Source organism: Vibrio sp. 10N.261.45.E2, assembly GCF_002875705.1.
Lineage (GTDB): Bacteria > Pseudomonadota > Gammaproteobacteria > Enterobacterales > Vibrionaceae > Vibrio.
Window position 1 is genome coordinate 1 of the sequence record NZ_MCZZ01000093.1, and the last position, 57398, is coordinate 57398.

The 57398-nt window shown below is 44.5% G+C and carries 58 protein-coding genes and 5 tRNA genes (1 of these 63 running past the window's edge); 24 read left to right on the forward strand and 39 right to left on the reverse strand.

Features of this window, described 5'->3' with window-relative positions:
- Positions 1-51 precede the first annotated feature (51 nt).
- The 9 genes from BCT34_RS04875 to lolB form a co-directional block, all read right to left on the reverse strand.
- Positions 52-128: transfer RNA gene (locus tag BCT34_RS04875), tRNA-Met, on the reverse strand.
- A 77-nt stretch (positions 129-205) separates the two neighbouring features.
- Positions 206-280 (reverse strand) — tRNA-Gln (locus BCT34_RS04880).
- 30 nt (positions 281-310) lie between these two features.
- A tRNA-Leu gene (locus BCT34_RS04885) sits at positions 311-395 on the reverse strand.
- A 65-nt stretch (positions 396-460) separates the two neighbouring features.
- Positions 461-537, reverse strand: a tRNA-Met gene (locus BCT34_RS04890).
- A 280-nt stretch (positions 538-817) separates the two neighbouring features.
- Positions 818-1909, reverse strand: a complete 1092-nt coding sequence (gene ychF / locus BCT34_RS04895; RefSeq protein WP_076651265.1) for a redox-regulated ATPase YchF — start codon at positions 1907-1909, stop codon at positions 818-820.
- A gap of 10 nt (positions 1910-1919) precedes the next feature.
- Positions 1920-2510: an aminoacyl-tRNA hydrolase gene (pth, locus tag BCT34_RS04900; RefSeq protein ID WP_004739815.1), complete on the reverse strand. Its 591-nt coding sequence runs from the start codon at positions 2508-2510 to the stop codon at positions 1920-1922.
- 213 nt (positions 2511-2723) lie between these two features.
- On the reverse strand, positions 2724-3668 hold the full coding sequence (locus BCT34_RS04905; RefSeq protein ID WP_004739814.1) for a ribose-phosphate pyrophosphokinase: 945 nt from the start codon (positions 3666-3668) through the stop codon (positions 2724-2726).
- Between the two features lie 27 nt (positions 3669-3695).
- Positions 3696-4571, reverse strand: coding sequence for a 4-(cytidine 5'-diphospho)-2-C-methyl-D-erythritol kinase (ispE, locus tag BCT34_RS04910; RefSeq protein WP_076651264.1), 876 nt, complete (start codon positions 4569-4571; stop codon positions 3696-3698).
- Positions 4568-5215, reverse strand: coding sequence for a lipoprotein insertase outer membrane protein LolB (gene lolB / locus BCT34_RS04915; RefSeq protein WP_076651263.1), 648 nt, complete (start codon positions 5213-5215; stop codon positions 4568-4570). The genes ispE and lolB overlap by 4 nt, the downstream gene beginning before the upstream one ends.
- Before the next feature lie 160 nt (positions 5216-5375).
- Between lolB and hemA the strand changes: the two genes are divergently transcribed.
- The 8 genes from hemA to ybaK all read left to right on the forward strand — a co-directional run bounded on the left by hemA (position 5376) and on the right by ybaK (position 13627).
- Entirely contained in the window at positions 5376-6635 is a 1260-nt protein-coding gene (gene hemA, locus BCT34_RS04920; RefSeq protein WP_076651262.1) for a glutamyl-tRNA reductase, read from the forward strand.
- 28 nt (positions 6636-6663) lie between these two features.
- Positions 6664-7752, forward strand: coding sequence for a peptide chain release factor 1 (gene prfA / locus BCT34_RS04925; RefSeq protein ID WP_019821589.1), 1089 nt, complete (start codon positions 6664-6666; stop codon positions 7750-7752).
- Positions 7753-7757: 5 nt separating this feature from the next.
- On the forward strand, positions 7758-8618 hold the full coding sequence (gene prmC / locus BCT34_RS04930; RefSeq protein WP_076651261.1) for a peptide chain release factor N(5)-glutamine methyltransferase: 861 nt from the start codon (positions 7758-7760) through the stop codon (positions 8616-8618).
- A 199-nt stretch (positions 8619-8817) separates the two neighbouring features.
- The gene (locus tag BCT34_RS04935; RefSeq protein WP_060467244.1) at positions 8818-9201 is read left to right on the forward strand and encodes a SirB2 family protein; all 384 of its coding nucleotides are present in this window, start codon (positions 8818-8820) and stop codon (positions 9199-9201) included.
- A gap of 27 nt (positions 9202-9228) precedes the next feature.
- The gene (locus BCT34_RS04940) at positions 9229-10038 is read left to right on the forward strand and encodes a SirB1 family protein (RefSeq protein ID WP_076651260.1); all 810 of its coding nucleotides are present in this window, start codon (positions 9229-9231) and stop codon (positions 10036-10038) included.
- A gap of 22 nt (positions 10039-10060) precedes the next feature.
- On the forward strand, positions 10061-10915 hold the full coding sequence (gene kdsA / locus BCT34_RS04945) for a 3-deoxy-8-phosphooctulonate synthase (RefSeq protein ID WP_174571129.1): 855 nt from the start codon (positions 10061-10063) through the stop codon (positions 10913-10915).
- Between the two features lie 458 nt (positions 10916-11373).
- The gene (ushA, locus tag BCT34_RS04950) at positions 11374-13035 is read left to right on the forward strand and encodes a bifunctional UDP-sugar hydrolase/5'-nucleotidase UshA (RefSeq protein ID WP_076651259.1); all 1662 of its coding nucleotides are present in this window, start codon (positions 11374-11376) and stop codon (positions 13033-13035) included.
- Between the two features lie 118 nt (positions 13036-13153).
- The gene (ybaK, locus tag BCT34_RS04955) at positions 13154-13627 is read left to right on the forward strand and encodes a Cys-tRNA(Pro) deacylase (protein ID WP_076651258.1); all 474 of its coding nucleotides are present in this window, start codon (positions 13154-13156) and stop codon (positions 13625-13627) included.
- A 129-nt stretch (positions 13628-13756) separates the two neighbouring features.
- On the opposite strand, the gene rluF is transcribed toward ybaK, so the two are convergent.
- The 3 genes from rluF to BCT34_RS04970 form a co-directional block, all read right to left on the reverse strand.
- Positions 13757-14890, reverse strand: coding sequence for a 23S rRNA pseudouridine(2604) synthase RluF (gene rluF, locus BCT34_RS04960; RefSeq protein ID WP_076651257.1), 1134 nt, complete (start codon positions 14888-14890; stop codon positions 13757-13759).
- A 174-nt stretch (positions 14891-15064) separates the two neighbouring features.
- The gene (gene smrA / locus BCT34_RS04965; protein ID WP_076651256.1) at positions 15065-15646 is read right to left on the reverse strand and encodes a DNA endonuclease SmrA; all 582 of its coding nucleotides are present in this window, start codon (positions 15644-15646) and stop codon (positions 15065-15067) included.
- Positions 15647-15815: 169 nt separating this feature from the next.
- The gene (locus tag BCT34_RS04970; protein WP_017062321.1) at positions 15816-15956 is read right to left on the reverse strand and encodes a DUF3149 domain-containing protein; all 141 of its coding nucleotides are present in this window, start codon (positions 15954-15956) and stop codon (positions 15816-15818) included.
- 255 nt (positions 15957-16211) lie between these two features.
- Here BCT34_RS04970 and BCT34_RS04975 point away from each other — a divergent pair.
- Positions 16212-16288: transfer RNA gene (locus BCT34_RS04975), tRNA-Pro, on the forward strand.
- 425 nt (positions 16289-16713) lie between these two features.
- Here the strand turns inward: BCT34_RS04975 and BCT34_RS04985 are convergent.
- The gene (locus BCT34_RS04985; RefSeq protein ID WP_076651266.1) at positions 16714-17136 is read right to left on the reverse strand and encodes a hypothetical protein; all 423 of its coding nucleotides are present in this window, start codon (positions 17134-17136) and stop codon (positions 16714-16716) included.
- A 119-nt stretch (positions 17137-17255) separates the two neighbouring features.
- Positions 17256-18143, reverse strand: coding sequence for a TraB/GumN family protein (locus tag BCT34_RS04990; RefSeq protein ID WP_076651254.1), 888 nt, complete (start codon positions 18141-18143; stop codon positions 17256-17258).
- A 405-nt stretch (positions 18144-18548) separates the two neighbouring features.
- Between BCT34_RS04990 and BCT34_RS04995 the strand changes: the two genes are divergently transcribed.
- Both BCT34_RS04995 and BCT34_RS05000 read left to right on the forward strand, forming a co-directional pair.
- Positions 18549-21200, forward strand: coding sequence for a beta-N-acetylhexosaminidase (locus tag BCT34_RS04995; protein ID WP_076651253.1), 2652 nt, complete (start codon positions 18549-18551; stop codon positions 21198-21200).
- 534 nt (positions 21201-21734) lie between these two features.
- Entirely contained in the window at positions 21735-22448 is a 714-nt protein-coding gene (locus BCT34_RS05000; RefSeq protein WP_076651252.1) for an oligogalacturonate-specific porin KdgM family protein, read from the forward strand.
- Between the two features lie 202 nt (positions 22449-22650).
- On the opposite strand, the gene BCT34_RS05005 is transcribed toward BCT34_RS05000, so the two are convergent.
- Both BCT34_RS05005 and BCT34_RS05010 read right to left on the reverse strand, forming a co-directional pair.
- Positions 22651-23091 carry a DUF411 domain-containing protein gene (locus BCT34_RS05005; protein ID WP_076651251.1) on the reverse strand — a complete coding sequence of 147 codons (441 nt, stop codon included), beginning with the start codon at positions 23089-23091 and terminating at the stop codon, positions 22651-22653.
- The gene (locus BCT34_RS05010) at positions 23081-25891 is read right to left on the reverse strand and encodes a copper-translocating P-type ATPase (RefSeq protein ID WP_076651250.1); all 2811 of its coding nucleotides are present in this window, start codon (positions 25889-25891) and stop codon (positions 23081-23083) included. Before BCT34_RS05010 ends, BCT34_RS05005 begins: the two co-directional genes overlap by 11 nt.
- A gap of 301 nt (positions 25892-26192) precedes the next feature.
- Between BCT34_RS05010 and gltX the strand changes: the two genes are divergently transcribed.
- Positions 26193-27620 (forward strand): glutamate--tRNA ligase, encoded by a 1428-nt coding sequence (gene gltX / locus BCT34_RS05015; protein ID WP_065584431.1) that lies wholly within the window; start codon positions 26193-26195, stop codon positions 27618-27620.
- An 89-nt stretch (positions 27621-27709) separates the two neighbouring features.
- On the opposite strand, the gene BCT34_RS05020 is transcribed toward gltX, so the two are convergent.
- From BCT34_RS05020 to BCT34_RS05105, 18 genes are all read right to left on the reverse strand, one after another.
- Positions 27710-28174 (reverse strand): Sbal_3080 family lipoprotein, encoded by a 465-nt coding sequence (locus BCT34_RS05020; protein ID WP_076651249.1) that lies wholly within the window; start codon positions 28172-28174, stop codon positions 27710-27712.
- Between the two features lie 8 nt (positions 28175-28182).
- Positions 28183-29406 (reverse strand): beta-ketoacyl-ACP synthase, encoded by a 1224-nt coding sequence (locus tag BCT34_RS05025; RefSeq protein ID WP_076651248.1) that lies wholly within the window; start codon positions 29404-29406, stop codon positions 28183-28185.
- Positions 29403-30128 (reverse strand): 3-ketoacyl-ACP reductase FabG2, encoded by a 726-nt coding sequence (locus BCT34_RS05030; RefSeq protein ID WP_076651247.1) that lies wholly within the window; start codon positions 30126-30128, stop codon positions 29403-29405. The genes BCT34_RS05025 and BCT34_RS05030 overlap by 4 nt, the downstream gene beginning before the upstream one ends.
- Entirely contained in the window at positions 30125-30589 is a 465-nt protein-coding gene (locus tag BCT34_RS05035) for a hotdog family protein (protein WP_076651246.1), read from the reverse strand. The genes BCT34_RS05030 and BCT34_RS05035 overlap by 4 nt, the downstream gene beginning before the upstream one ends.
- Positions 30582-31781: a beta-ketoacyl-[acyl-carrier-protein] synthase family protein gene (locus tag BCT34_RS05040; RefSeq protein ID WP_076651245.1), complete on the reverse strand. Its 1200-nt coding sequence runs from the start codon at positions 31779-31781 to the stop codon at positions 30582-30584. The genes BCT34_RS05035 and BCT34_RS05040 overlap by 8 nt, the downstream gene beginning before the upstream one ends.
- 5 nt (positions 31782-31786) lie before the next feature.
- Positions 31787-32410, reverse strand: a complete 624-nt coding sequence (locus BCT34_RS05045) for a DUF3261 domain-containing protein (RefSeq protein WP_076651244.1) — start codon at positions 32408-32410, stop codon at positions 31787-31789.
- The gene (locus tag BCT34_RS05050; protein WP_076651243.1) at positions 32407-34779 is read right to left on the reverse strand and encodes an MMPL family transporter; all 2373 of its coding nucleotides are present in this window, start codon (positions 34777-34779) and stop codon (positions 32407-32409) included. The genes BCT34_RS05045 and BCT34_RS05050 overlap by 4 nt, the downstream gene beginning before the upstream one ends.
- Positions 34712-35437, reverse strand: coding sequence for an outer membrane lipoprotein carrier protein LolA (locus BCT34_RS05055; protein ID WP_076651242.1), 726 nt, complete (start codon positions 35435-35437; stop codon positions 34712-34714). The genes BCT34_RS05050 and BCT34_RS05055 overlap by 68 nt, the downstream gene beginning before the upstream one ends.
- Positions 35424-35921: an acyl-CoA thioesterase gene (locus tag BCT34_RS05060; protein ID WP_076651241.1), complete on the reverse strand. Its 498-nt coding sequence runs from the start codon at positions 35919-35921 to the stop codon at positions 35424-35426. Before BCT34_RS05060 ends, BCT34_RS05055 begins: the two co-directional genes overlap by 14 nt.
- A gap of 39 nt (positions 35922-35960) precedes the next feature.
- Entirely contained in the window at positions 35961-37508 is a 1548-nt protein-coding gene (locus BCT34_RS05065; protein WP_076651240.1) for an aromatic amino acid ammonia-lyase, read from the reverse strand.
- On the reverse strand, positions 37486-39291 hold the full coding sequence (locus BCT34_RS05070; RefSeq protein ID WP_076651239.1) for a glycosyltransferase family 2 protein: 1806 nt from the start codon (positions 39289-39291) through the stop codon (positions 37486-37488). The genes BCT34_RS05065 and BCT34_RS05070 overlap by 23 nt, the downstream gene beginning before the upstream one ends.
- Positions 39284-39646, reverse strand: a complete 363-nt coding sequence (locus BCT34_RS05075; RefSeq protein WP_076651238.1) for a 3-hydroxyacyl-ACP dehydratase — start codon at positions 39644-39646, stop codon at positions 39284-39286. Before BCT34_RS05075 ends, BCT34_RS05070 begins: the two co-directional genes overlap by 8 nt.
- Before the next feature lie 87 nt (positions 39647-39733).
- On the reverse strand, positions 39734-41122 hold the full coding sequence (locus BCT34_RS05080; protein WP_076651237.1) for an AMP-binding protein: 1389 nt from the start codon (positions 41120-41122) through the stop codon (positions 39734-39736).
- Positions 41123-41128: 6 nt separating this feature from the next.
- Complete coding sequence (locus tag BCT34_RS05085; protein ID WP_076651236.1) at positions 41129-41686, reverse strand: septation protein IspZ; 558 nt, start codon at positions 41684-41686, stop codon at positions 41129-41131.
- A complete protein-coding gene (locus BCT34_RS05090; RefSeq protein ID WP_076651235.1) occupies positions 41686-41943 on the reverse strand; it encodes an acyl carrier protein in 258 nt (85 codons plus the stop codon). The genes BCT34_RS05085 and BCT34_RS05090 overlap by 1 nt, the downstream gene beginning before the upstream one ends.
- 10 nt (positions 41944-41953) lie before the next feature.
- Positions 41954-42214 carry a phosphopantetheine-binding protein gene (locus tag BCT34_RS05095; protein WP_076651234.1) on the reverse strand — a complete coding sequence of 87 codons (261 nt, stop codon included), beginning with the start codon at positions 42212-42214 and terminating at the stop codon, positions 41954-41956.
- 105 nt (positions 42215-42319) lie between these two features.
- Positions 42320-43090, reverse strand: coding sequence for a lysophospholipid acyltransferase family protein (locus tag BCT34_RS05100; RefSeq protein WP_076651233.1), 771 nt, complete (start codon positions 43088-43090; stop codon positions 42320-42322).
- Complete coding sequence (locus BCT34_RS05105) at positions 43090-43836, reverse strand: beta-ketoacyl synthase chain length factor (protein ID WP_174571128.1); 747 nt, start codon at positions 43834-43836, stop codon at positions 43090-43092. The genes BCT34_RS05100 and BCT34_RS05105 overlap by 1 nt, the downstream gene beginning before the upstream one ends.
- A 72-nt stretch (positions 43837-43908) precedes the next feature.
- On the opposite strand from BCT34_RS05105, the gene BCT34_RS05110 reads away from it, so the two are divergent.
- The 3 genes from BCT34_RS05110 to BCT34_RS05120 are packed head-to-tail and all read left to right on the forward strand — an operon-like array spanning position 43909 to position 46665.
- The gene (locus tag BCT34_RS05110) at positions 43909-44298 is read left to right on the forward strand and encodes a hypothetical protein (RefSeq protein WP_076651231.1); all 390 of its coding nucleotides are present in this window, start codon (positions 43909-43911) and stop codon (positions 44296-44298) included.
- 28 nt (positions 44299-44326) lie between these two features.
- Positions 44327-45400 (forward strand): methyltransferase, encoded by a 1074-nt coding sequence (locus BCT34_RS05115; RefSeq protein ID WP_076651230.1) that lies wholly within the window; start codon positions 44327-44329, stop codon positions 45398-45400.
- A 23-nt stretch (positions 45401-45423) separates the two neighbouring features.
- Positions 45424-46665: an NAD(P)/FAD-dependent oxidoreductase gene (locus BCT34_RS05120; RefSeq protein WP_076651229.1), complete on the forward strand. Its 1242-nt coding sequence runs from the start codon at positions 45424-45426 to the stop codon at positions 46663-46665.
- A 128-nt stretch (positions 46666-46793) separates the two neighbouring features.
- Here BCT34_RS05120 and BCT34_RS05125 read toward each other — a convergent pair whose 3' ends face one another.
- Positions 46794-47300: a Fe3+-citrate ABC transporter substrate-binding protein gene (locus BCT34_RS05125; protein ID WP_076651228.1), complete on the reverse strand. Its 507-nt coding sequence runs from the start codon at positions 47298-47300 to the stop codon at positions 46794-46796.
- A gap of 139 nt (positions 47301-47439) precedes the next feature.
- Positions 47440-48573 (reverse strand): flagellar assembly protein FlgT, encoded by a 1134-nt coding sequence (locus BCT34_RS05130; protein ID WP_076651227.1) that lies wholly within the window; start codon positions 48571-48573, stop codon positions 47440-47442.
- 192 nt (positions 48574-48765) lie between these two features.
- Between BCT34_RS05130 and BCT34_RS05135 the strand changes: the two genes are divergently transcribed.
- Both BCT34_RS05135 and flgP read left to right on the forward strand, forming a co-directional pair.
- Complete coding sequence (locus BCT34_RS05135) at positions 48766-49401, forward strand: FlgO family outer membrane protein (RefSeq protein ID WP_017064137.1); 636 nt, start codon at positions 48766-48768, stop codon at positions 49399-49401.
- 9 nt (positions 49402-49410) lie between these two features.
- Positions 49411-49842, forward strand: coding sequence for a flagellar assembly lipoprotein FlgP (flgP, locus tag BCT34_RS05140; RefSeq protein WP_016791311.1), 432 nt, complete (start codon positions 49411-49413; stop codon positions 49840-49842).
- Between the two features lie 246 nt (positions 49843-50088).
- On the opposite strand, the gene flgN is transcribed toward flgP, so the two are convergent.
- The 3 genes from flgN to flgA form a co-directional block, all read right to left on the reverse strand.
- Complete coding sequence (gene flgN, locus BCT34_RS05145) at positions 50089-50514, reverse strand: flagellar export chaperone FlgN (protein WP_017064136.1); 426 nt, start codon at positions 50512-50514, stop codon at positions 50089-50091.
- Positions 50515-50580: 66 nt separating this feature from the next.
- The gene (gene flgM / locus BCT34_RS05150; RefSeq protein ID WP_076651226.1) at positions 50581-50898 is read right to left on the reverse strand and encodes a flagellar biosynthesis anti-sigma factor FlgM; all 318 of its coding nucleotides are present in this window, start codon (positions 50896-50898) and stop codon (positions 50581-50583) included.
- A 178-nt stretch (positions 50899-51076) separates the two neighbouring features.
- Positions 51077-51823 carry a flagellar basal body P-ring formation chaperone FlgA gene (gene flgA / locus BCT34_RS05155; RefSeq protein WP_076651225.1) on the reverse strand — a complete coding sequence of 249 codons (747 nt, stop codon included), beginning with the start codon at positions 51821-51823 and terminating at the stop codon, positions 51077-51079.
- A 77-nt stretch (positions 51824-51900) separates the two neighbouring features.
- Between flgA and BCT34_RS05160 the strand changes: the two genes are divergently transcribed.
- From BCT34_RS05160 to BCT34_RS05190, 7 genes are all read left to right on the forward strand, one after another.
- Positions 51901-52827, forward strand: coding sequence for a chemotaxis protein CheV (locus BCT34_RS05160; RefSeq protein ID WP_048609568.1), 927 nt, complete (start codon positions 51901-51903; stop codon positions 52825-52827).
- Positions 52828-52838: 11 nt separating this feature from the next.
- A complete protein-coding gene (locus BCT34_RS05165; RefSeq protein WP_004736174.1) occupies positions 52839-53666 on the forward strand; it encodes a protein-glutamate O-methyltransferase in 828 nt (275 codons plus the stop codon).
- Positions 53667-53921: 255 nt separating this feature from the next.
- Positions 53922-54317 carry a flagellar basal body rod protein FlgB gene (gene flgB, locus BCT34_RS05170; RefSeq protein ID WP_004736175.1) on the forward strand — a complete coding sequence of 132 codons (396 nt, stop codon included), beginning with the start codon at positions 53922-53924 and terminating at the stop codon, positions 54315-54317.
- 4 nt (positions 54318-54321) lie between these two features.
- The gene (flgC, locus tag BCT34_RS05175; protein ID WP_017631739.1) at positions 54322-54735 is read left to right on the forward strand and encodes a flagellar basal body rod protein FlgC; all 414 of its coding nucleotides are present in this window, start codon (positions 54322-54324) and stop codon (positions 54733-54735) included.
- Between the two features lie 17 nt (positions 54736-54752).
- Positions 54753-55466, forward strand: coding sequence for a flagellar hook assembly protein FlgD (gene flgD, locus BCT34_RS05180; protein ID WP_010439286.1), 714 nt, complete (start codon positions 54753-54755; stop codon positions 55464-55466).
- A 49-nt stretch (positions 55467-55515) separates the two neighbouring features.
- The gene (gene flgE / locus BCT34_RS05185) at positions 55516-56820 is read left to right on the forward strand and encodes a flagellar hook protein FlgE (RefSeq protein WP_102300659.1); all 1305 of its coding nucleotides are present in this window, start codon (positions 55516-55518) and stop codon (positions 56818-56820) included.
- Between the two features lie 251 nt (positions 56821-57071).
- Positions 57072-57398 carry the start of a flagellar basal body rod protein FlgF gene (locus BCT34_RS05190; protein WP_019825277.1) on the forward strand. 423 nt of this gene lie beyond the right edge of the window, so 327 of the gene's 750 nt are visible here — the first part of the coding sequence; it begins with the start codon at positions 57072-57074; its stop codon lies off the right edge, out of view.

A 57398-nucleotide genomic window follows, 5' to 3' on the forward strand; every position in this document is an offset into this window, starting at 1 on the left:
AATCTTTATAGTCATACTGAATATTGGTGATTCAATAAGACGTTGTATAAGTGGTGGCTACTGCGGGATTTGAACCTGCGACCCCATCATTATGAGTGATGTGCTCTAACCAACTGAGCTAAGTAGCCATCTGAGAGCGAGACAATATAATATAATCTTGCTTTCAATGCCATTATCTTTTTAAAGATAATTACACTTTAAATTGTGGCTGGGCTACCTGGATTCGAACCAGGGAATGCCGGCATCAAAAGCCGGTGCCTTACCGCTTGGCGATAGCCCAACAATGATATCAATTAAGACATCTTAATAATGGTGCGGTCGGAGAGACTTGAACTCTCACACCTCTCGGCGCCAGAACCTAAATCTGGTGCGTCTACCAATTCCGCCACGACCGCGTTATTTCCTAAAAACTCTTTGTTACTAAAGGCAAACTTTAATATCAAATAGAGTGCTTAGGAAATGGTGGCTACTGCGGGATTTGAACCTGCGACCCCATCATTATGAGTGATGTGCTCTAACCAACTGAGCTAAGTAGCCATTTCCATATTGTTGCTCATTTTGAAACGTTGTCGCTTCGCTGTGAACGGGGCGCATTATGCGGAGTTGAGTGAAACCCGTCAACTTTTTTTTTGAATAAATCGCGAATAAACATCTGTTCGGTTTCTTTTTAGGCAAAGAGGCGTATTTGTCGGCAAAAAACAGGTCAAAAAGGCGATATATATAGGAAGTTAACTTTCTGGTGCAGGACTATTTCGAAAGGGTAAAAACAAAAAGGCCAGTGAATTCACTGGCCTTTTATTTGATGCTAGATTAACAATTATACGTTGAAACGGAAGTGAATAACGTCGCCATCTTTTACGATGTATTCTTTGCCTTCAAGACGCCATTTACCTGCATCTTTTGCACCGCTCTCACCGTTAAATTCGATGAAGTGATCAAAACCAACAACTTCAGCTCGGATGAAGCCTTTTTCGAAGTCAGTGTGGATCTTACCTGCCGCTTGTGGTGCTGTTGCACCTACAGGAATTGTCCAAGCGCGAACTTCTTTAACACCAGCTGTGAAGTAAGTTTGAAGAGTCAGTAGCTCGTAACCAGAGCGGATCACTCGGTTAAGACCTGGTTCTTCGATACCCATATCTGCTAAGAATTCTTCGCGATCTTCGTCATCAAGTTCAGAAAGTTCAGACTCAATAGCAGCACAAACAGCAACAACAACGTTGTTCTCTTTTTCTGCGTATTCACGAACTGCGTCTAGGTAAGGGTTGTTTTCAAAACCATCTTCTGCAACGTTTGCAATGTACATTGTTGGTTTCAGCGTTAGGAAGTTTAGGTAGCCGATTGCTGTCGCTTCTTCTTTAGCTAGCTCAACAGTACGTGCCATGCCGCCTTCAGTAAGAACTGGTAGCAGTTTTTCTAGTACAGTGATTTCGAATTTAGCGTCTTTGTCGCCGCCTTTTGCTTTCTTAGCGTTACGTTGAATTGCACGCTCACAGCTGTCTAAGTCAGCCAGTGCAAGTTCAAGGTTGATCACTTCGATATCTTCGATTGGAGATACTTTGCCAGAAACGTGAACGATGTTTTCGTTTTCAAAGCAGCGTACAACGTGACCGATAGCGTCAGTTTCACGGATGTTAGCTAGGAATTTGTTACCAAGACCTTCACCTTTAGATGCGCCAGCAACTAGGCCCGCGATATCTACGAATTCCATTGTCGTTGGAAGGATCTTCTGTGGATTAACAATTTTTGCTAATGCATCTAAGCGTAGATCTGGAACCGGAACGATACCTGTGTTTGGTTCGATTGTACAAAATGGAAAGTTTGCTGCTTCGATGCCTGCTTTAGTCAGTGCGTTAAACAGAGTTGACTTACCAACGTTTGGTAGACCAACGATGCCACATTTAAAACCCATGATATAAACCTTATTCTGCTTTGAACGTATGTAAGCGATTTTGTGCTTTTGGTAGGCCATCTTTTAATAAGATGTCTAGGCTGCGAACCGATTCGTCAACGACGGCCTCGATACACTCTTGCTCTTTTTGTGGAGCTTTGCCTAATACATAACCTGCAACTTTATCTTTGTGTCCTGGATGGCCAATGCCTAATCTAAGACGATAGAATTCTTTATTGTTACCCTGTTTGCTGATGATGTCTTTCAGACCATTATGCCCGCCGTGACCACCACCTTTTTTAAACTTTCCAATACCAGGAGGAAGGTCTAATTCATCATGAGCGACCATGATCTCTTCTGGTTTAATTTGGTAAAACTTTGCCAAAGCTGCAACTGCTTTGCCTGACAAGTTCATAAAAGTCGTTGGGATCAGCAAACGAAGATCTTCACCATGAACCATGATACGACCCGTTAGGCCAAAGAACTTTGGTTCGTTCTTTAGTGTCACGTTGTGTACACGTGCTAATTCTTCAACTACCCAAGCACCCGCGTTGTGGCGAGTTTTGGCGTATTCTGGACCTGGATTAGCCAGTCCAACGAGAAGTTTTATTTGTTGGCTCAAGGTATGGATCTCTCTTGGGATTTCAAAAAGCGCCGTATGATATCACAGTTTATGAAAAAGGTGCGAGCTAGCTGATAGCAACACGATTATTCCTGATTGTGATAAACAGCTTAGCAATATGACTCAGGCATAAAAAAAGCACTTCATTGAATGAAGTGCTTAATGTTTTTCTCTAGCGTGTTTCTAAAGCAAAACTCTTGTATAGAGCCTTGATTAGTTGAACATCGCTGAGATTGATTCTTCGTTGCTGATACGACGAATCGCTTCAGCAAGCATGCGAGAAAGGCTAAGTGTTGTAACTTTACCTGTCGCAGCCATCTCTGGAGATAGAGAGATAGAATCCGTTACGATAACTTGGTCTAGAACAGAGTTCTTGATGTTGTTCGCAGCAGTACCAGAGAAAACAGCGTGAGTTGCGTAAGCGAATACGCGCTTAGCACCGCGCTCTTTTAGCGCTTCAGCTGCTTTACATAGTGTGCCACCTGTATCGATCATGTCATCAACGATAACACAGTCACGGCCTTCAACATCACCGATTAGGTTCATAACTTCAGAAACGTTAGCACGTGGACGACGCTTATCAACGATAGCGATGTCAACATCACCTAGCGCTTTAGCCGTTGCACGAGCACGTACAACACCACCAAGGTCTGGAGAAACCACAACTGGGTTTTCTAGGCCACGGTTAGCCATGTCTTCTAGAAGAACTGGAGTGCCGAAGATGTTATCAACAGGTACATCGAAGAAGCCTTGGATTTGCTCTGCGTGTAGGTCGATAGTAAGAACGCGGTCAACGCCAACGTTAGAAAGGAAATCTGCAACAACTTTTGCAGTAATTGGCACACGAGCAGAACGTACACGACGATCTTGACGGGCATAACCGAAGTAAGGGATTACAGCAGTAATACGGCCAGCAGAAGCACGGCGCATTGCGTCAATCATTACCACCAATTCCATAAGGTTGTCATTGGTTGGTGCACAAGTTGATTGAATCAGGAATACATCGCTACCACGAACGTTTTCATTGATTTGAACAGCGACTTCGCCATCAGAAAAACGGTCTACAGTAGCATCGCCAAGAGAGATGTATAGACGATCAGCAATACGTTGGGCTAGTTCAGGTGTTGCGTTACCAGCAAATAGCTTCATATCAGGCACGGTGGAAACCTCGGGTTGCGTCCAGTTTTAAATAGATTGTGGGTGGGCTGATTGGTATTCAGCCAGAGTTTCTTTTAAAGGAGAAATATTTCTTCCTTTCGCTACGAAAGCGGAAACTGTGTCAGGCAGTTGTTCTCGCACTAATTCGGCGTCTTTTTTGCTGTTAAATTCAGCAAAAACACACGAACCTGTGCCAGTCAATCTCGACGGCGCGTATTCTAGCAGCCATGAAAGTTGCTTATCAACCTCTGGGTACAGCATTCGTACAATTTTTTCGCAATCGTTTACGTATTCTTGCTCTAGAAGCGTTGATAGCGCTCGCTTTGGCGTGTTTCGAGTTAATTTTGAATGTGTGAATATGTCTACAGTTGCTATGCTCACCTGAGGTTTAACAACGAGATACCATTTCTCATCCGGACTCGCGGGTTGCAGCTGTTCTCCAACTCCTTCCGCAAAGGCGGCATAGCCTCGAACGAATACAGGAACGTCAGCCCCGAGTGTCAGTCCGATCTCTGCGAGCTGATCATCAGACATGTTGAGTTGCCATAGATGGTTAAGTGCGACCAACACGGTAGCGGCATTTGAAGAGCCTCCGCCAATACCACCTCCCATAGGAAGTACTTTCTTGAGTTCAATATTGGCACCGAAAGAGGTTGAGGTATATTGCTGCAGCGCAGTAGCGGCTTTCCAAATCAGGTTGTCTTCTGTAGCAACGCCTGGAATTGCAGGCGTTATTGTGATCGCATTAGTTTTTTTGTTTGCAGTCACCGTCAGTTCATCACCAAAATCGACAAACTGAAACAAGGTTTGAAGTTCGTGATAGCCATTGTCACGTCGGCCAGTGATATAGAGAAACAAATTCAGTTTAGCCGGAGAAGGCCAGTGGGTTGGCGTTGTTATCATTTTTTCAGTGTCCACTTCGAAACTACAATGTTGATTTTGTTTTGGTCTTGTTTGAATGACAGTCGAGTTGGTAGAGGAATCGACTGTGCAGCGGCATCTGTGCCTTCAGACAGTTGTTGATTTGGCAACTCTGTATTGCGATAGTTAGCAAAACTCAGTGTCCATAATTGGTTGCTGACTTGTTTGGACAGAGATTCAAGCGTGTTAGTACTGTTGAGTTGATAGGAATCGGCTTGGTCAGGAATACCAAGGAACCATTGTGGTAGATGATCAATAGGGATCTGCAAGCCTGTCAATTGCTCAACTAAAACTGAAGCACTCGCATGAGTAAATACTTGGTCATCATAGGTCACGACTTTTGCGCCGGATGGATCAATAGTTAAGTTCAATGCGGTTTGACCGAGAAAGGTTGTCAGCCTTAATTGACTTTGATTTGGTGAATGTTTCCAAATGAAATTTAGGCTTTGGCGTTGCTTGGGAGAAATGTAAGCGAGCTTACCTGTGGCTTGATAATTTTCTATCTGTAAAAGCCGATCTTGGTGACTTTGCCATTCGACGCTGGTTGGTTGTTCTGGGATAGACGAGCAACCCACCATAATTATGGTCATAAAAATAAGAGACGCGATTTTGAGAAGCTTGCTCATATTTGCTCACAACTTGTTCAAATTTATCTAAAAAACGCTTCAACTATAGCATTGAATTCACGAAGTCAGGAAAACAAATCCCGCTTGCTCTTTAAATAGAGCCATGCATCAAGTAAAATTCGCCCCTTGTTTCCATTCCCTGATCGAGAACTTCTGATACATGTCTTTGCTTGCCGTAGGTATCAATCACAATACAGCGTCGGTTGAATTGCGAGAAAAAGTCGCTTTTGGTCCAGATAAATTATCTGAGGCACTCAAGCAACTTAACGCAAATGCACACGTAAATGGAAGTGTCATACTTTCTACCTGTAATCGAACTGAAGTGTATTGTGACGTCAAAGGCGTGGCAAAAAATAAGTTGATTGATTGGTTGTCAGTTTTCCATCAAGTGAGCCCTGAAGAGTTAAAACCAAGCCTTTATATCCATGAAGAGCAGGCGGCGATTAAGCATTTAATGCGTGTAGCTTGTGGCTTGGACTCTTTAGTATTGGGCGAGCCACAGATCTTAGGTCAGGTGAAACAAGCTTATACAGACTCGCGAGAGAACAAATCTGTTGATGCTTCAATGGAAAAACTGTTCCAGAAATCATTCTCTGTCGCTAAACGTGTTCGAACTGAAACGGAGATTGGTGGAAGCGCGGTTTCGGTTGCTTACGCAGCCTGTACGTTAGCCAAACATATTTTTGAATCGATCGCCGATTCAACCGTGTTGTTGGTGGGTGCGGGTGAAACCATTGAGTTGGTGGCTAAGCATCTTTCAGCGAATGGCTGCACCAAGATGATTGTGGCTAACCGAACTCGTGAGCGTGCTTTAGGGCTGGCTGAAGAGTTTGGTGCTGAAGTGATCAGCCTTAATGAGATCCCTGATCATCTGCATAGAGCGGATATCGTGATCAGCTCAACTGCAAGTCCGTTACCTATTATTGGTAAGGGCATGGTAGAGACCGCACTGAAGAAAAGGAAACATCAACCTATGCTGTTGGTTGATATTGCGGTTCCGCGTGATGTGGAATCTCAGGTTGGCGAGTTAAACGATGCCTACCTTTATTCAGTGGATGATCTGCAGTCGATAGTTGATGGCAACATTGAACAGCGCAAAGTGGAAGCGATTCAAGCGGAAGCAATAGTTAGCGAAGAAAGTGCAGCATTCATGAGTTGGATGCGTTCACTGCAAGCAGTAGACAGTATTCGTGACTACCGTAAATCGGCCAACGAAATCCGAGAAGAATTATTAAGTAAGAGTTTACAATCACTTGCCGCTGGCGGTGACCCTGAGAAAGTCTTACTTGAGCTAAGTAATAAGCTCACAAACAAATTGATCCATGCTCCAACGCGCGCACTTCAAAGTGCAGCTGAGCAAGGAGAACCTGCAAAATTAATGGTCATTAGACAGAGTTTGGGCCTAGAAAACCCTCAATAATATTAGACCTCCAACAGAATAAGACATTATGAAAGCCTCGATTCTAGTAAAGCTTGAAACACTTGTTGAACGCTATGAAGAAGTTCAACATCTACTTGGTGATCCAGATGTAATCGGGAATCAAGACAAATTCCGTGCACTTTCTAAAGAGTACTCTCAACTAGAAGAAGTGACGGCTTGCTTCCAGTCATACCAGCAAGCTCAAGAAGATCTAGAAGCTGCTGAAGAGATGGCAAACGAAGATGACGCTGAAATGCGTGAAATGGCTCAAGACGAAATCAAAGACGCAAAAGCGGCAATTGAACGTTTGACTGATGAGCTACAGATTCTTCTGATTCCAAAAGATCCAAACGATGAGCGTAACTGTTTCCTTGAAATCCGTGCTGGTGCGGGTGGTGATGAAGCGGGTATCTTCGCGGGCAACCTGTTCCGTATGTACTCTAAGTTTGCTGAGAAGAAAGGTTGGCGGGTTGAAATCATGAGCAGCAATGCTTCTGAACAAGGCGGCTACAAAGAGATGATCGCTAAGGTTAGTGGTGATGCTGTTTACGGCACAATGAAGTTTGAGTCAGGCGGTCACCGTGTACAACGTGTACCTGAAACTGAATCTCAAGGCCGTGTTCACACGTCAGCATGTACGGTTGCTGTTATGCCTGAAATCCCAGAAGCGGATCTTCCTGAAATCAAAGCGGGCGACCTTAAAATTGATACTTTCCGAGCATCAGGCGCGGGTGGTCAGCACGTTAACACCACGGATTCAGCAATCCGTATTACTCACTTACCAACAGGTACAGTAGTAGAGTGTCAGGACGAGCGTTCTCAGCATAAAAACAAAGCGAAAGCGATGGCTGTTCTTGCTGCTCGTATTGTTCAAGCAGAAGAAGAGCGCCGTGCAGCAGCGGTATCTGATACTCGCCGTAACCTACTCGGTTCTGGTGACCGTAGTGACCGTATTCGTACGTACAACTACCCACAAGGTCGTGTGTCGGATCACCGTATCAACCTGACTATCTACCGTCTTAACGAAGTGCTTGAAGGTGATATGCAGAGCTTGCTTGATCCTGTACTTCAAGAGCACCAAGCCGATCAGCTTGCTGCACTTGCAGAGAATAACTAACCTGTATGCAGTCAGCATATACGGTTGAAAGTGCTTTAAAAGCGGCAATCGTAGAGCTTCAAGAGGGTGATAACACATCACCCTCGATTGATGCCGCGGTACTGCTTTGTCACGCCTTAGATAAACCAAGATCTTACCTACTTACTTGGCCTGAGAAACATCTCACCTCAGAGCAAGAGTCTGAATTCAACACCCTTCTAAAACGTCGCTTAACCGGTGAGCCTGTGGCTTACATTGTCGGTGAACGTGAGTTTTGGTCACTGCCGTTAAAAGTTTCCCCTTCTACCTTAATCCCACGCCCCGATACCGAGCGTTTGGTTGAGGTTGCGTTGGATAAAACGTACGGCAAACAAGGTGCGATTCTCGATTTAGGGACAGGTACAGGTGCTATCGCTTTAGCATTGGCATCTGAGATGCCGAATCGACAAGTAACGGGTATCGATCTTCGCCCTGAAGCACAACAGCTTGCGACAGAGAATGCACAACGATTAAACATCACCAACGCTACGTTTTTACATGGCAGTTGGTTTGAGCCTTTGAGCTCTGAAGAAGCTATGAAGTTCTCTCTGATTGTCTCTAACCCACCATACATTGAGAAGAATGATCCTCATTTGTCTCAGGGCGATGTGCGTTTTGAGCCGATCACAGCACTCGTTGCTGAAGAGAAAGGTTTAGCAGATATCCGATACATCTCTGAAAACGCACGCGGCTTTTTAGAAAATGAAGGCTGGCTAGCATTTGAACACGGCTACGACCAAGGTTTGGCAGTACGTGAGATTATGCAGTCGCTGGGTTACCTAGATGTTGTCACAGAGAAGGATTACGGTGGTAATGACCGAGTAACACTGGGTCGTTATTGCTCATAGTTAGTTGTTGCTAATAATTCGTTGCTGTATCTAGTTACTGACATTCGCTTATCAGTAATAGATGACTAACTAGCCAAATTGATAGCCTTAACTCGAAAATACATTCAACTCGGTAATGCATTTAACAGAAATACAGGGCATTAACGGGTATTGTGTAGCTCGTGTTAACTAAAGCACATATAAAATATAAAGGAATACCATGTACGAAGGTTTAAAACATTTTCACCTATTAACGATTGCGATAAGCGCACTACTTCTTTCGATTCGTTTTGCTCTTATGATGGCTAACTCACCTAAGCTTAAGCATCCTTTCTTGCAGCGTTTTCCTCATATCAATGACTCGTTGCTGCTGCTATCGGGTATTGGTTTGATTTTTATTACTGGCTTTATTCCATTCACACCAGCGGCACCATGGTTAACCGAAAAGCTAACCTGTGTTATGGCTTACATCGCATTAGGCTTCTTTGCCCTTAAGTTAGGTAAGAACAACCTATTGAGAGTGTTCTCTTTCTTTGGTGCGCTAGGCTGGTTAGCGATGGCTGGCAAAATCGCCATGACGAAGACACCAACATTTTTCGGTTAATTATCTCCTTATTTCGGTTAACTACCTATGTACGAATTTTTTGATGAAGACTTTGACCAGCTAGAGTTAGCTGAAGGTGCATTGATCTTAAATAAAGCGATTAATCCAGAAACCCAAGACAGTTGGGCAGAGCAAGAGCTGGCGAGATTGTTAAAAGAAGCTGAGTTTGCTCTGGTTAATGAAACCGATGAACAGCAGAAGTTTGAATCTTTTATTCGACTATTCTTTTATGAATGGGGTTTTGCTGGCGATAAAGATGCGTATTTCTCTTCGGAAAATGCGTTCATCGATAAAGTTCTTGAGAGAAAGAAAGGCATTCCAGTGAGCCTTGGGGCGATCTTTCTTTTTCTAGGTCGCAAGCTAGGCTTTCCTGTAGAGGGCGTATCTTTCCCTACTCAATTCTTACTTAAAGTAAGCTGGTACGGACAAACTGCCGCCTATATTAACCCGTATAACGGTGAGTACGTGGGTGAGCAAACTTTGCGAGCATGGTTGATCGGACATGATGGCCCATTAGCTAAAGTAAAACCTGAACATTTAGAAGTGGCTGACCACCCAACGATTATTGGCAAGTGGCTAGCACTACTTAAGAGTGCACTACTGCGTGAAGAGCGCTATACGCTTGCGTTGAAGTGCACAGATCTAGCGTTAACATTTGTGCCAGATGATCCGTATGAAATCCGTGACCGAGGCTTTATCTATCAGCAGCTAGACTGCCATCAAGTTGCTGCAACGGATTATCAATACTTTATCGACCAATGCCCAGATGATCCTGCATCTGAGTTGCTAAAATCTCAAGTGAACGTCATGAATGAAAAGACCGTGGTTGTTCACTAATTAATAATTATTTAGAGAGAATATGATGGAACAGAAAACAGTTCACATTGGCGATATGCCAATTGCTAACGACAAGCCATTTACGCTATTTGCAGGCATGAACGTTCTTGAATCTCGCGATCTAGCAATGCAGATCTGTGAGCACTACGTGAAAGTAACTGAAAAGTTGGGTATTCCTTATGTATTTAAGGCATCTTTCGATAAAGCGAACCGCAGCTCAGTGCACTCATACCGTGGTCCAGGCATGGAAGAAGGTCTTAAAATCTTCCAAGAGCTGAAAGATACATTCGGCGTGAAGATCATCACTGATGTTCACACTGAAGCACAAGCTCAGCCAGTTGCTGATGTGGTTGATGTAATTCAACTGCCAGCATTCCTAGCTCGTCAAACTGATCTTGTTGAAGCAATGGCTAAGACGGGCGCAGTAATCAACGTGAAGAAGCCTCAGTTCATGAGCCCGAACCAAGTTGGTAACATCGTTGATAAATTCGCTGAATGTGGCAACGACAAAATTATCCTTTGTGAGCGTGGCGCTTGCATGGGTTACGACAACCTAGTGGTTGATATGCTTGGCTTTGGTGTAATGAAGAAATCTTCAAACGGCAGCCCAATCATCTTCGACGTGACGCACTCTCTACAAATGCGTGACCCATCAGGTGCTGCATCTGGCGGTCGTCGTGAGCAAACGGTTGAACTTGCAAAAGCAGGTCTTGCGACTGGTATTGCCGGTCTGTTTATTGAAGCGCACCCGAACCCAGATCAAGCTCGTTGTGATGGCCCATCTGCACTACCTCTAGATAAACTAGAGCCGTTCTTGAAGCAGATGAAAGCACTTGATGACCTTATCAAAGGCTTTGAGCACATCGATATCAAATAATCGGACTGTACAGAATTTGGAGCCGGCGTAAACGCCGGCTTTTTTATACCTATCGATAAACAAGTTACTGTTATTTCGAGATCCTCAAACCAAGTTAATTAAATTATTGCTATGTTATAACGTATCCATTAAGGCTTTGATAAATAAAATTAATTTAACGAAGGTCACTTAGTGGGGGATTGAATTGGGTCAGTCGCAAACAATCTAAAAAATTATGAAAACGTTTGCCTGTGATCACTTATTTGCTCAAATGCAACTTTGCCGCTTTGTTACACACTCGATAGGAGATTAAGGTGATCAATCCGACATAAATATGAAATCACTCTGTTAGGTTTACCGTCTTAATTTAAACTACTTCATGTTTTACTCATTTCTAACGATGTATCCCTAACGGACGTCTGTTGAATTTGAGTGATAAAAAAGCAGTGGATTCCCCTAAAAAGTTCAAAGGTATGACAATGAAGCAACGCCTTATTCTAAAGACAGCACTAAGTGCTGCAATTCTAGCGACTCTAGCTGGGTGTGCGTCTCAATCAGCTCATGATTGGAACCAAGACGAAACTTACAAGCTAACGATTCTTCACACAAACGATAACCATGGTCGTTTCTGGCAGAACAAATACGGCGAATACGGCATGTCTGCGCGTAAAACGCTTGTTGACCAACTTCGTGCAGAAGTTGAAGCAGAAGGCGGTAGCGTGTTGCTTCTATCTGGTGGTGACATTAACACTGGTGTACCAGAGTCAGATCTTCAGGATGCAGAACCTGATTTCAAAGGCATGAACAAAATTGGTTACGATGCAATGGCATTGGGTAACCACGAATTTGATAACTCGTTAGACGTACTACAAAAGCAAATTGATTGGGCTAACTTCCCGATGCTTTCAGCAAACATCTACGACAAAGCGACGGGTGAACGCAAATTTCAAGCGTACGAAATGTTTGAAAAACAAGGAATCAAGATTGCGGTTATTGGTTTAACAACTGAAGATACCCAAAAGATTGGTAACCCTGAATTCATCGCAGGCATCGATTTCCGTGATCCTAAAGAAGAAGCGAAGAAGCTAATCGCTGAACTTAAAGAAACAGAAAAACCTGATCTAATTTTTGCTGTGACTCACATGGGCCACTACGAAAATGGCCAACGTGGCGTTAATGCTCCGGGTGATGTAGCACTTGCTCGTTACCTAAACGAAGGCGATCTAGACATGATCGTTGGTGGTCACTCTCAAGAGCCTGTATGTATGGAAGGCCCTAACGTTGCGAAGAAAAACTTCAAGCCGGGTGACGAGTGTAAGCCTGACGTACAAAATGGTACTTACATCGTTCAAGCCCACGAATGGGGCAAGTATGTAGGTCGTGCTGATTACGAATTCCGTAACGGCGAGCTAGAGATGGTGAGCTACGATCTGATCCCAGTAAACCTGAAGAAAAAGGTTAAGATCGACGGTAAGAAGCAACGTGTTCTTATCCAAGATGAAATCGCACAAGACCCAGAACTACTTGAATTCCTGCGTCCTTTCCAAGAGCAAGGCCAAGCACAGTTAGAAGTTAAGATCGCTGATACAAACGGTAAGCTTGAAGGCGACCGTAATGTGGTCCGCTTCCAACAAACAAACCTAGGCCGTTTGATTGCAACGTCTCACATGGAACGCGCAAAAGCAGATTTTGCAGTAATGAACTCTGGTGGCGTTCGTGATTCTATCGAAGCGGGTGAGGTAACTTACAAAGACGTACTGACAGTACAACCTTTTGCAAACATCCTGACTTACACTGACATGACGGGTAAAGAAGTTCTAGATTACCTAAATGTAGTGGCGACTAAGCCAATCGATTCTGGTGCTTACGCACAGTTTGCTGGTATCTCAATGACAGTAGCGAACGGTGAAGTATCGAATGTATTCATCGGTGGCAAACAACTTCGTCTAGACGAAACATACCGTTTCACAGTACCAAGCTTTAACGCTGCTGGTGGTGACGGCTACCCTAAACTGTCTGACCACCCTGGCTACGTAAATACTGGCTTTGTTGATGCTGAAGTATTGAAAGAGTACCTAGAAGCAAACAGCCCAGTAGACGTGAACAAGTACGCACCTTCAGGCCAAATGGTTTACAAGTAATTGAATCCAAGCAATTGTATCAATAGGTGCTAAATTAGATTGACTCTAGCATCATGATAAATTTAACTAAAGCGACGCTCCGGCGTCGCTTTTTGTTTATCTATCGTTTGGATTCGTTATGACCCCTGCAATCAATCTCGCCAAGAAAAAGAAAATCGCCCATAGTGTGCATCAGTATCACCATGATGCGAATAATACCAACTATGGATTGGAGGCCGTTGAAGCGCTTGGTCAAGATCCCAAACGTGTATTCAAAACGCTGTTATTCTGCTTGAATGGTGTCGCTAAAGATTTGGCGGTCGCCGTTATTCCTGTTGATAAGAAGCTAAACTTAAAACTTGCAGCAAAAGCGGCGAAAGGGAAAAAAGCAGAGATGGCAGACCCTGATATTGCGCAGAAAACCACGGGTTATGTGGTGGGTGGAATTAGCCCACTTGGTCAGAAAAAAGCATTGCCAACCTTTGTTCATTCCAGTGCCACTAATTTTGAAACGATATGTGTGAGTGCAGGGAAACGAGGGCTAGAAATTGAACTCGATCCAAAAGACTTAACATTGCTGACTCGCGGCCAGTTTGCTGATCTATGCTTGTAGATTGTCGCCATCATGGTGATAAAATTATCGAACAAAAAAACAAAAACGCCCACTAAGCTAACTTAGCGGGCGTTTTTATATCAAGTGTCCCGTCCTGAAATGTGTTTGTACATTGAGGATGAACTATGACTACTTCTTCAGGCCTAAAGTACCACTCACACGTTTCGGTGCAGGCTTGTTCGGTCTGTTTGAATCTTGGCTGCGGTTTGCAGGTTTGCCGCTTCGACGATCGTTATTGTCGCGATCTTTACGATTGCGGTCCGAACTGTTTCTATCTGAATTAGAACGTTCAGAACGAGAGTTCGATTTCCAGTTCTCAGTATTGCCGCCGCTTTCACTATTCGATGAGTTACGGCCACGCTTCGAATTCGGTGCATGACGGAATTCATCTGCATTGTTACCGCGGTAAGTGCGAGTACGGTTCTCTTTTTGATTACGGCGCGCTGTAGAAGTTTGGTTCTCTTCACGGCTATCAAAAAGTTTCGCGTCAGTCGCTTTACGAATACGTTGACCTTTTGCGTTAATTTTTGACGCATCTTCAGTGCTTACTGAACCTTCACACATCGCTAAGATTTCAGTGATCTCTTCGTCGCTCAGGTAGCGCCATTTTCCGTTAGGAATACCGTCTAGTGAGATATTCATAATACGAACGCGGCGAAGCTTAAATACTTCGTAACCTAGAGCCTCACACATACGACGAATCTGACGGTTAAGGCCTTGTGTTAGTGTGATTCGGAATGAGAATTTGGTCTCTTTTTCTACTTTACATGGCAAAGTGACCGTATCGAGAATATGAACACCAGCGCCCATTTGCTTCAAAAACTCAGTCGTAATCGGCTTATCAACACGCACCACGTATTCTTTTTCGTGGTTGTTACCTGCTCGTAGGATCTTGTTTACGATATCGCCGTCGTTGGTTAAGAAGATAAGGCCATCAGAAGGTTTGTCTAGGCGACCAATCGGGAAAATACGCTTGTGGTGGCCGATAAAGTCGACGATGTTGCCAGGAATATCACGCTCAGTCGTACAGGTGATACCTGTTGGTTTATTAAGAGCAATGTAAATTGGCTTCTCTTTTGAGCGAACAGGCTTATTGTCGATCTCAACATCATCACCTGGCATGACTTTAGTCCCCATTTCAGGGATCTTGCCATTGATAGTAACTCGCCCTGCATCAATGAGTTTATCGGCTTCACGACGTGAGCAGAAACCAGTTTCACTGATGTATTTATTAAGGCGTTTAGCTTGGGATTCTTGTGACATGATATTCTCTTAGCGTTTCACAACGGAAATATAGATAAACAAAAAGCAACCTTTGGACAGTTGCTTTGAGTTGGGATTTGTTAACTGAGGACAATTTTAGCACTTGGTGTGAGTCTAGGCACGAAATATCGATCTCGATACAAATCGTTATTAACCTACTATTACCTCAACCTATCAACTGGAGCGCTTTTGATGGCGTTCTCTGTTCTCTAGCTTTTTCTCATTACTCTTTCTGAGCATGACGTAAACAGCGCCTGTGCCACCGTGAAATTGCTGTGCTGAGTGTACACATTGCACATCGTTGATCTGAGTAAGCCAATTTGCCACATAGCTTTTCATCATTGCTGGTGGATTTGAACGCTCACCCTTACCGTGAACAATGATGACGGTACGAACATCCATTCTTAAACACTGACGCAAAAATGAAAGCACTTCGTTACGTGCGCCTTTCAGTGTTTTCCTATGAAGGTCAAGCTTGGCTTGAATCGGGTATTTGCCTAGACGTAGCTTTTTGTACACGCCTTCTTGTACACCGTCTTTTTTATAAGCAACGATATCGTCTGGTTTGATCATTGGCGAGTAGTCTAATGATAAATAGTCTTTCTCGTCGTCAGACAGCCACATAGCGGCTTCACGCTTTGCAAGGTGAGATTCGGTGACTCGGTGTACTTTCTGGTGTTCAGCGGTGTCATGGTCGATACGTTTCACATCGCCCATCATTTCTTGGAATAAATCTAGGTCATCATCATGAGACATAGTGTGTATCTCAAGTTGGAGAAGGATAAGTTCAGTATACCTAAGTTGAGGCTGGGTTTAAAAATGAAAAAACCGGAGAAGACAAGAAGTCTGCTCCGGTGCAAAGCGTTTTTACATTTACTTATAGAGTAAAAGAATACTTAAAGTAAAAGTTTTAGGCTGAGCGATTCTAGTGAGGAGATTTTTCAGTCATAACTTTGTAGATGAAGAAGCCTCCATAAAACATCATGAGACCCAGAGCCCCGAAGATTACTATCATTGAAGATAGTCCCACCGCATTACCAAATAGGAGATCTAGCCAAAAGTCCATGTGTATACCTCAAAGTTATATGACACGGGTTAGTGTATTAACTGGTATTATCAATTCACTGATCTGGATCAATCCTGTTTCATAAGTTAAATACTTGTTGGTAACTGTGTGTTTTTCGTCACATCAACTGTGTTGTTGTATGTCTTTTGTTCGAACGATTCGAATTCACAATAAATATGAGAAAAAGCGCTTGCGGATAAATTCAGAATCCGTATTATACGCTCCATCGACAGGCAATCAGCCAGTTAGATATCTCGGTGAATAGCGCAGCTTGGTAGCGCATCTGGTTTGGGACCAGAGGGTCGGGGGTTCGAATCCCTCTTCACCGACCATATTAAAGAAAGCCGTAGCAGAAATGCTACGGCTTTTTTGTATTTTAAACATTCGGCTTCATTCTGGTTTGGAGTCAGAGAGTGGGGTTGGAATACCTGTCCCCTGGAAGCCCAGCAGCGTCGAATTCCTCTTCACTGACCACACTTAGAAAGCCTGCTCAATGAGCAGGCTTTCGTTGTTTTGAGATATTGTAAATAGGGTTCGAACTAGACTGGAGTTCGCCTGATGTTCGAAATAAGCTCTTCACTGGCCGCATTAAAGAAAGCCGTAGCCCTCTTTACAATAGAAGGGGCTACGGCTTTTTTGCGTTTTAAACCTTCGGTTTCATTCTGGTTTGGAATCAGAGAGTGGGGTTGGAATACCAGTCCCCAGGAAGCCCATCCGTATCGAATCTCTTTTCACTGACCACACAACTCTAATTTGTCTAGTTCACATCACACGTGATGTCTTTTATCGGTGTTTCCGAGGTAACAAAACAAACATAAGCTTCTGCGGGGTTATTTGGGCCAATTCGAATGTAGCCTGCCTTTACTTCATCTTCATCAAACGTCGCCGAGTGAGAGTTGCCCGTTTGGTTGTCGTAAAAGCTAGCTTCAAAATTGTTGTTCATTTGGCTTGCGATACGGTTTCGTGTTGTCGATGTTGTGAACGTGATATTGGCACAGCGCATCGGTGGTTTCTCTGTGACCAAAAACTGTCCGCTTTCTTTATCTAGCACACCGCCTTTGGTATTTGGTTGAATGTCTATCGCCTGAAACTGTTCGATGGTGCATGTTTCTTTGGCTGAGGCTATTGAGGGCATCAGCATAGTGAGAGCAAGAGGGAAAGCAAAAAGTACTGGTTTCATTACATCAACGCCGTAGGTAAAAAGAGCGAAAGATAATAGCACCGCTATGGTGCCATTAAATGTAAAGATTCTGTTATTAAGGACATGCTTTTATAATGAAAAGGTCATGTCCTAACTAACTAGCTGTCTTTGTTAGCTTCGAGCTGACACTGAGCTTGTTGGCTTTGTGATTGTTGAGTCACACTGAACCCATTATCTTCTAACAACTGTAAAAGGTTGCCTTCGCCAATCAGGTGTAAAGTGCCGACGACCAGCACGTAGTGTCCTTTCGAATCGAGTTTCCAGTCATTGGCAGATAGTTTGTTTGCCCAATCAATGTTGCGATCCGTTAGAAATGCTTTCTCAAGCTCGGTGGGCATTTCAGACAGCTCTGCAAATTCCTCAAGTTTGGTTACATCACCCGCTTTCCAGCTCTCAATTAGGCAATGAACCACACGGTCTGTTTGATCAAATTCTTCAATGCTTGTCACTAGCCACTCTTTACCAGAATCTTTTTGCCCTGCAATCAGGTCTATTTGAAATTGTAGTGGCTCTAGGCTTAGTACTGGAACGTCTTGTATCGTCGCTTTATAGGCGAGTGTTGCGTCTACACCGCCCGCTGAGCCGTAACCAAGGTTCTTTAACTGCTGCATCTGTATAGAAAGAGACGTCGCCCAAGGTGGTGAGCTCAATAGTTGCTGAGTTGGCATATCCAAAGATTTTGAAATGCTCGTTAATAACTGTTTTTGCTCTTCGCTTAATACATCGGCTGTGGTTACCGTGGTGGTAGGGTACACCACGCCTTCTGTCTTTCTTATATCCGTCTCGACAATTAATCCGTCGCTCTCTTTTAACGTGTCAGTGATTTGCGTGGGAAGCGGGTACATGCTCTCGTCCCCAACGTGTACAGAGCCTAAGATTGTGAGTGTCAGATCATCTTTCTTTGCTTGCCAATAAAGGGGCTCGGCGAGCGCTTGCCTAGCTGAAAAAGCGAGAACGAATAAAACCATGTACCAGAGTGGACGCAAAGGGAGCTCCTTTATGAAATATTAAACTCGTTAAAATCGATTTTGACGGTGCTTTTTAACGGTTTTTTTTGAGAACGATGTCACGTTGTTTGTACGAAAAGTATAACAACCCAAGCAAACTCTTAAACCTTTCTCTCTATCAACGACATGATTTTATGAAATCCTTTAAAAAGATTGTGATTCAATTCTCAATTTTTACGTCAAAATAAAAATGACGGAAGTGCCGTTAGTTCTAACTTTATGATTTTTATCTAATTAATCCCAGCGTGGTTTTTGAGATTTGAAGTTGATCACTTTATTAACTTGATTTAATTCACGGCAAAAAATAAGCCCATATAGTTTATCTAACTTTCGAAGCGCTCCAATTTGCTTCTTACTCAATTTTTTAATTTATGGGTGAATACGATGTTGAAGAGAAACTTACTATCTGTAGCGGTACTGGCTGGTTTGGCGGGTTGTGCTGTAACACAAGCACCAGAACAAACGGTGGTTAATGCACTGGCTGAAAACCTTGATGTGCAATACGAAATCTTGACGAACCATGGCGCAAACGAAGGCATGGCTTGTCAGGACTTAGGCGCAGAGTGGGCATCATGTAATAAAGTAAACATGACGCTAACTAACGATGGTGAAGCGATTGATTCAAAAGATTGGACCATCTATTTCCACAGTATTCGCCTTATCTTAGATGTTGATAATGAGCAGTTTAAAATCACTCGCGTAACCGGCGACTTACACAAGCTAGAACCAACAGAAAAGTTCGATGGTTTCGCGGCGGGTGAAGAAGTGGTTCTTCCGCTAACAAGTGAATACTGGCAACTGTTTGAAACTGACTTTATGCCAGGTGCATTTGTAACGGCACCAAACGCGGCACCTAAGATGATTGCTTCATTGAATACGGAAGATGTAGCGTCGTTCGTAACTGGTTTAGAAGGAAATAACCTAAAGCGTACTCCTGATGACAACAACGTAATGGCAACCGCTGTTACGCGTTTCGAAAAGAATGCAGATCTAGCAACGCAAGACGTATCAACCACTTTGCTACCAACACCAATGTCGGTAGAAGTGGGTGAGGGTTCAGTGAGCATTGCTGGTGGTATTGCCCTACCTAAAGATGCATTCGATGCTGAGCAATTCGCAGCAATTGAAGAACGTGCAGATGTGGTAAACGTAGATGTGAGTGGCGACCTACCAGTTAGTGTCGCTGTTGTTCCTACTCAGTTTACGGGTGATTTGGCGAAATCTGGCGCTTATGAACTAAGCATCTCGGAAGAGGGGATTGCAATTAAAGCGTTTGATAAAACAGGTGCTTTCTACGCAGTTCAGTCTATTTTTGGCCTAATAGATAGTCAGAACGCTGAATCATTACCACAACTGTCGATCAAAGATGCACCGCGCTTTGATTACCGTGGTGTGATGGTGGACGTTGCTCGCAACTTCCACTCAAAAGATGCCATCCTAGCAACGCTAGATCAAATGGCGGCATACAAGATGAATAAACTGCACCTTCACTTAACAGATGATGAAGGTTGGCGTTTAGAAATCCCAGGTTTACCAGAGCTAACGGATGTAGGGTCTAATCGTTGTTTCGATTTGGAAGAGCAAAGCTGTTTACTGCCTCAGCTAGGTTCAGGTCCAACAACAGACAACTTCGGCTCTGGTTTCTTTAGTAAAGCGGATTACGTCGAGATCTTAAGCTACGCAAAAGCGCGCAGCATCGAAGTTATTCCTGAAATTGATATGCCAGCACACGCTCGTTCAGCTGTGGTATCAATGGAAGCTCGTTACACTCGTCTAATGGCGGAAGGTAAAGAAGCAGAAGCGAATGAGTACCGCTTGATGGATCCACAAGATACATCGAACGTAACTACAGTTCAGTTCTATGACAAGCAAAGCTTCATTAATCCATGTATGGAATCTTCAACTCACTTTGTTGACAAGGTGATCTCTGAAGTGGCTGCAATGCACCAAGAAGCTGGCGTTCCGCTAACGACTTGGCACTTTGGTGGCGATGAAGCGAAAAACATTAAGTTAGGCGCTGGCTTACAAGATATTAATGCTGAAGACAAAGTGGCATGGAAAGGTAACATCGACTTATCCAAGCAAGACAAACCGTTCCAACAGTCTCCACAATGTCAGAAATTAATTGCAGACGGTACTGTAAGCGATTTCGGTCACCTGCCAAGCCACTTTGCAGAAGAGGTGTCTAAGATTGTTGCTGAGAAAGGGATTCCACACTTCCAAGCGTGGCAAGACGGTCTGAAATACAGCGGGGGTGAAGACGCATTTGCAACTGAAAGCACTCGTGTGAACTTCTGGGATGTACTTTACTGGGGCGGAACTTCGTCAGTATACGATTGGTCAGCGAAAGGTTATGACGTGATTGTGTCTAACCCAGATTACGTTTACATGGATATGCCATACGAAGTAGATGCGGCAGAACGCGGTTACTACTGGGCAACACGTGCAACTGATACTCGTAAGATGTTTGGTTTTGCACCTGAAAACATGCCACAAAACGCAGAAACATCTCTAGACCGTGACGGTAATGGCTTCAGTGGTAAAGGTGAGATTGAAGCGAAACCTTTCTACGGTTTGTCTGCTCAACTTTGGTCTGAAACAGTACGTACTGACGAGCAGTATGAATACATGGTGTTCCCTCGCGTATTAGCAGCTGCAGAGCGTGCGTGGCACCGAGCTGATTGGGAAAATGACTACAAGGTGGGCGTTGAATACTCTCAAGAAACTAACCTAGTGAATAAGCAGGCTCTACACAGCGACTTCAATCGCTTCGCGAATATCCTTGGTCAACGTGAGCTGGCTAAGCTTGAGAAAGCGGGTATTGATTACCGATTGCCAGTACCGGGTGCTAAGGTTGTTGATGGTAAGCTAGCGATGAACGTTCAATTCCCAGGCGTAGAGTTGCAATACTCTGCTGATGGTGAAAACTGGTTAACGTATGACGAACAACAGCGCCCGTCGGTTTCTGGTGAAACGTACATCCGTTCTATCTCTGAAAGTGGCGAGAAAGTAAGTCGAGTAACGTCAGTTAAATAATCGACAAGTCATATTAATAGAAGAGCTTCCGAACTTTTATCTTACTTAAGGTAAAACGGAAGCTCTTTTTATTTGTCGCTAATTAGTCATTGCTATAAAGATGAAACATATAGAAACCGTCTTTGTATATAACGTCAACAATGCGCATAAAGTGAGTTCTATCCCAAAAGTGATGAGGCTCTCATTATTCTCTTCAAAAAATAAGTTCCCTATAAAAAACTCTCAATCAAGCGTGATTGGAATAACTGAATCTAATTTTTCTTCGTGAAATAACGTGATCGCGATCTGTATATTTTTCCACCTCGAGGTTTTTACTAATTTTTATGTTTTTAAGTGGTTGAATTTAATGATTTAAATAACTTGTCTTTTTTTGATAGTGAGAGGGATCACTCTGCTTAGTCTTTTATTTTGAAACGCAAATTAATTCGAGCAACATAGATTCCATGCCAGGGAGGCGACTAACTACTCAAGCGGTGAAGGTGAATGATATACCGAAGATATGCCGCTGAAAAAATCAAACTAAGGCAGTTTACTATGAAAAAAATTATCGCTCTAAGTGCTCTTTCTCTTGCTTTCGCTTCTAGTGCTTTTGCTGGTTCTTCTTACGTAACAGGTAACATCCAAATTCACGATGATGGCCGTATCCACGGCTCTGACATGACTTCTACGCTAGAAGCTGGTCACACGTTTGATAACTCTCTAGGTGGCTTCACTGTTTACTCTGAGTTCGACGGTATCCAACTGGGTAAGCTTGAAGGTCTTACTTCCGCTGAAACTGGTGATAAACCAACAACAGGTAACAATACTCCTGGCATTACTGTCGGTGGTGAGCAATCTTTCAACATCACTGACAAATTATGGGTTGCTGCGGGTTACCAACACCTATTCTCTGCGGGTGAGAGCATTCAGTTCCGTCCATTAGTTAAGATTGGTTACAACTTCGATAACGGCATCTCGATTAGTAACCGTACTCGTGCACACATCGACGACACACCTAACGATGATAAAACTGACTACCGTATGGATAACCGTATTGCATACACAGTGAATGCTGACCTAGCACTTAGCTACAACAACGTTTACATGATTGAAGCAGAAGCGATGGACCACGAGTTACGTGCAACATGGACTCGTCAAGGTGTTCAACCTTACTTTGAGTTCCGTAGCCAAGCTAACGGTGTAGACTTCGCAAACGGTGCTTCTAAGCAGAACAATGCATTCGTATTCGGTGCTTCTTACGGCTTCTAAGCTGATTGAGCTTCTTTGCTAAATAGCTTGTTGGTTAGTTAGTGAGGGGAACATAGCGGTACTAACAGCCCGGTTGGTGCCGCGACAAGATTTGCTTTACTGTCCAAAAGCAAAGAGCCTAGCAAGTAAACCACTGTCTTGGGTTTGCTTAATACTAGGCTCTATTTTTATGCTTTCAATTCTATTTTAGAGTATTCGAAATCTAGTTGCCTTTGTAGTGACGGTATTCGAACACCTGACCTTTATCATTAAACGCGTACACAGAGTATTCGTCTTTTTTATCGCCATACTCCATACCCGGTGAGCCCATAGGCATACCCGGAACCGCCAAACCAATCGCATTACGTGGTGGGTTGTCTAAAAAGGCTTTCACGTCTTCTGCTGGAATGTGTCCTTCAAACACATAACCGTTGATCTCTGCGGTATGGCAAGAGGCTAGGTTTTGCGTTACTCCTAACTTCTGCTTGATCGGATTCATATCATCGTGGAGCTTCTCTGTTACATCGAAGCCGGCATCACGCATATGTTCCGTCCATTCTGTGCAGCAGCCGCAGTACGGGGATTTGTGGTTTAGAACATCAGTAGCCAAAGCTTGTCCTGAGATTGCAGCGAGTACAGTAAGAGTCATAACTTTACGAATCATGGTTAACCTCATGAATATGGTTTTTATTAATATTAGAATGAGTGGGTTTGAACAATCTCAGCCTGTTGGCATTGCTTACGACAGTAATTGACGACATCGCCATCGCTGCTCCTGCTACTACTGGGCTAAGTAGAAATCCAAAAAACGGGTAGAGCACACCGGCCGCAATAGGAATGCCAAGCGAGTTATAAATAAAGGCGCCAAACAGGTTTTGCTTCATGTTTCTCACGGTCGCTTGAGACAGCTCAATTGCGTTACTTACAGATAGTGGCGACGAGTTAAGTAGCGTCATCTGCGCACTTTCAATCGCGACATCACTGCCACTGCCCATTGCGATTCCTATATCCGCTTGAGCAAGAGCAGGCGCATCGTTAATACCGTCTCCGACCATGGCCACACTGTGATATTGTTGTTGAAGCTGAACAATATGTTGCGCTTTTTGCTCTGGAAGCACTTCTGAGATAACTTCGTCGATACCGACGCTTTTGCCTATTGCTTGAGCCACAGAGTCGTTGTCGCCCGTTAATAGCACGGTGTGAATTCCGGCGGATTTTAGTTGAGCGATCGCCTGTTTGCTATCTATTTTTAACGCGTCTGAAATGCCCAATATGCCTTCCAGTTTTTGGTCAATCACGATAAAAATCGGCGTCCAGGCTTGTGAGTGACAAAGATCAATAAAGTCAGAGCCAATGTCGGTATTGATACCTAGTTGGATCAGGTACTTAAGCGAACCAACTTGTACGTTCTTGCCGTTAATGGTTGCTTGAACTCCTAGCCCGCGTTGGTTTTCAAACTCACTGTGTGGGAGTGCTGACACTTCCAAGCTCTCTGCATATTGGCAAACGGCTTTGGCTAGCGGGTGCTCAGATCCCACTTCCACTGAATAAGCATAGGTTAGCAATTCTTGCTCAGCTAGATTCGAGTAAAACACTTGTTGAACGGTCGGTTTTCCTTGAGTTAACGTGCCTGTTTTATCAAATACGACTGCATCAATCTTGCTGGCTGACTGCAGAACATCGGCATCTTTAATAAGAACGCCAAACTCTGCTGCTTTGCCTACTCCGACCGTAATAGAGAGTGGTGTGGCGAGGCCCAAGGCACATGGGCAAGCGATGATTAATACTGTGGTTGATACCACTAACATGTAACTTGCACTTGGTTGCGGACCCACAAAAAACCAAACTAAGGCGGCAACTGCTGCGATTGCGACTACAACCGGAACGAAAACTGCTGATATAGAGTCTGCAAGTTTGGCGATTGCAGGTTTACTACTTTGTGCTTGGCGTACCATTTGAATGATGCGAGCCAGCATTGTGCTTGAGCCAATCCCAGTTGCTTCAATAACTAAGCTACCATCACCATTAATCGTACCTGCTGAAACGCCATCAGTAACTGATTTTACGTTGGGAAGTGGCTCACCAGTCAGCATGGATTCATCGATGTAAGACTCACCTGATACCACGACACCATCGATAGGGACTTTTTCTCCTGGCTTCACTCGAACTTGCATACCGACTTGAATGGCTTCCACAGCGATTGTTTGCTCTTTGCCATCGACGATAACCACCGCTTTTTGAGGCTGTAAATTAATCAGTGCCTGTAGAGATTTTGTGGTGCGAGCTTTGGCTTTGGCTTCGATGTAGTGACCCAAAGAAATAAGGCCTACTATCATCGCGCTTGCCTCAAAGTAGACATGGCGTGATGCTTCTGGGAACCATGATGGAATCAGCACAACCAACATTGAGTAGAACCATGCAGCTCCGGTACCCAAAGCAACTAACGTATCCATGGTTGCACGTTTATGCATCAGAGATTGCCAAGCATTGGTGAAGAAGCTGCGTCCCGAGGTCGCAAGCAGTATCAAACAAACGATACCAACCAAGCCCCAAGCCAGTTGGTCGTTAAACGTGGTAATGGTCATGCTGCCACCGAACATACCCCATGCCATCAGCGGAGCACCGATAAGCAGCGCGCTTACTGAATTCTTTAGGAAAGCTTTTTGGGTACGAAGTTGTTGTTCTTGTTGTTTTTGTTGTTGGGTCGCCGCGTCATCAACGAATTCGGCACCATAACCTGCGGTTTTTACGGATTCTATTAGCGTGCTTTCGATGAGGTCTCGTGTTTTAGAGGTAAGAACCAAGGCCGTCTGCTCAGCAAGGTTTATCTGAGCTTGGTCGACGAACTCATTCTTTTTCAACGCTTTTTCTACTGAATAAACACAACTCGCACACGTCATCCCTTCAAGCACAAGATGATAAGTAAATTGACTGGCAACGGGCTTAGTTTGTGTCGTTTCTGTAGGCGCTGGTTTTTTATCTTCTCCTAAACCTGAACCCTGAAGGTCATGAGATTTAGAGTAAGGAGTAGCTTGATAACCGACACTTTCGATCAATTCAATAAGCTCGGGTTCTGAAAGCAGAGTAACCAAGGACAATTCATGTTTGCTGACTTCTAGGTCTGAAATTTGCTCGGTTTGTTCAAGTGCTTGAGTCAGTTTGTTTACGCACTTACCGCAGCTGAGGCCGGATAGCGAAAGGTGCAGCTTATTACCCATAGAATAGCCAAGCATTGCCAGCTTCTCGTTGAGTTGAGCGTAATTCAATGGAGTCGAAATATCGATGTTCGTCGGCGATATGTCATTGATCGTTGTATTGTCGAGATCATCAAACAGTGTGCGGACTTTCTTCGCACACCCCATGCAATTAAGGCCGTTAAGCGCAGTTGTGTAATGGTTCATACCGATACTCCAATTCTCATCTACGCCTAACATAAACCTTCCCGTAAGGGTAAGGTCAAACATAAATTCAAGAATTTGACCTCAGTGGTGTGTTAGCTGGTGGGTTCAATTTTTGAATGGGAGAGGGGAATAAAGGATCCGCGGCTATAATCTACTGGTTAAAACTATAGATTCGCTGCTTTGAAGGCGGAATTCGGCTTTCTATAATCGCTTTCGTACAACAACAGCACATTAATCATTCACTACTGATTGTAGATTTAAGCGGTGGTGATAAAATAGCGCCCAAAATTTAGTGATATTTGTCTATTACAAGCTTTGTAACGACGAGCACTAAAAGAATCACCTACATAATCAAGGTATTTAAATGACGGTTAAAACTCGTTTTGCTCCTAGCCCAACTGGCTATCTTCACGTTGGTGGTGCACGTACTGCACTTTACTCTTGGCTATTCGCTAAAAACCAAGGCGGTGAATTCGTTCTACGTATCGAAGACACGGACCTTGAGCGTAACTCTCAAGAAGCGGTTGATGCAATTCTAGAAGGCATGCAATGGATGGGTATGGAATGGGATGAAGGTCCTTACTACCAATCTAAGCGTTTTGACCGTTACAATGAAATGGTTGATAAGCTACTTGCTGAAGACAAAGCATTCAAATGCTATGCGTCTAAAGAGCTGCTTGATGAAATTCGTGCAGAGCAAGAAGAAAACAAAGAAATGGCTCGCTACGATGCTAACCACCCTAAAATTGTTGCGGCAAACGAAGCCGCAAAAGAAGGTGATGCATGCGTTATCCGTTTCCGTAACCCTAAAGAAGGCAGCGTAGTATTTGATGATCAAATCCGTGGTCGCATCGAAATTGCTAACAGCCAACTTGATGACCTAATCATTCGTCGTACAGACGGTGCACCAACTTACAACTTCGTAGTGGTAGTGGATGACTGGGATATGGGTATTACACACGTTGTTCGTGGTGAAGACCACATCAACAACACACCTCGTCAAATCAACATTTACGAAGCACTAGGCGCGCCAGTTCCGACTTTCGCTCACTGTGCAATGATTCTTGGTGATGATGGTGCAAAACTTTCTAAGCGTCACGGTGCTGTTTCTGTAATGCAATACCGCGATGAAGGTTACCTACCAAACGCACTAAATAACTACCTAGTTCGTTTAGGCTGGTCTCACGGTGACCAAGAGATCTTCTCTCAAGAAGAGATGATTGAGTTCTTTAGCCTTAAAGCAATCAGCAAGTCTGCTTCTGCATTCAACACTGACAAGCTACTTTGGTTGAACAACCACTACATCAAAACTTCTGAGCCTGAGTACGTTGCAAAATACCTGCAATGGCACCTAGACGCACAGAAGATCGATACAACAAACGGTCCAGCGATCACTGAAGTGATCAAGCTAGTTGGCGAGCGTTGTAACACACTTATCGAACTTGCTGAGCAGTCTCGTTACTTCTACGAAGACTTCTCTGAGTTTGAAGCTGGCGCGGCTAAGAAGCACCTACGTGGTGTTGCTAAAGGCCCACTAGAGCTTGCTCTTGCTAAGGTTGAAGCACTTGAAGATTTCACTACTGTAAACATCAAAGATGGTGTGATTGCAGCGGTATGTGAAGAGCTAGAGATCGGCATGGGTAAAATCGGCATGCCACTTCGCGTAGCAGTAACAGGTGGCGGCCAGTCTCCTTCTGTTGATGCTGTGATGGAGCTTGTTGGTAAAGAGCGCGTAATCGCTCGCATCAAGATGGCTCTTGAGTTCATCGCTGAGCGTGAAGCTAACGCTTAATTGAGCGATTGCTAGAATCAAAAAAGGGTCAGTAACTTGGTTACTGGCCCTTTTTATTTGTCTCGAGTTTTACTCTCTGAATAACTTCGTTAAAGCTTGTCGTCGGCAATCATTTGAGTCGCTTGCGCGGGTGTTTTCTTATCAAACAAGATATCCATCATCGCTTTGATGCGCTCCATATCGTCACCAAACTTAGAAAAGTTGCCGCTATTCGGCGCCTTAAACTCTACGTTACCAACGCGCTGTTGATCTTGATAAGCGGAGATCTTTGCGTCTGCCACAAAGGTTCTCAAATCCCAGCTCCAACGAGATACGTAATCTAGCGTGACTTCTTCAGGCTTGTGTTCAGAGCCGTCAGCGACAACCTTACATTTAACTTGATTGTTCAAACACCAATCGAGCATCGAATCAAGAAACACAGTGCGCGTCTTGGTGTCTTCTACGATAGTGATGTTTTTAATATTGTTTGCTTCTGGCAGTGCATTCCCTGAATACTTAGGAGCACTACAACCTGCGAGTAAAACGACAACAGCGGCAACTAACCAGTTTTTCATTATCTATCCTAGATTTTTTTGAAGATGATTGAGGTGTTAATCCCACCAAAAGCAAAGTTATTGCTCATTAGGTATTCAACATCCAATTCGCGACCTGAGCCAGTGATGTAATCGAGCTTGCCGCACTGTTCATCGACATTCTCAAGGTTTAGGGTTGGGCTGAACCAACCGCTGTGCATCATCTCTAGGCTTAACCAAGCTTCAATCGCACCACACGCGCCAAGCGTATGTCCAAAGTAGCTTTTCAATGAACTGATTGGCACTTCACCAAAGATATTCGCAGTCGCGTTACTCTCTGCAATATCGCCTTTTTCTGTCGCGGTTCCGTGAGCAGAAACATAGCCAATTTTTTCAGCAGGAAGTTGCGCATCTTTCAGCGCTTTTTCCATACAGGTTTGCATGGTTTCCATCTGAGGTTGAGTCACATGAGCGGCATCGCAGTTGCTGGCAAAGCCGATGATCTCAGCGTAGATCTTTGCGCCGCGAGCAACTGCGTGTTCGTACTCTTCAAGAATCAGGGTTCCAGCGCCTTCACCGATCACTAAACCATCGCGTTTGCTGTCGTATGGGCTAGGGGATTTTTTGGGTGTGTCGTTTTTTAAACTGGTAGCAAAAAGGGTATCGAAAACGGCAGACTCAGTAGGGCATAGCTCTTCACCACCACCGGCAACCATCACGGTTTGGTAGCCGTGCTTGATCGCTTCATAGGCGTAACCAATGGCTTGGCTTCCTGAAGTACACGCACTGCTGGTGGGAATCACACGACCGCGTAGCCCAAAGAACAGACCTACGTTTACTGCGGCTGTGTGTGGCATCATTTGAACGTAAGTAGTCGCAGTGATCGCTCGTGTCGATTTCTCGTTAAGCATCACGCCGAACGCACCAACCGCGTCAGTACTGCCTGTTGAAGATCCGTAAGCGATACCGGTTTCACCATTGGTTAAAATATCGTGACCGATTAGCCCTGCTTGTTCTAATGCATTTTCAGTGGAAACGGTGGCTAGGCGAGATACACGGCCCATACCGCGTACTTGTTTACGCTTGTAGTGTTTAGGCAGTTGGAAATCATCAATAGGTGCAGCAAGCTTAGTGTTGAGGCCATCATATTGCTCAAAGCTTGGCATATATTGGGTCGCATTTTCACAAGCCTTTAGCTTTGGCTCTATCTGTTGCCAATCGTTACCAAAGGCTGTAACACCTGACATGCCAGTTACAACAACGCGGCGGGTCATACTAAGCCTCCATTTACTGAAATCACTTGGCGAGTGACGTAGCCTGCAATATCAGACATTAGGTAACTCACTAGGCCTGCAACTTCTTCAGGTTCGCCCATGCGGCGCAGTGGTACTTGAGGAAGCGCATGGTCTTTCACATGCTCGTCAACCATGCCAGTGTCAATTAAGCCAGGAGCCACACAATTTACGGTGATCTTGCGCTTTGCGAGTTCTAGAGCAAGAGACTTAGTCGCGCCAATCACGCCGGCTTTTGCCGCTGCATAGTTAGTTTGACCGCGGTTGCCCATGATGCCTGATACCGACGCTAGAGTGACGATACGGCCACCTTTACGCTTTTGAACCATAGGCATCACACAAAGGTGAAGTACGTTGTAGAAGCTGTCTAGGTTGGTATGGATAACGCCATCCCACTCTTCTTCTGTCATTGCAGGGAATGCAGTGTCACGAGTGATGCCCGCATTGTTCACTACGCCATAGTAAGCGCCGTACTTGGCAATATCTGACTCAAGCGTTTCGCGACATTCGCTGCGATTGCTGATATCAAATTGGATGAGACGCCCCGCGCCACCGAGTTCGGTTATCGACTTTAGCGTCTCTTCAGCGCCTTGCTTGTCACCCATGTAGTGAACGGCGATTTCAAATCCGTCTTTAGCGAGTTGAATAGCGATCGCTTTACCAATGCCTTTGCTGGCACCTGTGACTAAAACCTGACGGGTCATGATGGGCTCCTAGTTTTCATTTCTTGTAATTTTTGTTCGGTCGGCACGTAGACGTTGAGTTGGCATTGAGCCACTAACTCACCTTGGTCTTCGACTCGGGCGGTAAACACGGCCATGCCACTGTCTTCCATAAGTTGCTCGGCGTAGATATCAAGGGTTTGACCTTGAGTAAATTCATCACACAGTGACTTGTAGCGACGAGAGCCTAGTAAGAAACCTATTGGGGGAGTGGTGCCGTTTTTCAGTGCATGGTATCCAGACCAAGCAGCAACAGACTGCGCCATAAACTCGATACCAACATAAGCTGGGACCGTTTGAGATTGGGCGTCAAAGAACAGGTTATGTTCACCAATATCAACCTGACAGTGGATCGACAACGCCTCTACGCTGATAGCACGATCGATTAATATCATCGGATCATCATGGGGGAGGAGTTGGTCTACAGAAGGGGTATCAGTCATTTACTACACCAAAAATCAGGCTAATGTTATTGCCACCAAAAGCGAATGAGTTGCTTAAGATGTTCTTTACTTTAAGTTTCTGCGCACAGTTTACCAAATCAATCTCAATATCTTCAGCTTTATCCTGACATTTTTGTAAGGGAAGCGGTAAGTCATATTTCAAAATATGCCATGCAATTGCAGCCTCTATCGCACTTGTGGCTCCAAGAGTATGCCCGGTGAGTGGCTTGGTTGAGCTAACGGGAACCTTGTTTGCAAAAATACGGTGAATGGCTTTGCTTTCCATTGAATCATTGAGTGGCGTTGCGGTGCCATGGGCATTGATATAACCAATGTCTTTGGCTTGTAATTGAGCAGAGTCTAATGCTTTTCTCATTGCTTGTTCGGCGCCATTTCCTTCTGGATGGGGCGCTGAAATATGGTGCGCGTCAGAGCTGTCACCACAGCCTAGCAGGGCAATGTTTGACGTCTCTTGTGCTGTATTAACACCGGCTAACTTTGTTTTGCTGAGCAACATAAACGCCGCTGCTTCTCCGATGTTGATGCCATCACGAGAGGCGCTAAACGGCTTACAATGTGTGGTCGAAAGAGCTTCAAGACCATGAAAACCATTGAGCGTCAACTTACATAAGGTATCTACGCCACCGACTAAAACAGCGTCAGCCATGCCTGAATCTAGCAAACGTTGCGCAGTAAGGAACACACGACCACTGGATGAGCAAGCCGTTGAGATCGCGTAGCTTGGCCCGGTTAATGAGCTGTATTGGCTAACGAATTCGGAGGTGTCACCAAGCTCTTGCTTTGAGTAATGATAATCTTCTGGAAATTCACCGTTTGCCAGCTTGTGTTTGAAAGCTGCTTCACCGTCTGAGATACCTGAGGTGCTTGTGCCGATAACTACGGCAACGCGCTCGGCGCCAAACTGAGATTTTGCTTGCTCGATAGAATCTTCAATTTGATTAAGAGCCGACAGCGCAAGTTGATTGTTGCGAGTGGCGTATTGCGTAAGATCTGAAGGAATAGGTGGCAGTTCACCCGCGATTTGACCAACGACAGTATGTTTACCATCGTTCAGCATATCGCTCACTTCGACCATATTTGATTCGCACTCATTTGTGAGGCAGCCATGAATGTCAGCAATACTTGCGCCTAACGCTGAGTGGAAACCACAGTCTTGGATGTAAATAGGCATAGTGTTCAACTCTTAATTGGGTTGTCGACAATCGTTGAGTTCAACGTTTGTATGGTGATGGTGTAGCCTTGGGTAAAATGTTTAAAAACAATGTTGCCTGTCGTTTTGGGTGTATTTGGTTCGGCTTGGTAATCAATTCGAATGATTGCCTGCTTCTTGTCATCAAACACAGTGCGGCTGTTATCTGTATCGACCAAATGCCAGCCAATACCTTGTAGCGGTTGGGCCCATGCTTCTGCTGGCCACAAGGTGAGCATTAAATTAAATAGCACCTGTTCCGGTTGCGGCAGTGTCGCACCAAGGCCAGACAGCACTTGCGTTTCAATGGCTTGGTTTTGATATTGCAGCGATAAGATGCGTGTACCCCAAGAAGAGAAGCCAGCTAAAACGACTTTATCGGGCGTGACCTCAACTTGAACGGGTAACTGTTGCGTATCGTCTTGCCAAATCGCGCTAATCAACTGGCTTGCAGTCAATGAGTATCCAAGATCCGCAGGTAGAGGCAAGGCGAGTTCTGTGTCATTGTCGATAGACACACTGGCACCAGTCGGTTGCTGAGAAACCATCGAGCAGGCAGTGAGTAGAATACCCACTAGTGTGGCGAAGGTTACCTTTAATGTCTTGATCATCTAAAAGCCTCTCGAGAGGTTGGGCGTTCTACGCTTTTACTACTGTTGATCGCGAGCGGAGAAAGTAGCCACGCGACAAAGATCCCTGTCAGAACGGTTACCCCAAAGCTATGAATGGCATGAGTCTGGCTCAGTGACAGTAAGCCGAATGACAGTAGTGTCGTGAGGCCAGACAAGGTGATCGCTAATAAGGTACTCAGCGACTTTTTCTGCTCAGCAAAGAACAGGGTGTAGTCGATACCAATCCCTAAAATTAGAATCAGGCCAAGCAGGTTAAATAGATTCAGTGTCGAGCCTAAAATACCCGTGACCGCTAAACCTGCCACTCCGGCAATCAATGACGGCAACAGCATCAACAGGCTTTGTTTCACGCCGTAGCGCCAGCCTAACACCATGCCAATAGCAGCGAGTGCAATCAATAATAACTCGGTAATTTTAACTCTATATTCCGCAAAAAGAGCTGATATTTCATCGGCTTTATTGAGGTATTTAACACCTTGCTGCTGAACAAAGCCTGAATTTAGCCATTGAGAGAACAGCTCTGAATTGGTGACGTCTTTGATCAAAATGACCGACGCTGCTTGTCCGGCGATCGGTTTTAACCAAAGTGGTCGAACAGGTTCTGACACCGGTGACTCCAAAAATCCAGCTACCGTGATGGGTTCGAATTTTGGTAGTTCTGGAAAAGTAGGCCAACCTAAAGTGCTTTGTAATATTTGGCTTTGTTGACTGTAGAGTTGCTCAACTAACTGATAGTTATCCTGTTGTTCTTGTATGCTTAACAACTGTTGATTGATGCTGCGATACCCAGAGATACCTTGGCTATCGACTAGAGAATCTAAGTTTTTGGTGATTTCTGCCAGTTTTTTGAGTAACTTTTGGTCGCTTTTGGCAGTCACCAAAAGCATATTTTGACCACTGCCCAATCCAGAGATTTCAGTAACGGCTTGTTCTTGTTGTTTGAGTTGTTCTGGCATCGCTTGTAACTGGCGAATATCGTCGTCGTAACGAATTTGACTGAGTGATATCAGGCTCAAGACAGTCACAATTAACGGTAAGCCAATTCTAAATTTTTGGTTGCTCCAGAGACTTAACCAAGCAAGCCAAAGCTTCGACAAAGGAAGCGGGCGTTCTTGGCTTGGTTTTTCCGCTAAAACGGGATACCAACACACCACACTGGCGTAAGCTGCGATCAGTCCAATCGAAGAAAATAGAGCAAGTTGCTGTAAGCCAGGGAAAGGTGCGACCAACAGGCCTAGATAGCCAATCAAGCTGGTGATCAGACCCAAGGTGATCGCAACGAGAATATGTTTTAAGCCCTTGTCGCTTTGCCACTTATTGCCTGCTGCTAAGCGGTCAGTTAGGTAGTGAAAGGAGTAATCGATGGACACGCCAATCAAGCTAGCACCGAACACCAAACTAAATAGATGAACCTTGCCGAAGATAGCGACGGTACTTGCCAGCGCAACCAATAACCCAGTACTGATTGATAGCAAGGATAAGGCAAGTGGTAGGGCACTACGAAACGTCAGCCACACCAATAAAATAACACCGGCCAAAGAGCCCAAACCAATGGTACTGATTTCTGATTTCGCACTTTCGGTACCGTAATTGGCGTAGAACACCACACCGGTATGCTGCACTTTGACGCCAAACTGCTTTTCGACTTCGCGCTCAATTGAATCAAGATCGGGAAGTTGTTCTTGAATCGCTAAGCTATAAGGCGAGCCAGCCAGTGTAGCGGTCACCAAAATATGAGTTTGGTCATTAGATTGAGCGGTGAGGTATCCCTCTTTCAGAACAAAGTTACTTGATTGAACGCCAACAGCACTGATGTAGTCGCGAAATAGTAGAAATGGATCCATCGACAGTTCGGCTGCAGTGACACCTGAGAACGGATTGTACAGAGACTGAATTACATATTGAGCTCGTGAATCAGGCGAGTGGGTCAGCGTCTCTTTTTGTTGTTGAGTCAGCAGTTGAGCTCGGTGACGAAAGTAGAAATCGCTCCATTGGCTTTGGGTGCTGGCGCTGATTTTGCCTTGAACTTGCTGAAACAGAGTTGGCTGACTTGAAAAGGCTCTTTGGTTGAGAGCTTTTTCAAAAGCGTCGGTCGCAACCATGGCTTGTTCGATGTCGGTGGCGCTGATGATAAACACCACTTGCTCGCTCATCGAGCTGGATATCTGCTGAAAGGCTTGCTCTACCATTGGGTCTTGCTGGTTTTCTGGCAGTAACTTTAGGATGTTGCTTTCAATCGGTACCGACGAAGAAAAAGCGAACTGTTTTATCAACAATCCGCTAAATAGCATGACGAAAACAAGCCAAACAAGGGCAAGAGTAGAGTTGGAATTGTTGCGCTTCAGCATCTGATAATACTTCCGGTAGATGGCTTAACTGACTAAATTCGATCACCGTGCTGTCTCCACGAATCTCTCTCAGTTCAATGCGTTTAATATCATTTTGACCTTGCAGTGTAATGGCTTCAAATACCGCGTTCATCGGCGCACTTTTAGGCTTAAGAGTCAGTATCCATGACTTATTTTCTGCATTTTCATCTGAACTTGTTGCAGTTGCAGGCGCAAAGTCGAGTGAGAACTGTTCCTGAAGTTTTTGCGTGTCCCCATGGAACACCGATAGGAAAATATGGCTGAAATAAAACGCCATTGGATTTTCTTTATCGGTGATGATTTTGGCAGGCTGATCGGCAAACCTTTGGCTTAGTTTGTTATCGGTCAACACCAAACTCACAGGGAAGGGGGTCGCTTGTGTCCAAAGCAAACCGTTCGACTTGTCTAACAGGAATGTACCTTGTGACGTCAAAGGCTGGGCGAACATTTCCATGTTGCGCGTTTGAGTGAACTCGCCACGCACTATGTTGTTTGCGCTTAATACGGTTTGCAGGTCTGAAATAGAGCCAACCATAGCTGTACTTTCATTAGCAATAGCAAAGCTACTCGCCATCATTGAAGCAAGCCCTAGTAGCACAATACTGACGTGTTTTCGGCTGCGTTTAAACAGATTCATGGTTCACCTGTTGTGGGCTAGTAGATTGGTGTTCAGCTGTTAGAGGTAAGCAACCAAATTGGTGCCAGTGCTCGACTTTATCGGTAAACACTTTCGGCGAAGCGAAGCACATTTCTTGCTCTTCAATGGTCACGGCAACCTGCATGGTGTGAGCACGTGTCATACGAGCACCAGTGTTGGCATCATGAATTTCATAGTCAACACGTAGGCGATTTTCCCACTCGATGAGCTTCGCCGTGACTTTAATTTTGTGATTAAACGGTATCGCTTTGATGTATTTTACGCGGGTATCGATGATAGGCCACATGTAGCCTGAATCCTTCATCTCATGGTAGTTGTACTCAATCTTATCCATCATGATGCGTCTTACTTCTTCAAAAAATCGGAAGTAGTTGCCGTGATAGATCACGCCCATTGGGTCGGCATCTTGGAATGAGGTGACAAGCGTGACCTCAGATTGTAGTGGATGAAGGATTTCAGACATAAATCGCTCTCAACAATATTGCGTAAAGGGTTGGCTACTTTATGAGTAAAGCGACCAGTGCTGACTTTGAATACGAGCAATGAAGTGGCGTAGATCGCCTTCAAGTGGTCGATCTTCTACGATAAATTCAAACTCTTTCAGTACTTCGTCGCGAATATGCTTGAGGTTCTCACTCATGTGGTGTTCATCAAGCTCATTGTGGCGCTTACGAAGCTCAAGCGCCTGTGTGCCAGCCAAAAGTGATGCAGCCGCTACTTGCTCTGTTAGTTCAAGAACGCGTAAGCAATCACGAGCAGCGATGGTGCCCATGCTGACTTTGTCTTGGTTGTGACATTCAGTTGAACGAGAGAACACGCTTGCTGGCATTGTGTGTTTCAATGCCTCTGCTGTCCAAGCTGACACGCCGATCTGTACTGCTTTGAAGCCGTGGTTGATTGGCTTACGTTCGCCTTCAGCACCCGTTAGGTTAAATGGTAAGCCGTTATTGAACTTGTAATCCATCAACTGTGCCATTTGGCGATCAAGTAGGTCAGCAAGGTTCGCTACCGCTGTTTTTAACGTATCCATCGCCATTGCAATGTGTCCACCGTAGAAGTGTCCACCGTGCAGTACGCGCTCATTATCGCCATCGATAATTGGGTTGTCGTTGGCACTATTTAGTTCGTTCTCAATCATCTGGCGAAGCCAAGGCAGAGAATCTTGAACGACACCGATAACATGTGGAGCACAACGCAGAGAGTATCGATCTTGTAGGCGGTCACTGTTACGTGGCGGGCGATCGGCTTGTAGATCATCACGCAGCCATGCCGCAACTTGTTGCTGGCCTGGATGTGGTTTAACAGCAAATAGCGCTTCATCGAAGTGGAAGTCGTTGCCGTGCATACCGACAGATACCATAGCGGTGATCTTAGTTGATAGCTGAGCTAGGTACTCCGCACGTTTGTAAGCAATACATGCCAGAGCTGTCATTACAGACGTACCATTCATCAATGCTAAGCCTTCTTTTGGCTTAAGCTTGATAGGGCTAATTCTTAGCTCTCTGTAGACATCACTAGTCGGGCGAACTTCGCCTTTGTAGATAACATCGCGCTCACCGATCAGGGCTGCAGCCAAGTAAGAGAGAGGTGTTAAATCGCCACTGGCACCGACAGAACCTTCTTGCGGAATGCGTGGTGAGATGTCTTGGTTGATTAGGGTAACGATCTGGTTGAGTAGATCGTGAGTCACACCAGAGACACCTTGTGATAACGAACAAAGACGAGTTGCAAGGACTGCACGAGCTTGCTCGTGAGACAATATTTCACCTAAACCACAGCCGTGAAAACGTGTTAAATGCAGTGGTAGCTCGTCAACTAGGTTTGGCGGAATCGCAACCGTACATGAGTCACCGTAACCCGTCGTTACACCGTAAATCACACCTTCTTCTTTAAGTAGGCGTTCTAAGAAAGCGACACCACGGTCGATCTTAGATGTGAATGCTTCACTTGTGTTCATCGAGGCTTTAGCGCCTTGTGAGATAGCGACAACATCCTCAATCGTGAGGCGTTCGACACCAAAGGTGATGCTATTTGGATTCTTTTTCGTCATGGTGCTTGCTCAATGTCCAAAAATTAAAAAAGTTGTACCACTGAAGCGGTGCTTTCAGTGTGTAGTGCTGAAGTCGATCTGCGTATTGTTGAACGACTTGCTTTAAAGATTGTTCGCGTGTCTTTCTAGGTAGTTCGATTCTGTCGCTAAAATGCTCGAAATAGACATTAAAGTGCGGCTTTGCTTGTGAGTCGTCACGTAAGCCAAACAGCAAAAATACGGGTGCTTTGAGAACTGAGGCTAACATAAATGGTCCTTGAGGGAACGGCGCTTCCTTACCTAAGAACTCTGCCCATACTGAGCGGCTCTCTTTGCTGGTGGATGTTCTGTCGCCAACAATCACGATCCATTCGCCTTGCTCAAGCTTTTGCTGTAACAAGATAGCGGTATCAGGCCCCATTGAAGTCACCTGAATCAGATTTAAATCAGATTGCGGGTTGACCGCTTTCATGACCGAATTAAAACGCTCAGCGTGCTCAGTGAAGACCAGAGCGTTGATTTTGATGTTTGAGTGTCTGCGACCCAAAGCTCGGCATAGCTCAATATTACCAAGGTGAGATCCAAGAATCAGCACACCTTGCTTATTTGCCACCATGCTCTCAAATTGCTCTTGACCATGAACAGTCAGGTTATCGACCGAAAAATCACCTTTCCATGCAGCGAGCTTGTCTAACATCGTATGACCAAACGAAAGCAGGTGGTTATAGCTGGTTAGCTGCGCGGGTAGCTCAATATTCTGCTGTTCTGCGTAGGCTTTTAATTGGAATAGATATTGTTCGGAAGCGTTTCGCGCACGCTTGCCCGTCAAGTGGTAGTAACGCATCACACCACGCAAAATCAGGTTGAATACACCGCGACCTAACAGGGTATAAACGGCCAAAAGCAATTTGATGCCAAGTACAGTACCGCGCTCTTGGGTGCGAGACCAATGGGGTTGTTCTGACTCGTTCTTGTTTGATTCAGCCAGGGAGTTTAGGTTTTGACCACTTCTAGCAGAATCGGATTTGAAATGGCGGGCAATCAGTTTTGGTGCTCTTGGCAGCATGCCGAAGAACAAGCGCGTATGCATCCAACTGATTTTGACGTTGTCCCACAACGCATCGAAATGAGATATACCGTTCTCAGGATAGATAACCCGAGTTTCAACGAAGTCGATGTCACAACCTTCCCAGTACAGGCGAACCAAAATCTCGATATCGAAGTCCATTCTCGAACCAACATCGTACTTATTCAACACTGTTTGAGTTTGGTTGATGGGATACGCTCTAAAGCCACACATGCTGTCTTTAATTGATAAAGAAAGGGTTTCTATCCATACCCAAATGTGTGTCGCGTAGCGCCCGTAGAGCCTCGCCTTAGGCACACTCTCGTCATAGACAGGCTGGCCTGATATCAGACGTTGTGGCTTAGCTTGTGAGGCCTCAATCAATGTTGGCAAGGCTTCAAGGTCGTGTTGCCCATCAGCATCTATCTGAATAGCGTGGCTAAAGCCTAGTTGTTGCGCTTTTTTGATTCCGGCTTTTACTGCGCCGCCTTTACCTTGGTTCTGTTCAAGCGTCACCAAGGTTACGTTTGAATTCTCTGCTAGGGGAGCCAGAAACTGTTTTGTGGTGAGTTCACTGCCATCGTCGACGATGATGATCGGCAACTCAAAATGATGGAGTGACGACACCACAGCAGGCATGGTTGCGCCATGGTTAAAGCACGGGATAAGGAAGCAAGCCTTGTAGCTGCTTTCCTTTGTTTTGTCTTGAGAAGTAGCCTCGACGGGAGCGCTATTCACCTTTCTCTCCCAGCTTCATTTTGCCTGAAGAATGGGTTTGCTTACCGTTGTTTGAGGTGTAACTGAAGCTCAGCTTATCTTTGTCAGCATCCCACTTGAGCGACAGCTGAATAGTCGCATCTGGCAGGATAGGCTCTTGGAATTTGATGACCTCCATACCTTTAAAGCAGCCAGGGACATGCAGTTCTCGGACTGCATAGTAAAGTGCCCAATCAATCTGTGTAACACCCGGAAGAATAGGGAAGCTCTTGAAATGCCCCTTAAAATCGGTGATGTCTCCAGTAATATGGAGTGTCAGGGTCGATTCTTTCTCTGCAGTGTCAACAGCAATGACGTTTGGTTTTCTTTTATCCATAGGGCGACTTAGAATCCTTGGGCAAATAATGGGTCTTCTGACAAAAATATAAAAAGATAGTCTTAGTGTAAACGCAATAAGCGGTTTCTATGATTTTACGATCTGCTCTATATGAGAAGTTAGTCGCTTACCTTGGCTATTGAGAGGAATTTCATCAACAACACGATACTTTCTCGGGATCGCGATTGGTTCTAACCAGTTTCTGAGTTCTGAACGCAGCATCAACCAAAATTTACCTTTACTTATGGTTGAGAGTTTCGTTTTGCCTTCATCTGATAATACCAAAACCGACGCTAAGATTAAGCGTTCAGGTTCTTCAAGCGGAATCACCACACACTCACTGATCCAACGTAGTTGCTCTAGTCGTTTCTCAACCTCAACCAGTGATACTCGTTTTTCTTCTATCTTGATCACTCGGTCGGTTCGGCCTTTCAATATGAATTGACTATTCGAGACCATTTCGCACTCATCGGCGGTTTGATACCAGTTGTTTTCGTCGATGTACGGCGACAATAACTTAATGCAATTCTCACTGTTGAGACTGGCCTCAATACAGTCAAAAAGTTGCCAAGGCGTTTGAGCGCTTTGTTGCTGGCGAAATGCGATGCCTCCGGTCTCGGTGCTGCCAAATACCTCGATGGGCAAATGACCAAGCAAGCTTAGTGATTGGTGAGCAGACTCGGTAGGCAGCGGGCCGCCAGAAGAGAATACACCAGCTAGCTGTGCGGGCGTTGTCTCGTGCTTTAATCGTTTGAGTAGAGCTGGGCTGCTGATGAGTACACAGTTTTGATTTGCGTGAGACAAGATCTGTTCTGGGTACTCAAGGTTGTTTCGAGCAAATGGCACACCAGAACATAGCGGCCATAAGATTCTAAACAGCAAACCGTAGATATGTTGATGAGAAACCGTGCTTTGGATTCGGTTGCCCTTAAGTAACTCACCCCAGTTTCTGTTTAACTGAGCGGTCTCAATATCTAGGTGCTCTAACGTTTTATCTATCGCTTTTGGCGTGCCGCTTGAACCTGAAGTGAATAAGGTCAATTGGACTGCTGCCAAATCGATGGTCGTAAGATTATTGGTTAGAGGCTTTTGTGCTTCGGTGTTCGAGTCCAATAAGGTTTGGATATTGCTAACGTCACTCACCTCAACTTCGTCAATCGAGTTATCAACTAGCAGGCAATCAAAGTGTTCACTTAACTCAGCAAGCGCACATGGCTGGTAGTTGCCCGGTAAGATGATGTGTTTGTTGGCTGCTGCACTCGCCAAAAAGGCCACCGCAAATAGGTAGCTGTCTTGGGTACAAATCGCGACTCGTTGAAAAGGGGATAAAGACAAAAGTTGTACGAGTTGAGATAAGTCGTCGTTAAATGTTTGCCATGTAATCTCGCTATTGTCGTCAAAGCAGACAATAGATTCAGGGGCTCTGTCCTGGCTGAGAAGCTCAGACAACGAGGTGTAAGATACGTTTTGGGTCATAACAATTTAACTCTGACGAATGCGCTGTCTTACTACCCACTCTCCTGCAAAGAGTAACCCTGCGAATAAATAGCTGAGTAAGCCATTGTATAGGGTCCATATTTCAAGAGGTTGGAAGCAGGTATAAAGGGCGATAGAGCCATTGATAACAAAGAACAAACACCAAACCTTGGTGACTTTTCTTGTGTAATCAACGCCACTTTGCGGAAGTTCAGGCTCTTGGAGTCGAGCAAGACGTTCGATAATCGTTTGCGGTTGCCATAGGCTTGAAGAGAACACAACTAGCATACAAACGTTAACGATCACGGGGTAATAAGTTAACCAGCCATGCTGCTTAAAGGTTAACCCTAATACCAGCAGAACAATTCCGGCACTTCCACTGATCCAAGCTAGGTGTTTTAGCTCTTTGATTTTAGCCTGACCGCCGGTGAAAATACGGACAGCAAAGATAGCGGCCAAGGCAATTCCAACGGTTTGTAAGCCAAACTTGTTGAGCCCAAAGTAAACCGCTATTGGATAAGTAAAAAGTATGATTGCCGACAGTAAAGTCAGCAGAGGACGCATTAGGCGTCCTTCAATAGTTCAACCACAGATTCGACAACGTCATTAACGGTGCGTACTGTTTTGAACTCTTCAGGTTTGATCTTCTTACCTGTTACGTTCTGTAGGTGAACGACCAAATCAACCGCATCAATGCTGTCTAGGTCTAGATCGAGATAAAGGTGTGCTTCAGGAGTAATATCCTCAGCATCAAGCTCGAACAGCTCAATCAGCGCATCTTTAACCTGGTTGTATACTTCTTGTTGATTAGCTTGTGTCATAAAGATTTGTCTAGTTGTTCGTTTGAGAAGAGATGTAGTTCGCTAGATTTTCAACTGACGCAAAGTGCTGTCGAGTGTTTGAATCGTCGGCATCAATAATAATGTTGTACTTTTTCTTGATAGCAAGGCCAAGCTCAAGGGCATCGATAGAATCTAGTCCAAGTCCATCACCAAATAGTGGAGATTCCGTTTCAATCTCATCAATACTCATGTCTTCAAGGTTCAATGCGTCGATGATTAGTTGTTTCAGTTCGTTGTGTAATGTTTCCACTTTGGCCTACTTAATGCTTTATTTGAATGCTGCTTTAAGGGGGCGATTCTACATTATATGAGGTATTTTCGAAATGCCGATATCGCCTGTTATGTTATTGATACGCTAAATGTTTTCTTCGGAAGGGAAAATTGTTTGTGCAAGATGATGATTAAGGTGCCTTGCTGCCGAAGTTAAATTATTTGAGCCTTCAATAAATGGTTCGATTTCTATTTTACCTTTCACCGTGACATGAAAAAAGGGCTTCGTCGCAGGAACTTGATACCATTTTTTCTCTTTCGTTAAGAATGTCGGAGAAACAGTAATATGGATCACGCGTAAATCGGTTTGTGTTCGAGTTGCGATTTGTGCCGCACCACGCTGTAAGGATGGTTCAATTCCTGGCGTTGTGCGAGTTCCTTCGGGAAAAACAAGCAAGACATTACCGCGTGAAAAGCGCTCTTCACAGCGTTCTAAAAGATCGTCAGGGGCTTGGTTGGGTATATAACCTGCTGCTTTGACAATCCTTTTCATAAACGGGTTTTCCCAAATAGCGGCCTTAACGAGGCAATCACATTGAGGAAGTTGAGAGGCGATCAATACATAGTCAATCAAGCTAGGGTGATTGGCGACGATGATGCAGTTACGATCTTCACGTAATAGATCCGCACCATCAATTCGGTAATCAATCGCGCCGGTGAACTTCATGATCTGACAAAAGGCGTTGAATGAGAAACGTATTAATCGCTGTGCTTTAAGCTCTCTGTTAATGGTATTGGGAGTGGTTAGCGCGATAGTCGGTAAGATTAAGAAGCTCAATACTAAGCCACCCAAACCAAAGATGGTAAAGCAGAGGCCTGTCGCGAATACTCGCCAATATTGGTCTACTCTGCTCATTACGCTGTACCTGTCTCGGTGTTATTTACCCAAGACCAAGTTTGGTGCTTGCCAGCAATAGCCCACTTATTTGTACCTAATAAGATATGTTGGAGCGTTTGTAACCCTTGTGGTAACACGGAAGGTGCTTGATTGGTCTCTACTGTCCTAGTAATAGAGTATTCACTGCCAGCGGTGAGCACTAAGCCCAGCGCATAATCAGCAAAGTTCTGTGTTTCGTACTCTTGGTAGAGATCGGGCAGAGGTTGGTCGAAATCGATAACTAACACTCGATGCGACGGATATTGATGAAGGTAAAGATAAGCTTCGATCAGAGCGTTATGGAAAGTATCTTGCCCCGCGGCGATTGAGGTCAGTGGAATCGGTGCTTTGGCGGCAATGGTGGTTAGGCCCGCTGCGGTATTATGTACCGACTGCGAGAACGCCATTGGTGAGGCATCGTCACCTTCTAATATCGACTGAATCAAAGTGGCGGTTCGATGCAACTCACCATGTCGGCTAGCAAAAACCAGATAATCAATCGAGGTGTCTTTTAATAGGGTTAACGCGGTTTGGACAGCAAGTTTGCTTTGCACACTCATTCGGCGGCGCATCATTGGAGGAATAGCTTTAAATTCAGTTGAGCCATCTTGTGGCCAATCTAAATTAGTGCTCCACGCTTGCCATTCAACAATAGAATTGAGCCCCGCTGAATTTGCAGACCATTTCTCAATATTAAACGACATTAATTGGGATTGATTTGACATAGAGTATTGATTTGCTTTGAGTCTAACTAAATACTATGCGCGCTTATAAATAAACACAGATAAGGAATTTAAATGAAATTACTAAAAATAGCAGTTTCAATGTTATTCATGTTCGTTCTTGCAGGATGTGGACGCGTCCAACCTGTAATGAATGTTGAGGATACTCCAGTTGCACTGAATCTTCAAAGTAAACAGGTTAAATCAGCTATTTATGAATCTGCTGAAAATCGAGGCTGGTTGGTTTCAGAAATAAAGCCTGGTTTGATCCGCGCTGAATTGTATGTTCGTTCGCACCACGCTGTGGTTGAAATTCCTTATAGTGATAAGTTTTACTCTATTCTTTACGTTGAGTCAGAGAATTTGAAGTACGACGATGGTGAAATACACCGTAATTACAACCGTTGGGTTAATAACTTAAACGTTGATATTAAACGTAAGCTTGCGCAAATGGCAGCTGAGTAACTCTCTATTATTTAAAGTTAGGTTTTTCGTGTCGGAATATAAATTAGATCCATTCAATGCATTAGAAGCAAAAACAGAAGCTCAAAAATTGTCTTTCGCTCCGATTGTTTTTCATACTGCTCGTACACTTCGTGATTTAGGCATTTTGAAAGCGTTAGACGACGCGGGCAACGAGGGTTTACCAGCAGAGTCTATCTCTGAATCAACCGGTGTATCTGAGTACGGCGTGAAAGTCCTGCTCGATATGGCATTAAGTGCTCATATTGTGATTTGGGAAAAGCCTAACTACAAAATGGCTAACCTTGGCTTCTACCTTCTGCATGATGGTATGACTAACGCAAACATGGATTTTACCGCCGATGTTTGTTACGCCGCGATGATGCATCTAACCGAAGCGATTGAAGAAGGCACACCCGCAGGCTTGAAAGAGTTGGGCGACTGGGAAACCATTTACCAAGGCTTGTCTCAATTGCCAGATAAAGCCAAAGAGAGTTGGTTTAAGTTCGATCACTTCTATTCGGATCGCTCGTTCCCAGTATTGCTTGAAAAAGTCTTCAGCAAGAAGCCTAAGTCGCTGGTGGATATCGGCGGTAACACGGGTAAGTGGGCGATGCAATGCTGCAACCATGATGCGGACGTTGAGGTGACGATTGTTGATTTGCCACAGCAGCTAGAAATGGCAATGGCAAACGCGGCAAAGCATGGTCATCAAGAGCGAGTCACGCCATTCCCAGCGAATATGCTCGATAAACAGCAAAATCTGCCAACGGGCGCCGATGTGTGGTGGATGAGCCAGTTCCTTGATTGCTTCTCGCCAATGGAGATTCTGAGCATATTAAAGCGTGTTCGCTCTCATATGTCAGAAGACGCGACTGTCTATATCCTTGAACTGTTTTGGGATGCACAGAAATACGATGCGGCTTCTTATAGCTTAAACGCGACGTCTCTCTATTTTACCTGCTTGGCAAATGGCAACAGTCGTTTTTACCGCAGTGAAGATTTCTTAGAGATAGTTGAAGAAGCGGGCTTTGAAGTGGTAACTCGTACCGACGATATCGGTCTTGGTCACACGCTTCTAGAATTGAAAGCTGGCGCGCAATAAAAATAACAAACATGGCTTAAATAATGAAAAAACTGTCAACTCAAGTAGTGATCATCGGAGCTGGACCATCAGGGTCTATTGCTGCGGCTTTGCTTCATAAAAAAGGCATCGATGTTCGAGTGATTGAAAAGAGCGTATTCCCTCGCTTTTCTATTGGTGAAAGCCTATTACCAGCTTGTATGGAAGTGATTGAACAGGCTGGGATGACTGACGCAGTAATCAACGCCAACTTCCAATACAAAGATGGCGCTGCCTTTCGCAAAAATGGCGTTTATACGGCGTTCAATTTTGAAGACAAGTTCTCTTCTGGCCCTGGAACCACGTTTCAGGTTCAGCGAGGTGCCTTTGATAAGATTTTGGCAGATACGGCTGAGGCGCAGGGTGTCTGCATTGATTACCAACATGAGTTAATGGGCATTAATTTCACCGACGACAGCACCATTTTAGATGTACAAGTGCTGGGTGGAGAGCGCTATCAGCTAGAAGCTAAATATGTTCTGGATGGCAGCGGCTTTGGTCGAGTGCTACCAAAAATGCTTAACTTAGAAGAGCCGTCATCACTCCCTCCACGCAAAGCTATCTTCACGCATATTAACGATCATATTTCAGAGGTTGAGACCGAACTTGAATATGACCGCAATAAAATCTTGATCTCAGTACACCCAACCAACCCTGATGTTTGGTATTGGTTGATTCCATTTAGCAATGGTGTTTCTTCGTTCGGTGTCGTAGGAGAGCCAAAGTTCTTCGAATCATACCCAGAAGATAAGATTACTGCTCTTAAACAACTGGCAATGGAAGAGCCGGGTTTAGCTGAGATTTTGGCAAATGCAGAGTACCCTAACCCTGCGGGTGAAATTGGAGGTTATTCTGCTAACGTAAAACATCTTGCGACGGATAAGTACGCACTGCTGGGTAATGCCGGTGAGTTTCTTGATCCTGTATTTTCATCAGGAGTGACAATAGCGATGAAGTCGGCTCAGTTTGCGGTTGAATGTGTGGAAAAGCAACTTAACGGCGAAGACGTTGATTGGGAACGCGATTATGCCGATCCTCTGATGGTTGGTGTAAACACCTTTAGAGCATACGTTGAGGGGTGGTACTCAGGTACTTTGCAGGATGTGATTTTCTATCAAGATCCAAATCCAAAGATTAAGCAGATGGTGTGCTCAATTTTGGCGGGCTACGCGTGGGATCAATCCAACCCTTATGTGAAAGAGTCAAAGCGTCGATTGGCGACATTGGCAGAGATATGCCGAAGCTAGATGGTCGATTTAGTATGTAACGACATGCTAAAATGACTAGATGCCTAACCTAAATCTAAAAACAGCCGCAAAGCGCGGCTGTTTTTGTATTTGAACAAGTTGAGTAATCAGCATAATTGCATTCTAGGTTACTTCAGGTCAATGCTGTTTAATCGTCCCATAAAAATAAGCAGATCAATCACATCTTTGTGGGCATCAAGAAGGGCACGTTTGGTTTGGCTATAAGCGGCAAGTCGACCATGCTTTCTGATTGAGCACACTTTGGTTTTGTATTTGTAGTCGCCGTTTTCTGAGAATACACGCCATTTAGCAATGTAGCACTCATCTCGGTGTTCAGGATCACTTTGGGTAGGATTAGGCTTGAATACGATCTTAGGTTCTAGGCTATGAGGCAGGCGCGTCATCAGGTAGGGCTCTTTGAGTACTTTGGGCCAAAACTTACCCCAAAGCTGTCTGCCCAGTTCATCTCTTAATTTGATGGTTTTTTTCAGTGCTTTGTCTTCACCCATACGAACAAAACCAACAGAACGGTGCAGCACCGTGTCTTCAGGCGTATGAATGTGGATTTTGTAAGCGGTCTTACCTTTTGAAATAAAGCGATAGCCGGTAGCACCAATTAGATTATTCTGACTCATAGTTTGCTAAGTGATGATTATGTTATTAGTAAGATTACGCCAAATACGGCAAAACCGAAACTAATCCCCATGAAAAAAATAAAGCCTTAGCATTTTTGCTAAGGCTTTATTAGAAACTGTAGAGCGAGCGTGACGCTAACTACATGATTTTCTGCATCACATCACCAATTTGTATGCTTCCCGCAAGGCTTGGCTGATCAATCGTAAGTTCCGCTTCGTTTTCATAAACGCGAGAGACCGTCAGTGTGATATCGCTTTGAGACACCTTGTTACGTGGCAAGCCGCGTTGGTCGATAAACGAACCGGTGTGCCATAGCTGTAGCTTGTCACCTTGTTGAACACCGTGCATTCGACCTAAATCAATGGTTACGGTATTACCAAATACTGCTGCAACCTCTGGAAGCGTTATCTTACATGACACTTCAGATTCTAAGTCCAACATGATATTGCGGCTTACGCGAAACATCATGCTGCCGTAGGTTGATGCCCAGAAACGAGCACTGCGGGTGTCGACTTCACTGGTCTTAGCAAATGGCCATTGTGCCACTTCACGATAGCTACGGTTGTAAACTTGATGACCTGTTTTGCCATCGAATACTTGCATCTCCAACGCAAACTGGCGATTGATGATGTCGTCTTTCAAAAGTTTGGATTCGATGGTTGCGGTTAAATCGGTAATGTCGCCACCAATGATGTACTGCGCGCCAGTATCTTGGGCGATCATTTTTATCACTTCAGGTCGACGTTTGTCGATGTCGTAATTAGTCGTGCCAACGGAAACAAAGCTGCGCGACTCTTGCGCTAGTTGTCGGTCTACTACATGGCCAAAATCGTCGCCGATGTTATAAATCCTGCCCATTACAGCTTGCTGTGGGGAAGTCACATCAATGTTGCCGACCAAAAATGTCTTCTTATATTGGCTCTCATGGCAAGCATTTGCCGAAGGATAGATATCGATCCTTGCGGTGATCATGATATTGCCACTGCGCTTTTTCTCATTTTTTACCAAGATGTAGCGCACTTCATGATTGGTAAATTGAAACTCTTTCTTCTTCGAATCGAGGTAGGGAGTGAGGTTAGAGATGCTGCCAATGTCGGCTCCTGAGAATTGAACCGCCTTATATAACGCGTCTTCCAGAGCGTGGACCTTTGCCGTTTCCTCTGACGATACGATGGCTGCTGTACCGGTAACTTCATACCAAGCGGCATGAGCACTGAAGCTTATGGTTATCAGTGAACTTATTGAAAATAAGTAAGAAATTATTTTTTTCATCTATTCGTTACCAGTTGGGTATAAATATTGCTTAACAAATAACTATAAGCTTGAAGCTGACTTAAGTGCGTTTTTCTTAATCTGAACCATTAATGAAAAGCAAAGACTGTTCCAACATTGTAATCCATTGAAAAGAATAATGGTGAGAACATATTGGAACAGGTGGCACTAAAACTATCTGGAGATTAGAGAATGAAAAAATGGCTCGTAGTAATGAGTGTCATGTTACTGACATCATGCGCTTATTCGCCGATCTATAACGGCAAGTCTGAATATTCAGGCAGTCAGTTTATGTTGATGGACAGCCCTCGCCATACCATGGATTTTTTTGTGGAAAGTATGACTGAAGATTTGATCATTTCGAATACAAGTATTTCAGCGAGAACGCCAATAGCAATTACTTCGTTTGTGGACCTGCAGCACATGGACACAACGAACTGGCTAGGCAACTCGGTATCAGAAGGCTTCATTCATCAGTTTCAGCGTCGTGGCTTCAAGGTGGTTGATTTTAAAACTACTGGCTCTATCCAAGTGACTCACCAAGGTGACTTTGCGTTGAGCCGCGATTGGAAAGACTTAGCTCAAGAGCAAGACGTACAGTATGTACTGACAGGCACCATGCTTCGCCAAGAAGGCGGTGTACTAGTAAATGCTCGCGTTGTTGGCATGCAAACTCGAATTGTAGTAGCGACGGCACAAGGCTTCTTACCTGCAGACCGTATTGGCCGTGACCTAGATACTCTCAACAGTATTCGAACTCAAGATGGCGTGATCATTCGTTCCGATCCAACGATCAGTCAGCCTTATACTGTTATTCTTCGCCCTTAGGAGTTCGAGATGAAGAAGTTAATGTTTGTTGTTGCCGCTTTATTGCTTGTTGGCTGTCAGCCATTGCAGAGCATGAGACCTGATGATTTCTTAGTGGCTGTTGGCTATGCGAGTATCAGTGAGCAGAAAGGTCGTAACGACGAAGAGAGACGTATCCGCGCGATGAGAGCCTCTAAGATCGATGCTTATCGTGAGCTTGCTGAACAGGTTTACGGCATGCGAGTAAGCGGTCGAGCAGAACTTGAAGATCAACGGCTTGGTACAGAGCGTACGTCAGGTGCGGTTGATGGTGTTATCCGTGGCGCAGAAGTGGTGCGCAGTTACCCTGTGGGTGATAGCTACGTAACAGAGCTTCAGTTGGATATTCGCAAGATGGATCAGCTACGTAATTACGGTGAAGTACAAGCTGTACCGGAGAAGAGACAACAAACACTGTTCTAATTTCGGTGTTCGAATTGAATATTCAGTGATATTGGTTGCTACTCGCTTTCCAGATGGCATATCGGCAACCAATAACTAATATGGATGTAAAAGCGGCAAGTATGAAAATACTTGCCGCTTTTTTGTTTATCGATTTTGTCAGGGTGTTCAAAGGCTGATTAGAAATTTTGATAAAGGACAACGACAGAAATAGCCTGAGATACAGATACAGACTTAAGTAGGAGTGTTGTTGAAGAGGTAGCTTAACTAGGCTTTTACGTTGGTTCCCAGCGTGGAAATAGTATGCGTTTGACCACCGGCATTGTAGGTCATGCCAATTTTACCGTGGCTTTGCTGCATCATATTGCTGAGTTTTTTGAAGCTAAGGTGTGCTCGATTCAAGGCTTCGCCATTAACAAGGTTCGCTTGCTGGCAATCGTGCACTATCGACTGGATCTTTGTAACTAACTGAGCAAGTTCAGGATTCTCGGTCAGTTCTGAAATGTTGGTATGGGCTGCGATTCGTTGATCGGTTGATCTGAGTTGTTCAACAAGAACCACTTTTTCTTTGGCGATTCGCTCAATATCGTTTGATTGTCGGCTAGTAATAGCGGTTTTCTCTGAGCTTAATAACTCAGATAAGGCTTTGGCATTTTGAAGTTGAAAATTAACTAAATCTGCTAGTGCCGCCATAACGTAAACCTACTCGTAACCTCATATGCTTTAAGACAATCACTTTAATCAAAAGTGAGTGCTGGCTTAAAGACCTTTTAATTCATTTTCGAACTTGATCATGTTGTCTGCCAGTTTTTCTGGATCGACAGTGTATGAACCGTTCGCAATCGCTTCTTTGATTGCTGCAACTTTTACCGAGTCAAAGCTTGGGTTTGCTGCCATATCTTGGTGGAGTTGACCAATCGCTTTGCCTTGTTGGCTTAGCGAAACCGCGTCTTTGCTTGCCGGTGATTTAGTCGTTACATCAGAGCGTGATGCCTCAGAACTAGAATCAGAGCGTACTGCTGAGCGGTTAGTGGTCGTTAGGGTTTGCCCTGAACGTATATTATCAATGCCTGCCATAGTTAAGCCTTTTTCTTCAAAAATGGGAACCTGTACAGTCAATATCGACCAAGGGTTCGAATACTTTAGCAATTTTTAGTTCAATAGTCGAAAAGGGACAAAACACCGCAGCCGCTAAATTTTGCATTGGAGTTGAGAGCGAAATCGCTAACGATACCGTCAATTTAGAAGTAAAGAGTTAAAAGTAAACTGTGACTTCAGACATGCTGGTAACAATACCTTCAATTATACGCTGTGATTTATCATTTTTCACTCTTACTTGATCGCCCATAGAGCCATCGGTAAGCGCAGTCCCCTTGGTGGTAATGGTCATGCCACCTTTTACTGCCTGTATGATAACCTTCTCATTTCGACATACGACGCAGATATCACCTCTTTCTACAACATCACCCGGCCTTAGGTTCTTTTTTAACTTAGCGCCGATGACTTGTTGTGGGGTCGTGAAACCTTGGCGACGAAACTTGTTAAGAGAAATCATCGCGGTGGTAACATCGTATTGACCGACGATTTCGCCTCTCGCGAGTGAGCGGGTTGTCGTGACAAAGGGCACCGACATCGACAGGCGCACGGGTACGTAAACTCGCCACTCATCAGGAACACATTGCACTAAAACTGTAATACTGCTGCGGGTATTGGTGGTGGTTGAGGCGCTAGTCTCTAAAGGTACTGGGCAGTCTGTCGCTTTGATTCTTGAATCAACATTTGCTGAATTAACAAAGAGTTCGCCGCCTTGTGGCTGCTCTACCGTATCAAGGATATGTTGTTCTGCTGCAGACTGAATCATCTCAATTTGTTCTGGGGTCGCAGCTTGTACAAAAAAACTAAACAATATTGATAAAATGCCGATAAACTTAGCGACAGTTTTAAAAGTAGCTCTACACATTGCTATGGAAAGAGGTGGCAGATTTGTTTTATAATACGTCATTCCGTTTCTCTGGTGGTTCGTAGCCTGCAGTAGACTAACACTTTTTATACAAAAAAGTTTGATATGGAGATGAGCTCATGACGGGTATTCTTGATTCGGTGAATCAGCGTACGCAACTCGTCGGTCAAAACCGATTAGAATTACTAACCTTTCGCCTAATGGGGCGTCAGCGTTACGGCATTAATGTCTTTAAAGTAAAAGAAGTGCTTCAATGCCCTAAGCTGACAAAGATGCCAAACTTGAACCCACTGGTTAAAGGTGTAGCACACATTCGTGGGCAAACGATCTCTGTGATCGACTTGAGCTTAGCGATTGGTGGCCGTCCTACAACGGATGTTGAAAAGTGTTTTGTGGTTATCTCTGAGTTTAACCGAACCATTCAAGGCTTCTTGGTAAGTTCAGTTGAGCGCATTATTAACATGCACTGGGAATCGATTCTTCCGCCGCCGGATGGCGCAGGCAGAGCTAACTACCTGACAGCGGTAACCAACATTGACAATGAATTGGTCGAAATTCTTGATGTTGAGAAGATCCTTGCAGAAATTTCTCCTGTTGATGAAACAATGGACAGCAAGATTGCTGAAGATATTGCGAAAGTAGAACAAGAGAAAGAACTGGTTCGCCGCATCTTGATTGCTGATGACTCGACCGTTGCCCGTAAGCAAGTTCAACGTGCGATTGAGTCGATAGGCTTTGAAGTTATCTCGGTGAAAGATGGTAAAGAAGCCTATGAGAAGCTGGTGCAGATGTCATCAGAAGGCAGTATTTACGACCAGATTTCATTGGTGATTTCAGATATTGAAATGCCAGAAATGGATGGATACACGCTGACTGCTGAGATTCGTCGTCACGCCGAACTTAAAGATTTATACGTAATTTTACACTCATCGTTGAGTGGTGTATTTAACCAAGCCATGGTTGAGCGTGTGGGAGCTAACTCCTTCATTGCGAAATTCAACCCGGATGAGCTTGGTGCAGCGGTTAAAGCTGCGTTAACTAACTAAAAGAGACATTAATGACTGCTATAACAATAAGTGATCAAGAGTATCGCGATTTCAGCCGTTTCTTAGAATCTCAATGTGGCATTGTATTAGGTGACAGCAAGCAATATTTAGTGCGCAGTCGTCTAAGCCCATTAGTAACGAAGTTTAAGTTAGCTTCGTTATCTGATTTGTTGAGAGATGTAGTAACAGGCCGAAACCGTGAGCTGCGTGTGGCTGCTGTCGATGCCATGACGACGAACGAGACACTTTGGTTCCGTGATACTTACCCGTTTGCTGTACTTGCGGATAAGCTTCTACCGGAAATAGCGGCAAATAAACGTCCTATTAAAATTTGGTCTGCGGCAAGCTCTTCAGGCCAAGAAGCATACTCAATGGCAATGACGATTCTTGAAACTCAAGCTCGTAAGCCAGGTATGCTGCCAAATGTATCGATTACCGCAACTGACATCTCTGCAAGTATGTTGGATATGTGCCGTACTGGTGCTTACGACAACCTAGCATTGGGACGTGGACTTTCTCCTGAGCGCCGTCGTACTTTCTTTGAAGATGCGGGCGATGGCCGTATGAAAGTGAAAGATAACGTCAAGCGCATGGTGAACTTCCGCCCTCAGAACTTGATGGACAGTTATGCATTGTTAGGCAAGTTCGACATTATTTTTTGTCGTAACGTGCTGATTTACTTCTCGCCTGATATGAAGTCAAAGGTACTTAACCAGATGGCAAACAGCCTGAACCCTGGTGGTTACTTACTATTGGGTGCGTCTGAATCGTTAACAGGTTTAACGGATCGTTTTGAAATGGTTCGCTGTAATCCAGGCATCATCTACAAATTAAAGTAATGAGTGGCACCTATATTAGGTGTAACGTTGCTGTCTAAATTCAAAACCCAGCCAAGTGCTGGGTTTTCTTTTTCCTGCTTAAGCTATATCTTTAAGTCAGAGTGACATTCCAATTTACTCTATTTTTTGGCTTGTATATTGCAGGTTTACCCACGAGTAACCTGTAAAAGTATTGATAGACCGCTTTGTTTTAAAAGTTGGTATATATATTGCTTTGGTTATTTCATAACAGTCAGTTCTTGAGTTGAGGTTTACATGGCTATTTCTTTTGACAATGCTTTGGGCATTCACCAGCACACAGTTGGTGTACGTGAGCGTAACGCTGAGGTGCTTTCCACCAATATCGCGCAAGCGAACACGCCTGGGTATAAAGCAAAGGGATTAGACTTTAAGAAATCACTGCAAGCGGCAAGTTCTGGGGCAAGCATTGGTCTTAGCCGTACAGATGGTCGGCACATTTCTGCCTCAACAACGGTGAACGGGGAAACGAAGTATCGAATTCCTACACAACCTGATACAGGAGATGGCAACACGGTTGATTTGGATTTGGAAAGAAACCTTTTCATGCAAAACCAAATTAGGCATCAAGCCTCTCTCGACTTCTTAGGAAGTAAGTTCAAGAATTTAACTAAAGCGATTAAAGGGGAATAATTAGATGAGCTTATTTAATGTATTCAATGTGACTGGTTCTGCGATGAGTGCTGAATCTGTTCGTCTAAATACGACCTCGAGTAACCTTGCGAACGCAGACAGTGTAAGTAGTTCTGCTGAAGAAACTTACAAGGCTCGCCACGCAGTGTTTGGCGCTGAGTTAAATCGAGCACGCAACAGTGACCACACTGTGCCTGTGAAAGTATTGGGCATCGTAGAAAGCGATAAGCCGCTAAGCGCGGAGTACAACCCGGACCACCCATTAGCGAACAACGAAGGCTATATCTACAAGCCTAACGTGAACGTTATGGAAGAGATGGCAAACATGATTTCGGCATCACGTGCGTACCAAACGAACGTACAGGTTGCTGACTCGAGTAAACAAATGCTGCTGCGTACGCTGCAGATGGGTCAATAAGGATAAGGAGGTAGCACATGGCTGGAATCAACAACAATGTTGGTCAAAGCGGCTTGTCCTATGTTGACCAGCTGAAGAGTCTTCAAGATGGCGCTAAGAAGCCCGACGAAACAACAGGTAAGCAGGATCTTAAACAAGAAGACTTCTTATCTTTGTTGACTAAGCAACTAGCACAACAAGACCCTTTCAAGCCGGTTAGCAATGACCAGATGATTGCGCAAATGGCTTCATTTGCGACCGTAGATGGCATTGGCAAAATGAATACACAGTTTGAAAGCTTGAATTCATCAATGACCTCTAACCAAGCACTTCAGGCATCCTCTTTGGTTGGTCGTGATGTATTGGTTCCTGGTGCGGCAGGTGTAAAACCCGGTGATGGCGGTATGGCGGCAATGGTTAAGCTTCCTCAGGCAATGGACAATGTAATGGTCCGTGTTGAGAACGAAGTGGGCCAATTGGTTCGCACATTTGATATCGGCTCAAAACCATCAGGTGATACGCGTGTTGAGTGGGACGGAAAAGACGAAGACGGTAACCCATTGCCGGCCGGTAAATACAACGTGAAAGCGTCGGGTTTACTGGATGGCGAGAACACAGAGTTCCAAGTTTCCAGTTATGCGAACGTGAACAGTGTGCTTCTTGGTAAGGGTGATGGCAACGTACTACTCAATCTGGCTGGTTTCACATCGCCAGTACGACTTGCTGAAGTACTAGAAGTTGGTAAAGCGTAGCTCTTTATTGAGTGACTATGCTAGCTAGATAGATTAGGAGAATATTGGAATGTCATATGTAGCTTTAAGCGGCCTATCCGCTGCACAATTAGACCTGAATACAACCAGTAACAACATTGCGAACGCAAACACATTTGGCTTTAAAGAGTCTCGTGCTGAGTTTGGTGATGTTTATTCAAGCTCGTTGTTCACTAACGCAAAAACGACTGCTGGTGGTGGTGCACAAGCTGCCCAAGTAGCGCAACAGTTTCACGAAGGTTCAAGTATTTATACGAACAACCCGATGGACTTACGTGTGAGTGGTACAGGTTTCTTTGCAGTATCGAAAGACCGCATGGTGCCAGAGATTAACGAATTAACGCGTAATGGTGCATTTCACCTAAACAAAGACAACTACATGGTTACGGCTAACGATGAGTTTCTTTTAGGTTACGATGTTGATCCAAATTCGGGTGAAGTTCTTTCTTATGCGCCAAAGCCTCTCGACATTCCAGCTGAATTTGGTAAGCCAAAGCAGACAGAAAACATTGAAGTAGGGGTTAACCTTCCTGCAAATGGTGATCTTAAAGACCCGGCTGCATTTAACTACCAAGATGCTGATACTTATAACCGTGCAACGTCTTCGACGGTATACGATTCTATGGGTCAATCTTACAAGTTAACGACTTACTACCTCAAAGATCAGACTCAACCAAATACTTGGCAAACGTACTACACCATGTCAGATGAGAATGGCGAAAAGCCAATCAACATCACTGGTGGTGATGCGACGAATGCACAAGGTCATGTTGGTCACACAATGAAGTTCAACAATGACGGTACGTTAGCGAGCCTGAATAATGGCCAGCCGATTAACTCGGAACCATTAGGTGCTGGCGCTAACCCAATTGATTTGAATGGTGCTGATCCAACACAAGTGCTTAAGTTTGGTCTAGATTCTTCAACTCAGTTTGCTGCTCCGTTTGAATTAACTAAGTTTGATGAAGATGGTGCGACTACGGGTTTCTTAACCAAAATCGATTTCGATGAGTACGGCAGTGTTCTAGGTACTTACTCAAATGGTGAAAACGTGATGCTTGGCCGCGTAGGCTTAGTTCGTGTACCAAACGAGCAAGGTCTAGATAAGAAAGGTGGCACTCAATGGGATTCTACTAACGACTCAGGTGACAAGATCTGGGGTGAATCGAACAAAGGTTCATTTGGTAGCATCAATAACGGCTCTCTAGAGCAGTCGAACATCGATATGACTCAAGAACTGGTTGATTTGATTTCTGCTCAACGTAACTTCCAAGCGAACTCTCGTTCTCTAGAAGTACACAACCAACTGCAACAGAATATTCTTCAGATTCGTTAATCGTTTCGAGCGTTTGAATCATCTGCGAATACCCAATTCAATGTTATTGAATTGGGTATTGTTGCTTGTTCTTATATTTGCCGCCCCTATTGCCGCACGGTAATGCCACTGGCAATAATTCTTCCTCAATGATCCTTTGACGATCACCTTTCTTGTTTGATTTCTATTTAAGTTGTTGATAAATAACAGTTAAAAATATTGGCACAGTGTTTGCTTAGTTAGCCTCAGAAGATGATTTTTGGAGCAAAATTATGGATCGCGCACTGTTTCTTGCCATGAGTGGCGCTAAGCAAAATATGCAGGCTTTGCAGCTACGTGCAAACAACCTTGCCAACGTAAGTACAACGGGTTTCCGTGCTGATTTAGCACAAGCACGTTCAATGCAAGCGTATGGTGAAGGCATGCCTACTCGTGTTTTCAGCATGACAGAACGCCCTGGCCATAATTTCGCGCAAGGTAGTGTAGTTACCACTGGCCGAGATCTCGATGTTACCGTTCAAGGTGATGGTTGGATTTCAGTTATGGATAACACTGGCCGCGAAGGTTTAACACGTAACGGTAACCTTAAGGTTGACCAA

Coding starts and splice junctions, on each gene's coding strand:
- BCT34_RS05050 (WP_076651243.1), bottom strand. CDS start 34,779: ATGCTGAAGCGCAACAATTCCAACTCTACTCTTGCCCTTGTTTGGCTT.
- prfA (WP_019821589.1), top strand. CDS start 6,664: ATGAAAGCCTCGATTCTAGTAAAGCTTGAAACACTTGTTGAACGCTAT.
- BCT34_RS05010 (WP_076651250.1), bottom strand. CDS start 25,891: ATGTTTGACCTTACCCTTACGGGAAGGTTTATGTTAGGCGTAGATGAG.
- ychF (WP_076651265.1), bottom strand. CDS start 1,909: ATGGGTTTTAAATGTGGCATCGTTGGTCTACCAAACGTTGGTAAGTCA.
- BCT34_RS05000 (WP_076651252.1), top strand. CDS start 21,735: ATGAAAAAAATTATCGCTCTAAGTGCTCTTTCTCTTGCTTTCGCTTCT.
- BCT34_RS05125 (WP_076651228.1), bottom strand. CDS start 47,300: ATGAGTCAGAATAATCTAATTGGTGCTACCGGCTATCGCTTTATTTCA.
- flgB (WP_004736175.1), top strand. CDS start 53,922: ATGGCTATTTCTTTTGACAATGCTTTGGGCATTCACCAGCACACAGTT.
- kdsA (WP_174571129.1), top strand. CDS start 10,061: ATGATGGAACAGAAAACAGTTCACATTGGCGATATGCCAATTGCTAAC.
- BCT34_RS05045 (WP_076651244.1), bottom strand. CDS start 32,410: ATGATCAAGACATTAAAGGTAACCTTCGCCACACTAGTGGGTATTCTA.
- flgC (WP_017631739.1), top strand. CDS start 54,322: ATGAGCTTATTTAATGTATTCAATGTGACTGGTTCTGCGATGAGTGCT.
- BCT34_RS04970 (WP_017062321.1), bottom strand. CDS start 15,956: ATGGACTTTTGGCTAGATCTCCTATTTGGTAATGCGGTGGGACTATCT.
- BCT34_RS05110 (WP_076651231.1), top strand. CDS start 43,909: ATGAAATTACTAAAAATAGCAGTTTCAATGTTATTCATGTTCGTTCTT.
- flgE (WP_102300659.1), top strand. CDS start 55,516: ATGTCATATGTAGCTTTAAGCGGCCTATCCGCTGCACAATTAGACCTG.
- BCT34_RS05100 (WP_076651233.1), bottom strand. CDS start 43,090: ATGAGCAGAGTAGACCAATATTGGCGAGTATTCGCGACAGGCCTCTGC.
- smrA (WP_076651256.1), bottom strand. CDS start 15,646: ATGTCTCATGATGATGACCTAGATTTATTCCAAGAAATGATGGGCGAT.
- BCT34_RS05165 (WP_004736174.1), top strand. CDS start 52,839: ATGACTGCTATAACAATAAGTGATCAAGAGTATCGCGATTTCAGCCGT.
- BCT34_RS05005 (WP_076651251.1), bottom strand. CDS start 23,091: ATGATTCGTAAAGTTATGACTCTTACTGTACTCGCTGCAATCTCAGGA.
- BCT34_RS05055 (WP_076651242.1), bottom strand. CDS start 35,437: ATGAATCTGTTTAAACGCAGCCGAAAACACGTCAGTATTGTGCTACTA.
- BCT34_RS05030 (WP_076651247.1), bottom strand. CDS start 30,128: ATGACCCGTCAGGTTTTAGTCACAGGTGCCAGCAAAGGCATTGGTAAA.
- BCT34_RS05025 (WP_076651248.1), bottom strand. CDS start 29,406: ATGACCCGCCGCGTTGTTGTAACTGGCATGTCAGGTGTTACAGCCTTT.
- prmC (WP_076651261.1), top strand. CDS start 7,758: ATGCAGTCAGCATATACGGTTGAAAGTGCTTTAAAAGCGGCAATCGTA.
- BCT34_RS05090 (WP_076651235.1), bottom strand. CDS start 41,943: ATGACACAAGCTAATCAACAAGAAGTATACAACCAGGTTAAAGATGCG.
- BCT34_RS04940 (WP_076651260.1), top strand. CDS start 9,229: ATGTACGAATTTTTTGATGAAGACTTTGACCAGCTAGAGTTAGCTGAA.
- flgM (WP_076651226.1), bottom strand. CDS start 50,898: ATGGCAGGCATTGATAATATACGTTCAGGGCAAACCCTAACGACCACT.
- BCT34_RS05105 (WP_174571128.1), bottom strand. CDS start 43,836: ATGTCAAATCAATCCCAATTAATGTCGTTTAATATTGAGAAATGGTCT.
- flgA (WP_076651225.1), bottom strand. CDS start 51,823: ATGACGTATTATAAAACAAATCTGCCACCTCTTTCCATAGCAATGTGT.
- lolB (WP_076651263.1), bottom strand. CDS start 5,215: ATGAGCAAGCTTCTCAAAATCGCGTCTCTTATTTTTATGACCATAATT.
- BCT34_RS05075 (WP_076651238.1), bottom strand. CDS start 39,646: ATGGATAAAAGAAAACCAAACGTCATTGCTGTTGACACTGCAGAGAAA.
- ispE (WP_076651264.1), bottom strand. CDS start 4,571: ATGATAACAACGCCAACCCACTGGCCTTCTCCGGCTAAACTGAATTTG.
- gltX (WP_065584431.1), top strand. CDS start 26,193: ATGACGGTTAAAACTCGTTTTGCTCCTAGCCCAACTGGCTATCTTCAC.
- BCT34_RS05060 (WP_076651241.1), bottom strand. CDS start 35,921: ATGTCTGAAATCCTTCATCCACTACAATCTGAGGTCACGCTTGTCACC.
- hemA (WP_076651262.1), top strand. CDS start 5,376: ATGTCTTTGCTTGCCGTAGGTATCAATCACAATACAGCGTCGGTTGAA.
- BCT34_RS04935 (WP_060467244.1), top strand. CDS start 8,818: ATGTACGAAGGTTTAAAACATTTTCACCTATTAACGATTGCGATAAGC.
- ushA (WP_076651259.1), top strand. CDS start 11,374: ATGAAGCAACGCCTTATTCTAAAGACAGCACTAAGTGCTGCAATTCTA.
- BCT34_RS04985 (WP_076651266.1), bottom strand. CDS start 17,136: ATGAAACCAGTACTTTTTGCTTTCCCTCTTGCTCTCACTATGCTGATG.
- BCT34_RS04995 (WP_076651253.1), top strand. CDS start 18,549: ATGTTGAAGAGAAACTTACTATCTGTAGCGGTACTGGCTGGTTTGGCG.
- ybaK (WP_076651258.1), top strand. CDS start 13,154: ATGACCCCTGCAATCAATCTCGCCAAGAAAAAGAAAATCGCCCATAGT.
- BCT34_RS05035 (WP_076651246.1), bottom strand. CDS start 30,589: ATGACTGATACCCCTTCTGTAGACCAACTCCTCCCCCATGATGATCCG.
- BCT34_RS05040 (WP_076651245.1), bottom strand. CDS start 31,781: ATGCCTATTTACATCCAAGACTGTGGTTTCCACTCAGCGTTAGGCGCA.
- BCT34_RS05080 (WP_076651237.1), bottom strand. CDS start 41,122: ATGACCCAAAACGTATCTTACACCTCGTTGTCTGAGCTTCTCAGCCAG.
- BCT34_RS05020 (WP_076651249.1), bottom strand. CDS start 28,174: ATGAAAAACTGGTTAGTTGCCGCTGTTGTCGTTTTACTCGCAGGTTGT.
- flgD (WP_010439286.1), top strand. CDS start 54,753: ATGGCTGGAATCAACAACAATGTTGGTCAAAGCGGCTTGTCCTATGTT.
- flgP (WP_016791311.1), top strand. CDS start 49,411: ATGAAGAAGTTAATGTTTGTTGTTGCCGCTTTATTGCTTGTTGGCTGT.
- BCT34_RS05120 (WP_076651229.1), top strand. CDS start 45,424: ATGAAAAAACTGTCAACTCAAGTAGTGATCATCGGAGCTGGACCATCA.
- rluF (WP_076651257.1), bottom strand. CDS start 14,890: ATGTCACAAGAATCCCAAGCTAAACGCCTTAATAAATACATCAGTGAA.
- BCT34_RS05065 (WP_076651240.1), bottom strand. CDS start 37,508: ATGACGAAAAAGAATCCAAATAGCATCACCTTTGGTGTCGAACGCCTC.
- flgN (WP_017064136.1), bottom strand. CDS start 50,514: ATGGCGGCACTAGCAGATTTAGTTAATTTTCAACTTCAAAATGCCAAA.
- BCT34_RS05085 (WP_076651236.1), bottom strand. CDS start 41,686: ATGCGTCCTCTGCTGACTTTACTGTCGGCAATCATACTTTTTACTTAT.
- BCT34_RS05130 (WP_076651227.1), bottom strand. CDS start 48,573: ATGAAAAAAATAATTTCTTACTTATTTTCAATAAGTTCACTGATAACC.
- BCT34_RS05160 (WP_048609568.1), top strand. CDS start 51,901: ATGACGGGTATTCTTGATTCGGTGAATCAGCGTACGCAACTCGTCGGT.
- BCT34_RS05135 (WP_017064137.1), top strand. CDS start 48,766: ATGAAAAAATGGCTCGTAGTAATGAGTGTCATGTTACTGACATCATGC.